Raw genomic sequence first — 57,671 nt, forward strand, 5'->3', positions numbered from 1 at the left:
GTGATTCGGGCGATCTCTTCCAACTCGACCAATCCGTTCTCCTTCAGCGTCCTCCCTGTGGAAACAATATCGACAATCCGGTCGGCAAGGCCGATCAACGGCGCCAACTCCACCGATCCGTTCAAATGGACGACTTCCACCTGCTGTCCCTGTTCCCGGAAGTATCGGTCGGCAATCCGGGGATATTTGGTGGCCACCTTGGGATTAAGAACCGTCTCCCGGTCCGGGGTCCCGGCAACCGACATGCGGCAGGGACTGATTGTCAGATCCAGAAGCTCATAAATATCCCGGTCTTCTTCCAGCAGCACATCTTTCCCCACGACGCCGAGGTCCGCCACTCCATGCTCCACATAGGTGGGCACGTCCACCGGTTTCACCATCAGGAAGGACAGATTTTCCTCGGGAACTTCCACCGTCAGTTTCCGGGAGTCTTCCGCCCACTCTGCCGGAACCCGATATCCCGCCTCCCGAATCAATTGCAGCGCTTCCTCGAAGATCCGCCCCTTTGGCATCGCAACGGTCAGCTTTTCAGCGGGGATCGTCATCCCCAATCACCTCCTCGATCCGATCGAAACCGGAAAAGGAAGGGGGAGTGTGACCTGCCTCGGAGGCGAACAGAGTCACGCATTTTCCTTTCCGCCTCAACCGTCCGGCCATTCGGCAGGCTTCCTGACGGTATCTCCGCGGGTAAATCAGGGCGATTCGCTCGGGTCGCTCCGGCTGTCCGGGACCGGCCATGATCAGCCGATCCGTTTTCAGGGCAAAACCGCGGGCGGGCCCGGGTCGTCCGAACTGTCCCAGCAAGTGGTCGTACCGCCCTCCGGAAAGAAGATAGAAACCGTCGGATCCATACCCTTCGAAATACATACCGGTATAGTACTCCAGGCTGCCCACCAGACTCAGATCCAACTCGACGCGGGAGGCGACGTCCCAATCCTCCAGCGCTTCCCACATTTCCTTCAGGTGGGACACCGCATCCCCCACGGCCTTGCCGTGGTCCCCTGTTTCCAAGCGGTCCAGAAGACGCCTCTCTCCCCGGCTTGAGAGCAGGGAGAAAAGGTCCTCCCTTCGTTCCGGGGCAACATCCAAGTCCCGGACCCGTTCCCGGAACTCCACCAGGTTGCGGCGGCCCAGGCTTTCCTTCAGGCGGGATACAGCTTCCGGGTCTTCAATATACTCCATTAAAAGCGCATCCAACAAACCGATGTGACCGACAGCAATCTGGATATTCCGCACCCCGCAGGCTTCCAACGCTTCCACCGCAAGCGCAATCACCTCGGCATCCGCCTCCGGTGTGTCGTCTCCGACGAGTTCCACACCGGATTGGAAAAACTCGGCGTTGCGGCCGGCCTCCCTTTCCTGCGCCCGAAAAACATTGGCATGATAGCAAAGTCGCAGAGGAAAGGGGTGGTTTCTCATGAGAGAGGAGACCACACGGGCGATCGGAGCGGTCTGATCCGGCCGAAGCACCAAGGTGCGCCCCTCTCCGTCCAGCAGTTTGAACAGTTTATGTTCTTCGATGGCCCCTGCCCGGCCCACGGTGTCGAAAAATTCCAAGGTGGGAGTCCACACTTCCCGGTATCCCCAAGCCCGAAAGCGCTCTTCCACACGTTCTTCCACCCATTTCATTTTTGACACGAGCTCAGGCGGGAAATCGCGAACGCCCATCGGCTTCTCAAATTCACGCGGCTTCGCCATCTCAATCCACTCCCGGTTCGATTGCACTTCTTTAGTTTGCTAATGAGGTAAAGAAAAAACAATTTCTTGTAAGTGTAACACCGACCCCTTGAAGCAGTCAATGAAAGGAAAAAGGAGATTACTTCCGGGCCGCCCCGTCCCCTTCCGTCCGTTCCGACAGCCAGCGGGCCACCTGTTTCAGGACTTTTCCCCTGTAGGAATAATGTGCCCTTTCCTCCGCAGACATTTCAGACAGGGTCCGGTGGTCGCCGTGGGGAATAAAAATCGAATTAAAAGGAAAGCCCGGTTCCGGCTGGATCCGGTCCGGGGATGTCTTTAACAGCCGTCCCGGCGTTTGGGCCGAAAAAGCAACCGTTTCTCCGTCCCACAGCACCGCCACGGCCCCCTCGAACCAAGCTTTCCGGGTCTCCCCATCCAACAGTTTCATGATCCCTTTATACCCGATCCCCTGAAATACCCGCTTGGTCAGAATTCCGGGAAAGTGAGGATAGGCGGCGAAAAAAATTCCGGCATCATCCACCATCACACGGGAAAATCCCATCTCCCGAACCTGCCTCAATTTTTCCATCGTTACGGCTTCAATGGTGCCACGATCGGGCTCTGCCAGATCCAGGTTCATGCTTTCCACTTCGATTCCCAAAGGACCGAGAATTTCTCTCGCTTCGTTCAACTTTCCTTCGTTTTGGGTTGCAAAAGGCAGGATCACATGGATTCCCTCCATTCTCACGCTTCTTATTATACTTCCCTGCGGCTGGGTCGTCCGGTGATCCTTTTTTCTTTTTAATCAAAAAGACCGGGAACTCCGGTCATTTCAACAAACTTTTTTCCGTCGCTCCGTGTGATGCTTATGGAGAATCCGGTTCATCTTTTCGATCCTTTGTTTTCTTCCTTTGTGGAGGCGGCAACACCGGTTGGTTGGATTCCCGTTCAATCAGCGAATGGTGAAAGGAACGGCATCTCAAACGTTTTTCTTCCCTCCTGAGAAAAAGAGGGGATGAAGGAGCCGGTGTTAATAAGTAAAATGGAAGAAACATCAACGAAGGAGGAGACCCTGTTGGAGGCGTTTTCCGGAGTGTTCACCCTTGCCGGGGCGATCATGGCATTGTCGGGGGTCTTTTTTGCCCTTCGCGGGAAAAGCGCCGGGATGGAATGGATGATACTGGGGGCCTTAAGTCTTCTGGTCGGATGGCTGGCCTGATACGGACACCCGGTCCTCTCAACGAGTCCCGTCGTTACGTACCCTCCCGAAAGTATGTGAAAAAAGTGAGCGCGGCATTGCCCCGAAGCCGCTCCGGTTGCTGCGATTCCGGGCTTCCTTTCCTCAAACTGTCAACAAAACCGCCGGAAAATATGATATGCTACGGGGAAGAATGTTGAGAAAGGAACCAAAACATCGTGTATCCAGTCATCAGGAATCTTCTTTTTCGCATAGACCCCGAAGATGCCCACGAATGGACGGTCAAAAGTCTCCGATTGGCTCAGAGAATCCCCGGGATGCTGTGGACCATGGAAAAAAAGATGTCCGTCCGGGACCCGCGGCTGACAGTTCAATGCGGGCAATTGCGCTTTCCCAACCCGGTGGGCATGGCCGCGGGCTTCGATAAACACGCGAGGATTTATCCCGCTTTGGCCGCCCTGGGGTTCGGGTGTGTGGAAGTGGGAACATTGACTCCCAAGCCCCAGCCCGGAAATCCCCGCCCCCGGTTGTACCGACTGGTGGAAGACGAGGCGGTGATCAACCGAATGGGCTTCAATAACGGCGGCATTATCCAGGCAGCCACCTCCTTTTCCCAACTTCCCCGCCCCTCCATCCCGATCGGGATCAACCTGGGGAAGAACAAGAAAACCCCGCAGGAAGAAGCAGCCGGTGACTATCGAACCGGACTCCGGGCCCTCTACCGTCACGGAGACTATTTCGCCATCAATATCAGCTCTCCCAACACGGAGGGACTCCGGGATCTCCAAAAAGCGGAGCAACTTCGTTTTTTGATCGGCGATTTGCTGGAAGAACGGCAGGAACTCCGGCGGGAAACGGGGGAAATCCGCCCCCTGTTCATCAAGCTGGCCCCCGATCTGAACCGGGAGGAATTGACGGAGGCCGTCCAAATCGGATTGGAACTGGGGATCGACGGATTCATCGCTGTGAACACCACCCTCTCGAGGAAAGGACTGAAGGGCCCCCACCGGAAGGAAGCCGGGGGCTTGAGCGGACGCCCCCTCAGCCGTCCGGCCACCGATTGGATCCGGTTTATTTACCGGCTGAGCGAAGGAAAAGTCCCCATTATCGGAGTGGGCGGCGTCTTCAACGGGGAAGACGCCTATACCAAAATCCGGGCCGGCGCTTCCCTGATCCAGGTTTACACCGGCATGATTTACCGGGGGCCTTCCATCGCCCGGACCATCAACCGGGAACTCCTCCGTCTGCTGGATCGGGACGGTCTTTCCTCCATCCGCGATGCTGTCGGTCTGGACGCGTAAGCCCCCTCCCTTGTGAAACCCACCCCTGCCCAGTCATAGGGGTGGGTTTTGGTGTGTCACCCGTCAGCGGTTCTTCGGAATCACCGGGAGGACGATGGCGGAGGGCCGGTTGGGATCGTGATAAACGGTCTGCTCCGCCACCACGCCCTCTTTTTCTTTCCCCAGTTCCCCCCCGGTATGGAGGTTGCGATCGTATTTGGGAAAGGCGGAGGAGCTGACTTCCACCCGGATCCGGTGACCTTTCCGAAACACGTGGGAAGTGTTCCAGCAGTCGATGTCGTATTCGTAAACGGTCCCCGGTTCCAAAAGTTCCTCCCGGTCCATCCCCTTGCGAAACCTCCCCCTCACCATTCCGTCTGTCAGCCGCTGGGCAAAGCCGCCGGGCCAAACATCCAACAGTTTGACCATGAAATCCGTGTCCCGGGCCGTGGTGGAAGCGAACAGCCGCATCCGGACCGGTCCTGTCACTTCCAGCTCCTCTTCCAAAGATTCCGTGGTGTAAACCAGCACGTCATCCCGCCGTTCGACGGCGGAATAATCATCCGGCCCGCCGATTTGGGCCGACGTCATTTCCGTGATGAAAGGAACGGGATCCGCAGGGTCAGAGCGATAGCGATCCGGCACTCGGGCGCCTTCTTCGCCGGGGAGCTCCATCGAGAGACGACCGTCCCCGAACCGGCTGTTGGCCCGCCCGCCACTGTGAAGATAGAAAGGGGTGAAACGGGTCCCCGGCAAGGGCCAGCCCGCTTCATCCCGCCACTCGTTTCTTTGCATAATGAAAATACGGACCGGCGCCTCCGCCATGATTCCGTTCTCTTCTCCCTTGAGCCAATGATCAAACCACCGGCGCTGAAGCCGGTTCAGGTCAATCAGCGATTGGGGCCCGAAATCCAGGTCCCCCAGCCGGGTCGATCGGTTGATCGCGTGGGGCCAGGGACCCATCACCAATTTTTGGTTTTTGCGGCCGCGCTCTCCTCGGGCACGGGTTGACATGCCGGAGAAGTTGAGGAGGGTGCCCACCTGCTCATCGTCATACCAGCCGGAAATATGAAGAACCGGCAAGTCCAGTTCATGAAAGCGCTCCTGGTAGGAAATCCGCCGCCACCAATCATCCAGGCGCGGGTGTTCCAATTCTTCCCTCCAGCGGGGAAGGATTTTCCCCGTCTTTTCATCCATGCTGACCAGGGGCAAATGCTGATAGACCGATTCCCAGTCAATCACTCCGACTTCCTGCATCACCCGGCCGCTGGTCATATAAAGCCAGCAGATGTGGTGGGGAGTCGGCACTCCCGTGGGCCATTCCACGAAGGGATCCGATGGGCTCACCGTGGAGATCATCGCCTTTAAGTGGGGCGGTTGCTCCAAGGCCGCCAACCACTGGATTCGGGCCAAATAAGAACCTCCCATGGTTCCCACGGATCCGTCGCACCAGGGTTGGCCGGCGATCCATTCAATGGCGTCAAACCCATCGGCTCCTTCGTTGAAATAAGGAACGAATTCCCCGTCGGAATCCCCCCTCCCCCGAACATCCATACAGGCCACCCCGTAACCTCCGGCGGCAAAATAACGGCCGGTCGCATCCATCGTTTGGGTCGCTTTTCCGTAAGGAGTCCGTACGACGATCGCAGGAACTTTCCGTTCCGTCTCCGGCAGGTAAAGATCGGCGGACAGGGTGATTCCGTCCCGCATCGGCACCCGGACATCCCGCCGGACCGTCACGTCATACCGGATGGATGATACAGCCTGCTTCATTTTTTCTCCTCCGTTTTCCATTCTCTCTTCCTTATTTTCGCCTCTTCCTTGGATTCCCCTCCAAAAAAACACCCGGCGGAAACCGGGTGTTGAAAGATTTTACGCCTTTTTCGCTTTCTTCTTCCGACGGGTTTCGGGGTCGAACCAGCTGTAGACCACCGGGATGACCACCAGGGTCAGGAGAGTGCTGGAAAAGAGGCCGCCGATCACGGCGATACCTAAAGGCTGTTGGATTTCCGTCCCTTCCCCCAACCCCAGCGAGAGCGGGATCAGGCCCAACACGGTGGTCGTGGCAGTCATCAGAATCGGTCGGAACCGGATGATCCCCGCCTCCACAATGGCGTCATAGCTGGGAAGTCCCTTGGATTTGAGCCGGTTGATGGTATCCACCAAAACAATGGCGTTGTTGACCACGATGCCCGCGAGGACAATCAGTCCGATCATCGCCGTCACCCCGACCGGCGTTCGGGTCAGGTAGAGGGCAAGGGCCACCCCGATCACCATCAGGGGCAGGGTCAGCATAATCACGAAGGGGTATTTAAAGGATTCGAACTGGGCGGCCAGCACGAGAAAAACGAACAGCACCGCCAGAAATCCGGCCAACCGGAGGTCGTTCAGGGAATCACGGAACAATTCCGCGCTGCCGGTAAAGGAGACTTCCAGCTCCGGTGGCAACATCCGGTCCAGTTTTTCCTTCACATCCCGTTCCACCGTCCCCAGATCCGTTCCGTCATACTGCACTTGGTATTCGATGCTGTCCCGAAGATCGCTCCGGTTGATCGTGATGGGCCCTTCCTCCACCTTCAACTCCGCGACTTCGGAGAGGGGAACGGATGTCCCCCCTTCACGACCGGTCCGGATCGGAAGGTCTTCCAATTGGTCGGGGGATTGGCGGAACTTCTCCTCAAATCGAAGGAACACATCATAGGACCCGCCCTTGCCAAGATCCGCCCGGCTGACCACCTGCCCGCGGGTGGCATCGGAGACAGCAGAGACAACCTGGGCGGGAAGGAGACCGGCTTTCTCCGCTTTTTCCCGGTCCACTTCCACCTTCAGTTCCGGTTTGGTCTCCTTTTCCGAGTCGGAGACTTGCTGGACATAGTCCAGTTCCCGGATGGCGGAAGTAATGTCTTCGGACCAGTCTTTCAGCGTTTCTTTCTTGCCGCTGACGGCAAACTCCAGGGTGTTGGGCTCTCCCGCCGCTTCAAAGGAGGATTGTTCCCGAAGTTCCACTTCGGCTTTCGGGTCGACCGCGGCCAACCGGGGCCTCAATTCATTCATAATCCTTCGGGTCGAGCGGTTCCGCTCCTTTTGACCGACGGTATTGACGTAAATCTGTGCAATGTTCCGCCCGCTCTCGCCAAAGAGGGCGTTTTCATTGTTGGCGGTTCCCATGGAGGCTTGGAAATTTTCGATGTCCGGTTCCTCGTCCAATATTTTTTCGATTTTCGAGGACACTTGTTGGGTTTTCTCCAGTCCGGTACCCGGTGGCATTTTTAACTCCACGATGAAGATTCCCTCATCAGCGGCCGGCAAATATTCGGTACCGACGGTGCGGATCCCGGCCAGCCCCGCCGCCAGTAAAGCGAGAGCGGTCAGAATCACCGTGAAGCGATGGGCCAGAGACCATTTCAACATCCTCCGGAAGGCACGGTAGGTCCGGCGTTCTTCCCGCTGTTTCTTCCAACCGATCTTCGGGGTTTTCATAATCCTGGCCGCAATGACCGGCACGAGGGTGAGAGATACCAGCAGGGACGCAAGCAGGCTGAAAGTGACGGTGAATGCGAATTCCTTGAACAGCTGACCCACGATTCCACTGACGAAAACCACCGGAACAAAAACAAACACCGTGGTCAAGGTGGAAGCGGTGATGGCAGCCGCCACTTCACCGGCCCCTTCCGCCGCCGCCTCTTTCCGGTTTTTACCCGTCTGAAGGTGCCGGTGGATATTTTCGATCACCACGATGGCGTTGTCCACCAACATTCCCACTCCCAGAGCCAAGCCCCCCAGAGTCATGATGTTAAGGCTGAAATCCGCCAAATACATCAGCACAAAGGCCGTGATCACCGAAACCGGGATCGCCACCCCGATGATGAGGGGACTGCGGAAGGACCGGAGGAACAGAAACAGGACCAGCATGGCCAAAACGGCCCCGCCGATCATGGTGGTCCCGACGTTCTTCACCGAACGGTCCACGTATTTCCCCTGATCGAAGATGGTCACCGTTTTGACGTTCAACGTCCGGTTGAGCCGTTCCAGTTCCGCCTGCACGTCTTTGGAAACCTGAGCGGTGTTGGCTCCCGATTGTTTGAAGACATTGATGTTGACACCGGGCTTTCCGTTGGTGCGCGTAATGACGGAACGCTCTTCCTCTTCCAGCCTCACCTCGGCCACGTCCTCCAGCGACACCTTTTCCCGGGTCAGCGGATCGACCGCCACCTGCAGTTCCCGAAAGGCTTTCACACTGGTCAATTCGGAGATCACCCGTGCGGTCAGATCTTTGTCCCCTTTTTCCACGATTCCTCCGGGTTGACTGATATTGGCGGCCTCAATCCGGTCGCGGATGTCCGACTGGGTCAGCCGATATTTTTTCATTTGATCGGCATCCAGCAAAATCCGGATCTGTCGGTCGACCAACCCCGAATCGTCAGCGCTGGCCACCCCCTGCAGCCGGGACAGGGATTGGGTGATTCGGTCCACGTCCTCTTTCAACCCGGCACTATAGGTTCCGTCCTTCACCACGGAGAGTTGCATAATCGGAAAAGTGGAAGGGTCGAATTTAAGAAAATGGGGTGTTTCCACGTCGTCCGGCAACGGGGTTCGATTGATTCGGGAGACGACATCGTTTTGGACCCGGTTGATATCCTGGGACCACTCAAACTCCAGCAAAACCAGAGCCAGCCCCTCCCGGGTCTGGCTCTGAACCCTTTTCAACCCCGCCAGCGTTCCCAGTTCTTTTTCCAGCGGTTGGGTGACTTTCTCCAATACCTCATCCGGATCCGCCCCGGGGTAAGAGGCGATCACGGCTCCCACGGGCGGCTGGATCTCCGGCAACAGATCCATCTGCAGGTTGGCCAGGGAGACAAACCCCATAACCAGAATGATAATCACGGCCACGGTGGTGAACACCGGGCGCCGAATGGCCGCTTGTGCCAGCCACATGCCGATTCCCCCGTTTCATCGGTTTCGTACCGCGTCTTTTTTTTCGAAGATGTTCCATCCGTTTCGGCGTTCAGACCGGATGCACGGTTTCCTTATGTATCCGTGTTTCTGTTCTTCACCAAGCCGTAAAGGGCCAGAGTCACCCACTGGTCCAGCTTCTCTTTGTCAATCATGTTTTCATGGTTGACCGCACCGAACAACACGCTGAAAATGAAGCGCTCACCCAGCTCCGGATCCACAGCGAGTTCCCCTTTCTCCACTCCCTCCCGAAGCAGGGAGCGGATGGGTTTCCACATGCTCTCCTCATACAAAGCGTTCACTTCTGCTTCCCGGTCCGGAAACAGCACCTTGATGTCCCGGGAGATGGTCTGGTGAAAATAACTGTAATCCGGATGCTCCAAGGAAAGGGCGCAGGTTTGTTTCAGGATCCTCCCCAGCCGTTCGGTGACGGAACCCTCGGACCGGGTGATTTCCCCCACCACGTCTTTCCAACGTTGCAGGGTCAAACGAATCAGACTGATGAACACGTCCCGTTTGTCCTTGAAATAATAGTAGATCAGTCCACGGCCCAATCCTGCCCGGCGGGCGATCGCCCCCATCTCTGCACCGTGGTAACCCCGCTCCCGGTAAACACTTACAGCCGCTTCCAGTATCTGTTGAATCCTTTTTTCCCGAATGGCTCTGTTTTGTTCGGGTGATCGCGGCATAAGTCCACCCCCCACCCCTTTTTGTTTTTATTGACAATAATGTCAGGTAAAATTGTATATGGTGATGAAGCAATCTGCAACCGATCCATTTAACAGGGTTGTGAATTTTTTCAAACCCACCCGTCCAACCGTACTTCCTTCCTAGCTTGATCCCTGCTTCCGTTTTCATGCCGCCGGATACAAAAAAACAGCCCGCAGGCTGTTTGGGTTATTTTCTCTCCCGAATGATCCGGACGGGGTTCCCGGCGGCGAGAACACCGGCGGGAATGTCCCGATTCACCAGGGATCCGGCCCCGATCACCGCTCCGTCGCCGATCCGCACCCCCGGCAGAATGGTCGTGTTGGCTCCCACCATCACTGAGTTTCCGATTTCCACATCCCCGAGACGATACTCCTCCACCAGGTATTCGTGGGTGAGGATGGTCGTGTTGTAACCGAGGATCGAATTGGCCCCGATCCGGATGCGTTCGGGATACAGAAGATCCACCATCACCTTGTAAGCAAAGGCGGTCTCGTGTCCGATTTCCATTCCCAGAAACCGCCGGTACAGGACATTTTTCAAGGGAAAAAAAGGCATGAACCGTCCGATCTCGGCTACGAGGACATTCCGGAACACCTTCGGGAAAGGAACGGTCCGGTAGAGTTGCCAGAGGGAGTTGACCCGTTGAACGGGATACCGCTCCGTCCTTCTCATGATCGGCCTCCCCCCGGCACCTCATGGAGCTCCATCACTTCATAGAGGTCCTCCATGCTTTCCAGCATATGATCCGGTTCATGAGCGAGGAGTGCTTGTTTCCCGTGAGCCGACCAGGCCACCCCGGCGGATGCCACGCCCGCGTTTCTCGCGGCGAGGAGGTCGTATTTGGAATCCCCCACCATGAGGGTGGTTTCCGCCCGGGCCCCCAGCCGGTCGAGGGCCAGCCGGATCGGGGAGGCATCCGGTTTGGGTTTATCCGTGTCGCCGAAACAGATCACCGTCTGAAACCACGGCTTCAACCCGCACAGCTTCAGCCCCATTTCCACCGTCAACCGTTGCTTGTTGGATACGACTCCCATCTGGATCCCGACATGGTGAAGGGTGTCCACGACTTCCCGCACTCCCGGAAACGCTTTGACATACCGGTCATGGTGGGCCACGTTATGCTCCCGGTAGGTGCGGACCATCTCATCGGCCTCTTCTTCCCCGCCAAAGCGGACCATCTGATCCCGAAGCGGTTCACCCAGACAGGCCAGCACCTCCTCCTTCCCGTAACGACCGGGACAGTGCTGCTCCAACGTGTGGAGAAAAGAGGCAACGATCAACGGAGTCGTGTGAAGAAGCGTTCCGTCCAGGTCGAACAGCACGGTGCGATAGCTCATGCAACCCCTCCTCCAGCCGCCCGGGAGCGGGAGACGGTGTTACTCGGGCGGGGCCACAACCAAGCGAGAAACAGGGTCAACAAAACCGCCACCCCCAACCGGATCAAGAGAAGCGGCAGCACAGGGATCCCCAGGGGAATGAAAATCAGTGTATCCTCCACCACAGCATGGCAGGCGGCCAAGAACAAAACCATCACCGTCATGTCCCGGCGGGTGAATCCTTTCTCCCGAGCCTGCTCAATGATCACACCGGCTCCCATCGCCAAACCGAAGAGAAGTCCCCCCGCCAAAATAACAGAACCCCGGGTGTCAATTCCGAGCGGACGCATCAGGGGTTTGACCCAACCGGCAAACCGCTCGAGCCAGAGAAGGTCTTTCAATATCTGAATCGCGACCATCAGCGGAAAGACAACGACCGTCATTTGCAATACACCGAAAGCGGCCGTTTCCACCCCTTGCAGGAGCATCCCCGGCCAACCGTCCGGCGGAGTCCCGGAGGGAGGGATCATGCCGTACACCGCCGTTTCGCCCCCTCCCTGCCAGACCCAGTGAATGATACAGGCGGATATCGCCGCCAGGACCATCCGTACGCCCATCACCAGCAGGGAAGGAATACCCACCTTGCGGCAGACCGCCGATTCCACCAACAGATTGTGGGAAAAACTGAGCATCACCGCCAGGATGAACACTTGTTTGACGGTCAAATCCAAGCTCAGTATGGCACCGATGCCCGCGTACAGGTTCAACAGATTCCCCAGCACCAGCGGGATGGCCGCCTCCCCGGGAAGGCCCATCCACGACATGGCCGGGGACAGACCGAGCACAAGCCAGTCGATCAACGATGTAAACTGCAGAATACTGACCAGCAGGGTGACGGGAAAAATCACCTTCCCCAATTCCCAGGAGGTGAGAATCCCGGACCGGACCCCCTGGCGCCACCGGATCCGTCTCAACCCGTAACGCTCTCCTTCGTTTTAAGATAAGGTTCCTTGGCCAGCCCCTTCACCCGGCGGAACACGATCAATGCCAGGCCGGCCAGGACCAGGGACAGACTGACCAACTGGGCGATACGGACATTGCCGCCCGCCATCATTCCCGGTTCAAACAAAACCCTCATCGGGGACCAGAGAGCGTTCAGAATGGAAGCGAGCCACTCCGGACCGTAAAAGGTGAGACTGTCGGTCCGAAGCCCCTCAATGAAGAACCTTCCGAGAGAATACCAGATCAGGTAGGTGAAAAAAATTTCCCCCCGGCGCGGGTTCCACCGTCGAAGCAGAAGGAGCAGAACGAGGCCCGCCACGTTCCAGAGAGATTCATATAAGAAAGTGGGGTGGTAGTAGATTCCTCCGATGTTCATCTGCTCGATCAGCCAGGTCGGGAGGTGCATATCCTCCAAAAACCGTCGGCTGACTTCCCCGCCGTGGGCCTCCTGGTTGATAAAGTTTCCCCAGCGGCCGATCGCCTGCCCCAGGATGATACTGGGAGCGACGATATCCGCCATCTGAAGAAAAGGAACCTCCCTTTTCTTCAAAAAGAAAGAAGCGGCCATCAAGGCGCCGATCAAGCCCCCGTGAATCGCCAGCCCCCCTTTCCAAACCGCGATGATGTCGGAGGGGTTTTGCGAGTAGTACTCCCATTCGAAAGCGACGTAGTAAAGCCGGGCACCCACGATTGCCGCGGGAATCACCCAAATCATCATGTCGAGAAAGAGTTCGCTGTCGAGCCCGTGACGCCGGCCTTCCAAGATGGCGATCCACAGACCGATCAAAACAGCCGTTCCCATGATAACCCCGTACCAGTGGATCTGGATCGGACCGAGGGAGACGGCGACCGGGTCGATTGCCTGTGCAAACAACATCCGTTATTGGCTCCTCCTTTAGAAGCGTTGTGAAAAAGTGAGCGGCAGCATTTACCCAAAGCCGCTCCGGCTGCACTATTTTGGGTAAACGCTTCCCCTTTTCCCGAAACAAACATGAAATCACAACGCATTCAGGTCGACTACCCGAAAAATTCAATACCCATTTTAACCTACTTGGAATGGAAAAGAAACGTGGGGGAAACAACGAATACTACAACGGAAGGGGCGTAACGTAAAAACCCCGCTCGCGCGGAGCAGGGGGTCAATCAAAGTCCTCCGGGTCGTCCAGGCTTTGGTTCAGCTTATCGGCAAAGGATTGGGCGGCATGGTACCCCATTCGCTTCAGTCGGAAGTTCATGGCGGCCACTTCGATGATCACAGCCAGGTTCCGCCCCGGACGGACCGGAACGGTGAGCAGGGGCACTTCACTGTCGATGATCTCCATGCGGTCTTCATCCAGGCCAAGCCGGTCGTATTCCCGGTCCTGCTGCCAGGTTTCCAGGCGGATGACCATGGAAATCCGTTTGTACTCCCGAACCGCCCCGGCGCCGAAGAGGGTCATCACATTGATGATCCCGAGACCCCGGATTTCCAGGAGGTAGCGGATCAGTTCCGGGGCATTCCCCACCAGGTGGTTCTCCTCCGTCTGGCGGATCTCGACGGCATCGTCCGCAACCAGCCGGTGTCCCCGCTTCACCAGCTCCAGAGCGGTTTCGCTTTTTCCGATCCCGCTGCTGCCGATGATCAGCACCCCAACGCCGTATATATCGACCAGAACCCCATGCATGGTGGTGGTGGGCGCCAATCTTTTTTCCAGGTAATTGGTCACTTTGCTTCCGAAGCGGGTAGTGGAAGCGGACGTTCGGAGGATCGGAATCCCTTTTCGTTCCGACGCAGCCAAAAGCTCCTCCGGGACGTCCTGTCCCCGGGTAATGCAAAAGCAGGGCGTCTCCTCATGGCAGAGAAATTCCAACCGCTCCCGCCGGACGGGCTCCGGTAATCGGGAAATAAACGTCAGCTCCGTCCGTCCCATCATTTGAAGGCGTTCCGCCGGATAATAGGTAAAGAAGCCGGCCAGTTCCATCCCGGGCCGGTAAAGATCGCTGGTGACCAATTCCCGGGACAGACCCTCTTCCCCGCCGAGGATCTCCAGTTCAAACTGCTCCGCCAGTTCTTTGACCGTCACCTTTTTTCCCATGGACTTTCCCCCCTTCCTTGTAAAAAAAAGCGGCCAGCGAAACCGGCCGCCCGTAACCGTATCAGAATACCGCTTCTTCCGTCTCCTTGTCAAAAATGTGCCCTTTATTCATGTCCAAGGCCAGAGTCACTTCGTTCCCCGCTTCGAACCGGTTTCGGGCATTCACCCGGGCGGTGACCCATTTATCCGTGATGTTCGACAGGTAGAGGTACATCTCCGAGCCCATGTTTTCCGCCACTTCCACTTTGGCTTTTACTTGACTCTCCGGAGAAGACTCCAGGAAAACCGGCTCATCGTGGATGTCTTCAGGACGGATCCCAAAAATCACTTCTTTGCCCACATACCCTTTTTCACGCAGCGTTTTCGCTTTTCCTTCCGGTATTTTGACATCGAGGTCGCTCCCTTTGAAGTGGACCTTCCCCGCTTCCTCTTCCAGCCGGCCATGGATGAAGTTCATCGAGGGGGAACCGATGAAGCCGGCGACAAAAACGTTGGCCGGGTGGTGATAGATCACGTCCGGGGTGTCCGCCTGTTGAATGACACCGTCTTTCATCACGACGATGCGGTCTCCCATGGTCATCGCTTCCGTCTGGTCCGTGGGTCACGTAGACGACGGTTGTCTGGAGACGCTGGTGCAACTTGCTGATCTCCGTCCGCATCTGCACCCGCAGTTTGGCGTCCAGGTTGGACAGAGGTTCGTCCATCAGGAACACCTGGGGTTCACGCACGATGGCCCGGCCGAGGGCCACCCGCTGGCGCTGACCCCCGGAGAGTGCTTTGGGTTTTCGGTCCAGCAGGTGTTCGATGTCGAGAATTTTGGCCGCTTCCTTTACCCGCTTGTCGATTTCGTCCTTCTTGAATTTCCGAAGCTTCAGGCCGAAGGCCATGTTCTGGTAAACGTTCATATGGGGATACAGGGCGTAGCTCTGGAACACCATGGCGATGTCCCGATCCTTGGGGGGAACGTCGTTGACCAGCCGGTCACCGATGTACAACTCCCCTTCCGAAATTTCTTCCAGTCCGGCGATCATCCGAAGGGTGGTGGATTTCCCGCAACCGGAGGGTCCGACCAGAACCAGAAACTCCTGATCTTTGATATGCAGGTCAAAGTCGGAAACAGCCGTGACGTCCCCATACCGTTTGTAGATGTGGCTCAGTTTGACTTCAGCCATGATGAAACCCCTTTCCTCCATCGTTTGGGTTCATTGTAACCCAGTCGACGGGGGGGCTCCATGGCCAAACCGACCAAAAAAGGAGGGCCCGTTTTGGGCGGTTTGCCCACATCAGCCCAGTCGGCGGGTCAAAAGAAGGGCAAGCCGGATCCTGAGCGCATCTTCAAACCGGCGCGCATCCAGTCCGGTGTCCTGTTTCAGCCTGTCCAGCCGGTAAATCAGGGTGTTCCGGTGGATAAACAACCGACGCGCGGTTTCGCTTACGTTCAGGTTCTGACGGAGAAACACGTCCAACATCTCCCGTACTTCGGAATCCTCCCAGAAAGGAACCGGGGAGATTTCTTCCAAAAAGCGCCCCGCCCGGTCCGAGCCGACGGGTTCCAGGAGTTTCTCCAGGGTGAACTGCCAGGTGGTGTAAACCGGACCCCCAGGGTGGTAGGCCTTTCCCATCCGGTAAGCTTCCCGCATCGTATGGAGCACCCGGGGCAGTCTCTCCACTTCCCGGACCGGGGGATGGACCACCACCGTCACATCTTCCCCGGCCTCGGTGGTCACGACTTCAGCCATGCCCAGGGCGGCCTCTTCCAACCCTTTTTCCCATTCTCCCCCGGCATCCGGGCCGATCAGAAAGGTACAGGGGACCAGAACGAGGAGCTCCGCCCGGTTGATCGGAACGAGCCAGGCCTGATGGTCGAAGTAGGTTCTCAGCACCCGGTCCAGTCCGCTTTCCGTTTCATCGTAGGCGCCAAGGTGAACGACGAAAAACGGAACCCTGTCTTCCCAGGCCAACTGATGGACCGCCGGGGGAGGAACCCGCGGTCCTTCCAGAAACTCCGCCTGTTGCAGCCATCGGGCCAGGGCGGCGAGGGGGTTGTTTTTTCCGCTTTCTCCGACCCGTCCCTCCCGTTCCACCCCCTGTTTCAGAATCAGGCATATCAAGGCTTCCTCTCTGGACGTGAGGGAATCCCCTCCTTCCACTGCCAACCGGTATCGCCCGTCCACGTGAAAGACCCGTTCTCCGGCATCGGCCGCCGATTCTCCGACCTCGATCCGCACTTTTTTCCCCAGGGCGTTCTCCAGGTTGCGCGCCAACCCGATCAGTTCCGGATATTCCAACCGTCTCGACTCCCTCTGATCTGCATGGGTTTCCGTATTCCCATTCTACACGGAAAACCGGAAGAGACCAAACGGGTCAGGGCTGTTGTTTCTCCGGAAGCCTTGTGAAAAAAGGGAGCGGCGGTGACGGCGGATGCAACACAGAGAAGCTTTTGCCCCTGAACGCCCTTGCTGGCGGATTTTCCGCCGGTCTGAACAGTGTTTCGGGTCAACGCTTTCCCTTCTTCGGAACCGGACCATCCATCACAACACTTCCAGTAAAAAAACCGCCCCCGAGGGGCGGCTGGTTCCGGTCAGGTCCGGAGTCCCTTCCAGATCCCGTTCAACAGCCAGGAGATGACGCTGACCAAGATCGAGCCGAGAAGAGCCCCCAGGAACCCTTCCACCTCAAATCCGCTCACCAGTGCTCCGGTCAGCCAGAACAGCAATGCGTTCAACACAAAGATAAAAAGCCCCAGGGTCAGAAGCGAAATCGGCAAAGTGAGAAAAACCAGCACGGGTCTGACAAACGTATTGATCAATCCCAGAATCAATGCCACCATCAGCGCCGTCCCGAACCCTTCCACATCGATTTGGGGAATCACCTGGGAGGCGATCAATACGGCGAGCGCGTTGAGCAACAGTCGGACAATGATACCCATCCGGGCCCCTCCTTCCAAATTGAGTCGCTTACCATTGTATATTACCCCGCCGGCAGATGGACACACGCATTTGTTTTGAAATGCCGGTTCCTCTATAATGACCCTGTATCACCGCCGACTCGGCTCAAGGAAACGGGGGAAATGGATGAGAGAAAGAGACATCGTCATCGGCCTGGACATCGGCACCACAAGCACCAAAGCCGTGGTGTTCGACTCCGGAGGGAACATCCGGGGGGCAAAAAGTGTCGGATACCCCTTGCATCGGCCACAGCCCCTGTGGGCTGAACAGGATCCCGACGACATCCTGGAAGCCGCCTGCCGTGCGATTCGGGAGGCGATGGAGCGCTCGGGGACCGCACCGGAAAGCGTGGCGGCCGTGGGCATCAGCTCTGCCATGCACTCCCTGCTGGCGGTGGACGGATCCGGCCGGCCGCTGACCCCCATCATCACTTGGGCGGACCTCCGAAGCGGGGAGATTTCCCGTCGACTCCGCCAAACGGACACGGGTCGGGGGATCTACCGGCGCACCGGTACCCCGGTCCATCCGATGGCCCCGCTGTCCAAGCTGATCTGGATGCGAAAGGAAGCCGCCGATCCGTTCGCACAGGCAGAGCGCTGGATTTCCATCAAGGAATACCTTATTTCCCGTTGGTTTTCGCAATACGTGGTGGATACCTCCATTGCATCGGCGACGGGCCTTCTCAACCTGGAAACACTGGACTGGGACAAAGAGGCGCTTGAACTGGCAGGGATCCGGCGGGAACAGTTGTCCCGGATCGTCCCGTCCACATTTGTGCTTGAAGGGATGGTTCCCCGATGGGCCGAGCGAATGGGACTGTCCCCGGACACCCCTTGGGTGGTGGGGGCCGGTGACGGCGTGCTGGCCAATCTCGGTGTGGGTGCGGTCCGGCCGGGGGAAGCCGCGATTACGATCGGGACCAGCGGAGCTTTTCGGACGGTCACGAACCGCCCGGTTACCGACCCCCATTCCCGGACCTTTTGTTACGCGCTGGCGGAGGGATTCTGGGTGGCCGGGGGTGCCACCAACAACGGAGGCATCCTTCTCCGCTGGCTGAACGAGGGTTTTTTCCACGACGAAGAGGAGGTCGCCGACCCCGTTTTGAAGGAGGCGTCCTTGGAACAGACGGCCCGGCTGGCGGAAAGCGTCCCTCCCGGAGCGGAAGGACTGCTTTTCCACCCCTTTCTGTCGGGGGAACGGGCTCCCTGGTGGAACCCGGACGCCCGGGGAATGTTTTTTGGCATCGGCATGCATCACCGGAAAGAACACTTCGTCCGTGCGGTGTTGGAGGGAGTCTGTTTCAGCATCTTTTCCATCGGCAAAGCACTGGAAGAACTGACGGGGCCGGCTTCCGATATTCGAATATCAGGCGGATTTGTCCGCTTCCCCCTTTGGCCCCGAATCCTGTGTGACATACTGGGGCGGGAACTGCAAGTCCCCGAAACGGAAGAAGCCTCCGCCGCCGGCGCCGCTTACCTGGCCCTTTTCGCTGTCGGGAAGGTTCGCTCCCTCGACGGGATCCGGAACTGGACCCGGATCCGACAACATTTGAAGCCGGATCTCTCCCAACAAAAAATCTACCGGGAACGGTATGAGGTCTATGAGCGGTTGTACAGAAAACTGGAAGACGAATACAGGGAGATCGCCCAATTTCATTCAAAATGACGGGTGGTTCACCGCCTCAACAGCCATTCCTCCGAAAGGAATGGCTGTTGTTCATGATGGAACCGCCGCTTGCTCAACCGGTGGTTCCCGGTCGCCGTATCGGATCGGTTGAACGATTCAGTGGCTGTCTCCCCGATCCAATGACCCAACCGGTCCCCAATCATGCCCCCGGCCATCATTCCCAACGTCGTTCCGATCCCTGGAAGCAGTAACGTTCCGAGCAGAGCCCCATACTCCACCCCGAACACCAAACCGGTCGCACCGGTGACATTCCCCACCGTTTTGGAAGTGTAACGGGTTGAGTCCATTTCACCCTTCATATACAAACGGGTATCCTGCCATTGTGAAACCCCTCCGGCCAACACACCGGCCCAAATGGAACTTTTTTTCATTTTGTGTCCCCCTTTCCCGATCCCGGGTTCAATCTTTTTGGTCCGGATTCTCCGGCTGATGGGCCATTTCCCGTCGCAACCGATCGATCTCCTGTTGTTGTTGCTCGATCCGTTCTTTCAGAGACTGAATCATGTGGGTGGTCTCATTGGAATCATCCGGGGGATTCACCTCTTTCTCCTCCTGCCGGGAGTCATCCCCTGTTGTTTCCTCGGCCCTTTCATTGTCAGCAGGGAAACCAAAAGCGGAGAGGTCGAGCTCCACCCCCTCCCCCTCTCCCCTCCGATCCTTCCACTCCCTCATCCGATCGGCCAAATCCAATGAAGCAGCCGTCCCTTTCACCAGAAGCCGTCGTCCCGTCCGCCGAACCTGTGGAGACAATGCCAGCACGGCGGCTCCGACCACCACGAGCCCCAGAGGGGAGCGAATATCCATGACTTTTTTAAGATCCATAAACCGAGTCCTCCTGTCATCCAAATCTAAAAAAAAGAGTCCCCCAAACGGGCGGATTCATGTACGAATTTCACCGGTATAATTTTGGGACACAGAGACAGTCTATTCCTTGTACTTTTACGATGAGGTGTTGCAGGTGTCAGTTGACGAACGGAAAGTCCGGTGGCTGCCCGGAAGGGTTCGTATACAATTGGCGGGTTTGAAAGGCAGTCACTTGGCCGCTGAAACATTGAAAAAAAGACTGGAGAGCCACCCGGGCATTCGTTCAGTCCATCTGTGCCCCCGGACGGGAAGAGCCCTCATCCATTACTGCACCCGTCAGATGACGGGAGAGGCCATCTTTCAACTGTTGATGTCCGTTGAGGATGAGTGGCTGCGGGAAGAAATGGACGCTTCTCACAAGACCGGGAAGCCGGCTTCCCAAACCGATACCGACCCGGGCACGGAACCGGCAGCATCTCCGGCCCCGGCAGCCACTCCGGCTCTGGTGGAAGCAGCCGCCACTCGGGAGATGCGACACCCTCTTCCTGTTATTCCCGAGAGGTTTCGGCGGTTGCCGAAAATCTCCCCTTACGATCCGGACCGGGGAAAGACAACCGACCGCCCTCCCCTTCCCCTGATTCTGACCCTTGGAGGGCTGACGGGTTTGGCGGTGAAGCAGGCTTGGATGGGAAAGTCAGCTCTGGCCCGAAGTCCGCTTCCGTTTTATCTGTCCGGAGCCCTGTCGGTCATGACGGGATATCCCTTTCTAAGAAGAGGGATACGGAAACTCACCCAAAAACGGGGGATCAGCTCGGATTTGGTGTTGGGAGCCGGAGCGCTGGCACTGGCGTTGGTTCGCGAAAATCTGGTGGTCCTCGCCGGACTGGGCATCCTTCAATTTATCGACTGGAAGCATCGGAGAATGGCCGGTGAAACCGACGATAACGAAGAAGAGTACATCGATCCGGAAATCCGCCGGTACGCGGAAAAGAGCAGCCGTTTCGGCAGTCTCCTGGCCGGTGCCACCCTGGCCCTGACCCGGGACCCGATGAGAGGATTGGCGGTTCTGTTGGCCTCCAATCCCCGCACGGCAACCGTCTCCTGCATTCCTGCCTGGAAGCGTGCGGAATGGACGGTGAAAAAAGCAGGGTGGGAGATTCCCGATCAAGGATCTCTTCCACGTCTCGCTCATACACGGACCGTTCTTTTCGAAGATGACACGCTGCTGTTCCGCTCCCGTGACCCAAAGGTGTATTGCATCACGGATGGATCGGAAACGGAAGAAAAAGTCTGGCGCCAGGCCGCTTCTCTTTTGAAGAAGTCGGATCACGACTGGAAGTTGAAGATTTTGGAAAAAGCAGGGGAATCCGGACGGACCATTCGAACCGCCTTCCAAATGCAAGAGTCGAATTCAGGCGTTTCCGGGCAGATCAACCAACAGGAATTCCGACTGGGCAGTCTGGAGCAATTGGAGAAGAGCGGAGTTCAGTGTGAAAACTTGAGGCTGAATGCTCGCCGCCTGTTGCGAAAGGGGAACCGGGTGGAACTGTTGGCCCGGAAAACAGGGAAGGAATTCCGCGTCATTGCTCTCTTCTATCAGAAACAAGAGCAATTGAATCCCGACCTGGTCCCTCTGCTCCGGGAACTCCAGGAGAGGAAGGTGGAGTTGGGGGTTCTCCGTCTTCGGTCGGTCTCTGAACAAACCTTGGTCTCTCACGGCTTGGATCCTCGCTGGGCTTCACTCAAAAGGAAGACCATTCAGCATAAAATCCGGGAGGAAGATAAACAAAACCGGGAAACCTTGCTGGTCTGTTCGGACCGTCCCGAGAGCCTTGCCATTTCCCTCATTCATGAGGGAGTTCCCTGGATTCACATCAACCGCCTGTCAGGGCTTCTTCCGGCACTCAAACTGGCAGTGGAAACGCAAGAAAAAGTGAGTTCCCACTTCCGGTTCTCCCGCCTTTGGAACATGATCGGTACCGTCTTGGCTCTGCCCTTCCGGATGAGCGCCCTGACCATTAACCTGATCGCGGATGCCCTTTCACTTTTCTTCATCTCCAGAGTGAGCCGGGAGCCCCTGCCGTTTCTCCGGACCCATAAGGAAGAGGTTCAGGCGTTGAAAGAAGTATCGGCAACGGCGGAATCCGCACTGCCTTCCTCCGATCAAGCTCCCGAATGGCACAGCCTGACAGCCCGGGAAGTCCTGCACCGCCTCCAAGTCGACCAAAAGCAGGGACTCGATCTGAACCGGGTGAAGGAACGACGGGAAAGGTTCGGGTCCAACCGATTGCAGACCCGGAAACCCACACCGTGGATGGTCACTTACCTGGAGCAGTTCAAAGAGTTTTCCACCTTGCTGTTACTGGGGACAACCACTCTCTCGTTCCTGACCGGCGACCTTTTTCACGGTATCGCCATGAGTGTGATCCTGTTGGCCAATGCCGCCGTTGGGGCGATTCAGGAACGGAAAGCGGAAAAAGTCGTGGAGCGGTTGAATGAGTATCAACCTCCCGTCTGTCGCGTTGTCCGCGGGGGCAAAACCGCGGACGTCTCCGGGGACGAACTGGTTCCCGGAGATGTGGTCCATCTGGAGGCCGGTGACCGTGTCCCCGCGGATCTGCGGTTACTTCTCTCCTGGGATCTCGAGGTGAATGAGTCCATTTTGACGGGAGAGTCGGCCTCCGTACTGAAAAATCCGGAACCTGTCGATCCGGACTGCCCTTTGTCCGACCGCACCAACATGTTGTTCATGGGCACCAATGTCAACCGGGGGAAAGGAATCGGAGTGGTGGTCAACACCGGCCCCCGGACAGAAATGGGACGCTTGGTTTCCTTTACGAAAAAGGAAAAGCAGGTGACCCCACTCCAGGAACGGGTCACTTCCATCAGCAAAACCTTTGTCAAAGGCGCCCTGATGGTGGCGGGAGTCGTTTTTGCCGCCGGTTTTATCCGGGGAGTCCCGATTGCACAAATGGTGGGAACCTCCGTCGCTTTAGCGGCATCCGCGATTCCGGAAGGTTTGCCGGTGACGGTGACCATCGCCCTCAGCGCGGGTATTTTCCGGATGGCGAAAAAGAGCGTCCTGATCCGTCGTCTCTCCGCCTTGGAGACGCTTGGACGAACGACGGTGGTCTGCAGCGACAAAACAGGCACGCTCACCCAAAATGAAATGACCGTAAAAAAAGTGTTGACCGTCGAAGGGGAGTGGCACGTTGAAGGAAACGGTTATCAACCGGATGGAGAGATTCGTACTCCGGACGGGAAAAAAGCGGATGCCCTCTCCCAGCCGGAACTGACGCGTCTTCTGGATGCAGCGCTTTTGTGCAACAACTCGGAGTTGACCGAACAAGAAGGACACCGGATCGTCAAAGGGGATCCCACGGAAGGCGCGCTGATCACCCTGGCGGAAAAAGCCGGAATCAAACACCATCCGGATACCTGGGAACGGGTCCATGAAATCCCCTTTGATTCTTCCCACGGCCGGATGAGCGTTGTCTGTCAGGAACACAAAAAAAATTGCTACCTGTTCACCAAGGGAAGTACAGAGGCCGTCCTTGAACGGTGCGCCGCCTATCAAGTCAACGGAGATGTTCTTCCTTTGACCGACGAAGTGAAAAAACGGATCCAACAACGGAACGAATCCCTTGCATCCCAAGCCATGCGTGTGCTCTCTTTTGCGTATGCCAAACGGGATGAAACCATAAGCAAAGAGGACCGGGATCTCATTTTCCTGGGCATGGTGGGAATGATCGACCCCCCGAAACCCGGGGTCGCGGAGAGTATCCAACATGCCAAAAACATGGGGGTTCGTCCGGTCATGATCACCGGGGACCATCCCCTGACTGCCAACGCCATTGCCCATCAAATCGGACTGGGCAACGGGGAGACTCATGCAGTAACCGGGAAAGATCTGGATCAAATGTCCGACGAAGAATTGGAACGGGAGATTTCCCGGGTTCACATTTTTGCCCGTGTCACTCCCCAACACAAACTTCGGATCGTGGAGGCCTACCGGAAACAAGGACACGTGGTTGCCATGACCGGCGACGGGGTGAACGACGTCCCGGCCATTCAACAGGCGGATGTGGGAATCGCCATGGGGAAGACCGGGACGGAAGTAACCAAAGAATCCGCGGATATGGTTCTGGTGAATGACGGGTTTGCTTCCATTGTTGAAGGGGTGAAAGAAGGAAGAACCATCATCGGCAATATAAGGAAAGCCCTGGGTTGTCTCTTGACCGGCAACCTGGCGGAGATCCTGGTCACCGGAATCGCTGTGATCGCGGGATTGCCGATTCCCCTGATCCCCATTCAAATTCTGCTGATGAACCTGATGACGGATGCCCTTCCGGCAATGGTGTTGGCGGTCAACCCCGGGCAACGCAACCAAGCGACTGAGGAGAAAGACATCGTCGACCGGGATCTGTACCGGAAGGTGATCACCCGCGGCACCTTGCTGGGAGTTGGATCCTTGGGGCTGTTCATCGCCCACCTGGTCAAAGGAGCCCCCCTTTTGACCGCCCAAACCGTGGCTTTTGCCACCCTGGTGTTGGGCCAAATGTTCCAGACCCTTTCGTGGAGGCAGGAAGGTTCGTCAGCGCAGGAAAACCGGGAGGCGATCGGAGACGGGTTCAAAGACCGCTTCCTTGCCGGAGCCATGGGTATCTCGGTTTTGACACTGCTTGCCGTGATGTATGTGCCGCCGCTTTCCCGAATCCTGCAAACCACTCCGATCGCATTGAGAAGCTGGGGGCCGATTTTGTTGGTATCCGGGCTGGTGTCCAAGGTGTCGGATCCGCTTCTGGCCTTCATGAAAGGATTGGAGAGGGCCCAAGTGGCGAAAGAAAGGGCTTTGCCCGTCACAGCCTGATGATGACCCCGACGTGGAAAGGAGGGTTGGAGACATGAAATCTCTGGACCGGTGGTTGGCAGGGGCGGCCCTCCTGGCCGCTGCACCCACCCTGTTTCCTGTTGCCGTAAAAACCGTCAAACCTTTGGCCCAATGGGCCAATCACAGAATGAAGGCCGCAGGTCGACAAACCCAAAGCACTTGGTATTGGCTGAAAGAAGAAGTGGAAGATATCGTGGCGGAAGCCCAGTTCGAACGAATGAAAAACCGTATGGAGAAAGAATTGTTCTGATAGGAGGGATCTGTTTGAATGAAACCATGACGTCCATCGATGACCATCTGAAAAAAGCTTTTGTTCACATTGAAAAGGCGCTTGCCGAAAGCATCCAACAGGTTCTCGACAATGAACGGAAAAAGGATGAAATCGGCAGGAAATGGGAGGCTTTCATCGGCCAACTTTTCCATTTGATCCGGAAAAAAGGAAAAGAAAACCGGATCAACCTGATGAGTTGGGTTTCTTTCACCCGCTTGCGAAAATGGATGATATAGCTGGAAGCGTTGTGAAAAAGTGAGCGGCAGCATTTACCCGAAGCCGCTCCGGCTGTACTGACCGAGCACAAGTCTCGCCTGGGGTCGCTTGTTCCCGGTCTCGCTATGCACTCACAGAGCACAAGTCTCGCCTCGGTCGCTTCTCTCCCCGGTCTCGCTATGCTGTCCTGCAGAGATGGTTGCACTGTCCGCTTCATTGTGCGTTGATTGGGAGAGACCGTGATCCCTTCCTTGCCTGTTGCAACCGAGTGCGGTGAAACACGTTCCATCATGCCAATCCAACAGTCTGGAAATATTTTTAAGTCGATTTGCATCTCCGAATCTGCTATTCTTTTCATTGGTGTGAATTTGTTGGGTGGAGGTGTACGGAGATGCAAAACATCGCAACAATCAGCGCACTGATTTCCGCGATTGCTTCCCTGCTGGCAGCGATTGTCTCCGCGGTTCGCCTTTATCTGGAATACCGCAACGGCCAACCAACAGCACTGAAAGTTGCGGCATAACAATCCTATACGCTGACAAAAACCACTCTCTTTTAAAATACAACGCGAATCCCGGCTTTGGGATTCTTTTTATTTTCGGTTTTATTTAAGTTTACACTTACGTAAGTATGTGGTTAAATAGAGATATGTTGGACGAAATCTTACATGCGATTGCCGAACCCCGGCGACGGGAAATCCTCGAATTGATCCGCTTCCGGGAGCGGTCCGCCGGGGAGATCGCCGCCTGTTTCGACATCAGCCGTCCCGCCGTTTCCCAGCACCTCCGAGTTCTTGTCGAAGCCGGTCTGGTTCATGTAAGGAGTGAAGGAACCCGCCGTCTGTACCGGGCCCGCCCGGAAGGGCTCACGGATCTTGAAGCGTATCTGCATCAGTTCTGGCGACACCGCCTCGATCAATGGAAAGAGGCGGCTGAAACCGAAGAAAGGGGTCGGTTGGATCGTGGAAAAAGAAACGAATGAGATTGTGCAGGAGGTCTGGATCCAAGCCCGCCCGGAAACCGTGTTCTCCTTTTACACGGATCCGGAGAAAATGAAGAGGTGGATGGGAATCGAGGTGGAACTGGACCCCCGTCCCGGCGGCATCTATCGGGTGAATGTGGACGGAAAGCACATCGAATCGGGAGAGTTCACGGAAGTCCTTCCCCCTTCCCGCATTGTGCATGCCTTCGGATGGGAAGAGGGGAATCTCCTTCCGGCGGGATCCAGCCGGGTGGAGATCACCTTTACTCCGGAAGGGGACGGAACGCGGGTCCGCGTTCGTCAAACCGGATTGCCGAAAAGCCTCCGCAAGGATCACGAGGAGGGATGGAAGCACTATCTTCCCCGTTTGACCGCCGTGGCTGAAGGCAGGGACCCCGGAAGGGATCCCTGGGCGGAAGGGGCATGATGTTGTTCTTCAAGAGAGGGAACCCCGCTTCCCTCTCTTCTTTTTTTACAAAAAAACACCCGGTTCTTCACCGGGTGGAGGAGCAAGTGCGGTTTGGTGAGTCCAATGGCGGTTCAGACCCATAGTCAAGAAAAAGTCCGCCCACGGGCGGGTAAAAGCCTGTGGCTGTTTCCATTATAATCTCTTTCGGAAGCGCTTACATCCGGTAGTTTTTGTCATTTCCGTCCTGGTTCCATGGATTCGATCAGTGCTTTCACTTTTTTCCGGTCCTCGGCTTCCAACAATGCCTGACGGAAGGTGTCATCGATCAGCCGCCGGGAAAGAGCCTGCAGGATGCGGAGATGTTCCTCCCCCGCCTGTTCTTCGGGAACGGCGATCATAAACACCAAGCGGGCAGGTTCACCATCCATGCTGTCCCACTCCACTCCGGATGGCTTCCGTCCGAAGACCACCCGGGGCTCTCGTACACCGGCCGATTTACCGTGGGGAATCGCGATACCGAAGCCGATCCCGGTGCTCCCATGTTCCTCCCGGGCGTAAAGATCCCGCTTGAACTGATCCCGGTCGGACAAAACCCCTGTTTTGTCCAGACGGTCCAGCAGTTCCTCCATCACTTCGTCGCGACTGCTCCCATTCAGTTCCAGCACCATCAAATCTTCGGTCAGAAGATCGGAGAGTTTCATGCGGATTCACTCCTTATTTCGTTTGTACGGGTTTTTTAAGCACATTGACCAAAAGTGCGGTGACAACGGTGCCCGCGGCGATGGCGACAAAGAACATGGGGACGTTGCCCACGGCCTGGACTGCGGCGACGATGGGCCCTCCGTGAGGGACATTGTCGGTTACCCCCGACAGCATGGCTACCGTCGCGGCGGTCATGGAACCCGCCATAATCCCCGGAATGACGCGGAGCGGGTCTCCCGCGGCAAAAGGAATCGCCCCTTCCGTGATGCCGACGAATCCCATCGCCAGGGCGGCTTTCCCCGCCTCCTGTTCTTCCGGCTGGTATTTGCTCCGGGCCAGAAGCGAGGCCAATCCCATTCCAAGGGGAGGTGTGCAGATGGCTGCGGCGATGGCTCCCATGATGAAGGTCTGACCTTCAGCGATCATGGCGGCGCCGAAAAGAAAAGCCACTTTGTTAACCGGCCCCCCCATGTCAAAGGCAATCATGGCACCGAGGATCAAAGCCAAAAGTACTTTGCTGGAACCCTGCATCCCTTGCAGGAATTGGGTCAACCCTTCCATCAGGGAAGCGATGGGGGCACCCAGCACGAAGATGAACAACAGACCCACCAAGATGGATGCCGCCAGCGGAATCACCAGAATCGGCATAATCGGCTGCAGGACCCGGGGCACAGGAAGAGACTTGATCCATCGGGCGATATACCCGGCGATAAAACCGGCCAGGATTCCTCCGATGAAACCAGCCCCCGCTTCGGAACCGTAAAAGCTTCCGTCGGCAGCGATATAACCTCCGATCATCCCGGGAGCCAGACCCGGCCGGTCCGCGATGCTGACGGCAATAAACCCGGCCAAAATCGGAACCATGAAGGTGAAAGCGGCTTCACCCACTTTCAGAATCGGGGCCCAGAAAGAGTGGTCAGGCACCACCAGTCCCTTGGCCCCGGGTTCCCCTCCCAACCCGAGGGAAAGCGCGATCAACAATCCCCCGACGACCACAAAGGGAATCATGTACGAAACCCCGTTCATCAGGGAGCGATAAACCGGGTTCTGCGCCCGTCCCTTCTTGTGGATACGGATCGTCTGGGATATGCCGGGCTTTTCACTGTCTTCCTTCCGGGAGCGGTGGACGGAAACATCTCCGCTCTCGAATCGCCGGATCAATTCCCCGGGTTTGTGAATGGCATCGGAGACGGCGCATGTCAGCACCCGTTTCCCCTCAAAGCGGTCCATTTCGATGCTTTTGTCCACCGCGAGAATGATCCCGTCGGCGGTTTCGATTTCTTCTTCGGTCAATACGTTTTCCGCCCCGATCGAGCCCTGGGTTTCCACCTTGATGTCGATCCCCGCTTCTTCTGCAGCTTTGGCCAGCTTTTCAGCGGCCATGTAGGTGTGGGCAATCCCGTTGGGGCAGGAAGTGACGGCCAGGAGTTTCATGTTCATCCCCTCTCCCTGTTATTTCTTTATATTACAGATATCCTCGCCAATCGCGGGGGTCCTTTTCGTTGATGATCGCTTCCAGCGTTTCCGGGTCCCCGGCAAGCCGGACCATCTCCCGAAACAGAGAACGGTTTCGGTCCCGCTCCTCCGGGTCGAGGGCCAGGAGAAAGATCAGGCGGACAGACTCACCGTCCCAGTTCACGGGCTCCTGGATCGCAGCGGCGGCCACTCCGGATTTCAGGACGTGATCCGGTGCGCCGTGGGGGATGGCCACCCCGTTCCCGATGGTGGTCGGGGCAAATCGTTCTCTTTCGAGAACACTTTCGAGATAACCTGCCCGCACGGCTCCGATCCTCTCCAATCGTTCCGTCAGTCGGTACAGGAGATTCTCCCGGTTTTTCTCCCGTACGAGACGAAGACACCCCTTCGGGTCCAACAAACTTCTCAAAACCGGAAAGCGCTCTTTCGTCTCCGCCCCCTCTCCGACCAGGTTCCCCTGGAGGAGTCGGTGCAGCTGTTCCCGCTCCCCCCTGTGAAAGAGAGGGGTGACCTGAAGCAAAGGAACCGGGGACTGTTCCAGGGGAACCGTGGAGAGAAGCAAATCGGGCCGGTGTTTTCGAACGGCCTGCCCCACTTCCCGGGCTGCCACCGTCGCCGCCACCCGCAGCTCCGGAAAGAACCGCTCCAGCTTGGCTTCCAGCAGGCGGGCCGTTCCTTCCCCGCTGGAACAGACAATCAGGACGCTCTTTCTCTCCGGCAACCGGCGGAGGCGTTCCACGGCTGCCTGAAAGTGGAGAACCAGATATCCCACTTCCTCCGGTCCGAAGCGAACCCCCTTCTCAGCCAACTCCGGAAGCAATCCTGACAGGGTTTCATACATGTAAGGGTAGCTTCTTCGGATCTCCTCAAGAAGGGGGTTGTCCACCCGGAGACCGTGGCGCATCCGGTTCAAGGCTGAATGAAGGTGAAGGGAAAGACCCGAAAGAAGGGGTTCGTCCCCTTCCAAGGGCAGATGAAGGGCCCGCCCCATCCGGGAAATGAGGAACAGAGCGGTCTGCCGGGCTTCCGGATCCATTTCCCCGAGGACTCTTTGGATTTCCCCGCCGGTGTCGGATCCCAGGTGACGAACCCGGGAACCCAGGATATGCATGGTGATATATCCGATTTCCGCTTCGGGAAACCGCAGGGAGAAGCGCCGTTCCAGTGCCCCGGCCAAACGGGCCGCTGTCCGGTATTCGGGGCGCGCGGCCAGCTCCTGATGTTCCTCTTCCGGCATCCGGATGGTTTGCCCCTGACGGATCCGGCGAAGGGCGATGGCCAGGTGATAAACCAGATTGGTGAACCCCTCATCCGTAAAGGAGTAGGGTAACGTGTTTTCCAACCGGCGAACTTCCTCCCGGATCACCGGAAGCTCCCCTGCCAGATCTGACAAAAGATCTTCCCCCCTCCGGCCTTCCTCCTCTCTGAGTCTGGAAAAGGCGATTCGTCGTTCCTTTTCCTCCCCTTCCACTTTCACCCCCCAGTTGGGACGGCGCACCAGGGTCAATCCCCCGGAACGGAGCCAGGACTCCACCCAGTCGAGATCGGAGTGCACGGAAGACCGGCTGACAAACAGTTTCCGGGAAAGTTCCCTTGTGGTGAGCGGCCGGTCCGCTTCCAAAAGGATCCGGAGCAGCTTCCGCCTCCTCCCGTCGGGATCCTCCCGATCGGACCCGAGTTCCCACCCCTCCCTCTCCAGACGACCGGCAAGGGTCTCCCGCTCTCCCTGGGCCCCTTCCACGATGACCCCCACTCCCGGTCTGCCGGATAAGTTCAAACCGGTTTCGACCTGGATCCACTCTTTCAGTCGAGCGAGATCGTTCCGTACCGTTCTTTCGGAACAACCGAGCCTTTCCGCCAACTCCGCCGATGTAAGCGGACGGTCAGCCCGGAGCAGGAAACGGAGCAATCGGTTTTTTCGTTCATTCAGTGACATTTTCCATCACCACCGGTGGCGGGAAAACCCGAAAGCGCTTTCCCGATATCAGATTAACACGGAAATTTCCGGTCATCGTCCAAATCCTTTACCGCAACCTCCGGCAAAGGATTGAACAGTTTCATTGGTTCCCGAACCAAAAGGCGCAGACGGTGACCATCCGGCCAGTCCCCGGCCAGATGCCTTTCCGCCCTGTCCACCCTTGAATAATCTGGGAGTGAAAACCTCAGAAAGGAGGACAGCCGATGTTGACGTTTTCTGTTCCACGCTCCGGCTTTGCCGGAGGACTTCGGGGTTTGGCCGGAATGATCGGCGGACTCCGCCGCTACCTTCCGAAGCTGATGGGGATGTGGGGAAAGTTACGTTCCTTCTGGTCGCTGCTGGGGCCTTTTCGTTCCATCATGAAAGGCCTCCTCGCCAGGTGAACCAACAAAAGCCGGCCCCGAAGGCCGGCTTTTGTTGGTTCAGGTCCCTGTCGGGAACCCCGACTGCTTTTACTTGGCTTCATCGATCGCCTGGACCATGGTTCGCTCCACGTCCTCTGCAAGAGCTTGCAGTCGCTCATCTTCGGTCATGGCCATCAGGGTGGTCGGACGGAGCAGGCCGATGTGGGTTTTCAGCGTCTCGTCACTGCGATAGACGACGATTTTGCAGGGGAGAAAATAGCCGCCCTTCTGGTTGCGGGTCAGTACTTTTTTTGCGACATCCGGATTGCAAACCTCCAGCACGCGGAAGTCCTGTTCCAGGGCGATGCCTTTTTCCATCAGCTTTGTGGGAATATCCAGTTTCCAAAGGACCCCGAACTTGTGATTGGAGAGCGTCTGTTCCAGTGCCCGGATCGCTTCGTCCACGGTTTTGTTCGTCACCACGGTATAATCGAACATACGAGAATGCCCCCTTTCTGAGTCTTCGGACACAAAGTTATTTTACACCAATCCGCCCCTTTTTTGGGGGGGCAGCGGCCGGATCCGCCTTGTCCCCGGGACCCGGCCACCCTTGACAAGGGCCGCGGACGCCGGGATCGGGTTTTCGCTTATAAAAATCGCCGTGAAGCCACGGCTTTAGAAGCGTTGTGAAAAAGTGAACGGCAGCATTTACCCAAAGCCGCTCCGGCTGCACTCAACACAAGTCTCGCCTGGGTCGATTGCGCTCCCCGGTCTCGCTATGCACTCACAGAGCACATACGCCGGAAATCAGTCCCCAGCTACTTTTGACGATTTCCAGACCCATCTTGGTCGTGGGATAAGTCGACCTGGGTGTGGAGTACTTTGCGATCACGTCCGATCAAGAATTTTCCCCGGCCATGTGCTTGTTGGAGAAAGGGCGCGGGGGTGCTTCAGCCTTGTGAAAGCAAGTCACGAGCCGGAGACCTTGGAAGACAGTTCGCGGTAGAACTTATCCATCCGTTGACGGTCCCGTTCCAGGATCGGCCCCAGGAACCGGCCGGTATGCGACTCCTTCACCCGGGCCACTTCCTCCGGCGTTCCCGTGGCCACAATGCGGCCTCCCCCGGTCCCTCCTTCGGGTCCCAGGTCGATCAGGTAATCCGCTGTCTTGATCACGTCCAGATTGTGTTCGATCACCAAAACTGAATCGCCGTTTTCCACCAGCCGGCCGAGCACCTTCAAGAGGCGCGAGATATCGTCGGTGTGAAGGCCCGTGGTCGGTTCGTCCAGGATGTAAAGGGTCCGGCCCTTGGACCGTTTGTACAGTTCGGAGGCCAGTTTCACCCGCTGGGCCTCCCCTCCGGAAAGGGTCGTGGCCGGCTGCCCCAGCTTGATGTAACCCAGACCCACATCAAACAGGGTCTGGAGTTTGCGCCGGATGCGGGGAATGTTTTTAAAGAACTCCAGGGCTTCCTCCACCCGCATGTCCAGGATATCGGAAATATTTTTTCCTTTGTATTTCACTTCCAGGGTTTCCCGGTTGTACCGCTTGCCTTTGCATTGTTCGCAAGGAACGTAAACGTCGGGAAGGAAGTGCATCTCGATTTTGATAATCCCATCCCCCCGGCAGGCTTCACAACGCCCGCCTTTCACATTGAAGCTGAATCGGCCTTTTTTATACCCCCGGACCTTGGCTTCCTGGGTGGATGCGAACACTTCCCGGACATCGTCAAAGACGCTGGTGTAGGTGGCCGGATTGGAACGCGGAGTCCGGCCGATCGGGGACTGGTCGATGTTGATCACCTTGTCCAGATGCTCCAAACCCCGAATTTCTTTATGTTCCCCCGGGATCCGCTTGGAACGGTTCAGTTCCCTGGAGAGGGCTTTCAACAGAATCTCATTGATCAGGGTGCTTTTCCCCGAGCCGGAGACGCCCGTCACACAGGTGAAAACTCCCAGGGGCACACGGACATCGATGTCCTTCAGGTTGTTCTCCCGTGCTCCCACGATTTCCACCCATTTCCCGTTGGGTTCCCGGCGTTCCTCCGGAAGCGGAATGAAGCGGCGCCCCGACAGATACTGGCCGGTGAGGGATTCACTCATCTCCATCACCTCTTCCGGCGTTCCGCAGGCGACGATTTCTCCTCCGTGGGCTCCCGCTCCCGGACCCACGTCAATAATGTAGTCGGAAGCCAGCATGGTATCCTCATCGTGCTCCACCACGATCAAGGTGTTCCCCAGGTCGCGCATCTGTTCCAGCGTCCGGATCAACCGCAGGTTGTCCCGCTGGTGAAGGCCGATGCTGGGCTCGTCCAGGATGTAGAGAACGCCCATCAACTTGGAACCGATCTGGGTGGCCAGCCGGATCCGCTGGGCTTCCCCCCCGGAAAGGGTGCCGGCGGACCGGTTCAGGGTCAGGTAGTTGAGCCCGACGTTGACCAGAAAACCGAGGCGGCTGTCGATTTCCTTGATGATTTGCCGGGCGATGGTCATCTCCTTCTCCGTCAGTTCCAATCCGTTGATAAAATCCCTGGCCTCCTGGATGGAGAGGGAGGTGACGTAGGCGATGTTTTTCCCGCCCACCAGCACGCTTAACGATTCCCGCTTCAACCGGGTCCCGCCACAGGTGGGACAGGCTTTGTTGCTCATGTAGTTTTCGATCTGTTCCCGGATGGTATCGGAACCCGTCTCCCGAAAACGGCGCTCCAGATTTTTCAACACCCCTTCAAATCGGATGGTGAGTTCCTTCACCTGGCCAAAGTCTGTCTCATAGCGGAACGGGATGCGTTCGCCGGTTCCATACAACAGCTTCTCCAGATCGCTTTCCGGAAGGTCCTTCACCGGAACGTCCATATCGATCCCATAGTATTGACAGGCCGACTCCAGCAGGGAGGGGTAGTAATTGCTCGATTTCCCCACCCAAGGTTCGATGGCCCCTTCCCTCAGCGTTTTTCCCTTGTCGGGGATCACCAGTTGGGGCGCCACTTCCATCCGGCTGCCCAGCCCGTCACAGGTGGGACAAGCCCCGTAGGGACTGTTGAAGGAGAACATGCGCGGAGAAAGCTCATCCATGCTGAATCCGCACTCGGGACAGGCCAGGTTCTGGCTGAACAGCATATCCTCTCCGTCGATCACATCCACCCGCACTTTCCCTCCGGCAAGGTGGAGGGCGGTTTCCAGGGAATCCGTCAGCCGGGTCTGGATCCCGGGTTTGACCACAATCCGGTCCACCACCACTTCCACGGTGTGTTTCTTGTTCTTCTCCAGTTTAATCTCTTCGGACAGGTCCCGGATTTCCCCGTCAACACGGACCCGAACATACCCTTCTTTGCGGATCTCGTCCAGCAGCTTGGCGTGCTCCCCTTTACGTCCCTCCACTAAGGGGGCGAGGATCTGGATCCGCGACCGTTCCGGCAGTTCAAGGATCCGGTCCGTCATCTGCTGCACGGTCTGGGAGGAGATCTCGATGCCGTGCTCGGGACAATGGGGCCGTCCCACCCGGGCAAACAGGAGGCGCAAATAATCATAAATCTCCGTCACTGTCCCCACCGTCGAACGGGGGTTCCGGCTGGTGGTTTTTTGATCGATGGAGATGGCCGGGGAAAGTCCGTCGATGGATTCCACGTCCGGTTTGTCCATCTGACCGAGGAACTGCCGGGCATAGGCCGACAGGGATTCCACGTACCGACGCTGACCTTCGGCGTAAATGGTGTCGAAAGCGAGGGATGATTTTCCCGATCCGGACAAGCCCGTCAAAACGACAAACCGGTCGCGGGGGATGGTGACGTCGATATTCTTCAGATTGTGAACGCGAGCTCCGCGTATGACGATGTTTTCCTGTGACACGGTCAGGCTCCCTCCGCTTTCAACTCGATGATCAGGTCTCTCAGTTCCGCTGCACGTTCAAACTGCAGCTCCCGGGCTGCCTGTTTCATCTCTTTTGTCATCCGTTCGATCAGTTGTTGACGCTCTTTCCTTCCCATTTTCTCCACATCGGGGACTGCCTGATACGTTTCGCCTTCTTCCGCCGCTTTGGTCGCCTCGATGACGTCACGGACCGCTTTGCGGACGGTTTGGGGGGTGATGCCGTGCTTCTTGTTGTAGGCCATCTGGATCGAACGGCGTCGATTCGTCTCCTCAATGGCCCGCCGCATGGACTCGGTAACCCGGTCGGCGTACATGATCACCTCGCCGTTGGCGTTCCTTGCCGCCCGGCCGATGGTTTGAATCAGGGACCGCTCCGCCCGGAGGAATCCTTCCTTATCCGCATCGAGAATGGCCACCAACGAAACCTCGGGTAAATCGAGACCCTCCCGGAGAAGGTTGATCCCGACCAACACATCGAACTCACCCAGTCGCAGGCTCCTCAGGATCTGCATCCGCTCGATCGTCTTGATGTCGGAGTGAAGATACCGGACCCGGATCCCCGCCTCTTTGAGATAATCGGTCAGGTCTTCGGCCATTTTTTTGGTGAGGGTCGTCACCAGGACCCGTTCGTCCCGTTTCAGTCGCTTGTGGATTTCGCCGATCAGGTTGTCGATCTGCCCTTCGATCGGTCGGACGTGAATTTTCGGGTCGACCAGCCCCGTCGGGCGGATGATCTGTTCCACCGCCTCGGGGCATTTTTCCTGTTCGTAAGGACCGGGGGTGGCGGACACGAAGATCACCTGATGCACCCGTTCTTCGAATTCCTCAAATTTCAGCGGCCGGTTGTCCAAAGCGGAAGGAAGACGGAAACCGTGTTCAACCAACATCTCCTTCCGGGAGCGGTCGCCATTGTACATCCCGCCGATTTGAGGAATGGTGACGTGGGATTCATCAATGATCATCAGGTAGTCGTCGGGAAAATAGTCGAGAAGAGTGTAGGGCGGATCCCCCGGCTTTTTCCCCACCAGATGCCGGGAGTAGTTTTCAATCCCGGAGCAGAACCCCACTTCCCTCATCATCTCCATGTCGTACCGGGTCCGTTGTTCCAACCGTTGGGCTTCCAGGAGCTTGTCCTTCGACTTCAGTTCCTCCAGACGCTCTTCCAGTTCCCGCTCGATGTCTTCAAGTGCCCGCTTGAGGACGCCTTCCTGCGTCACGTAGTGGGAAGCCGGAAAAATGGCGATGTGCTCCCGGTCCCCGATAATTTCCCCGGTCAGAACGTCGATTTCCCGGATGCGATCGATTTCATCCCCAAAAAACTCCACCCGGACCGCCTGCTCACCCCGGGAAGCGGGGAAGATCTCCAGGACATCCCCGCGAACGCGAAAGGTTCCCCGAACGAAGTTCATATCGTTCCGTTCATACTGGATATCCACCAGATCTCTTAACACCGCGTTCCGGTCTTTCTCCATCCCGACGCGCAAAGAGACCACCTGCTCCCGGTACGCCTCGGGGGAACCGAGGCCGTAGATGCAGGAAACGCTGGCCACGATGATCACGTCGTCGCGCTCAAAGAGCGCACTGGTGGCCGAGTGCCGAAGCTTGTCGATCTCATCGTTAATCGACGCGTCTTTTTCGATGTAGGTGTCGGTCTGGGGAACATAGGCTTCAGGCTGGTAATAATCGTAGTAACTGACGAAATACTCCACGGCGTTGTGGGGAAAGAATTCTTTCAGCTCCCCGCACAGCTGAGCGGCCAGGGTCTTATTGGGGGCGATCACCAGAGTCGGCTTGCCCACCCGCGCGATGGTGTGGGCGATGGTGAACGTTTTCCCCGTCCCGGTCGCCCCCAACAAGGTCTGCTGTTTTTTCCCGTTGAGAACGCCTTCCGTCAGCTTCTCAATCGCTTTCGGTTGATCCCCCTGGGGCTTATAATCGGATACCAGGCGAAAGGGGCTGTCAGCCATGGTTTATCACCTCGGATCTGTCATCCTTTCCATTATAACACAAGCGGAAGGAGAAACCGGAACATCCGTTCTTCCGCCTTCTGTTATTTCTTGTCTGCCAAAGAGACTTCGAACTCCCCTTCTCCCCCTTGCAATGAAAAAATCCCCCGCGAAGGGAGGGAAAATCACAACCGAAAAAACGGCGTTCTTGCTCCTGCACCCCGACCTCATTCCGGGCACAGACGGCGGCGAAACAAGGAACGGCGACCCCGGTTCATCAGGATATACGAAAGAGTCACGCTTCCCGCCAGGATCAGACTGAAAATCTCACTGATGCAATACGGAGCGGGTACCCCCACACTTGTGCTCTGTGAGTACATAGCGAGACCGGGAGCACAAGCGACCCCGGCGAGACTTGTGCTCTGTGAGTACATAGCGAGACCGGGAGCACAAGCGACCCCGGCGAGACTTGTGCTCTGTGAGTACATAGCGAGACCGGGAGCACAAGCGACCCCGGCGAGACTTGTGCTCTGTGAGTACATAGCGAGACCGGGAGCACAAGCGACCCCGGCGAGACTTGTGCTCTGTGAGTACATAGCGAGACCGGGAGCACAAGCGACCCCGGCGAGACTTGTGCTCTGTGAGTACATAGCGAGACCGGGAGCACAAGCGACCCCGGCGAGACTTGTGCTCTGTGAGTACAGCCGGAGCGGCTTCGGGTAAATGCCGCCGCTCACGTTTTTTCAATACTTCCAGGGTTTTCCTTCCCCCGGGGCTTCTATTCGCTCACACCGTTCTCCCGACGGCCGGTTCCGGGCCGGGCGCTCCCTCTGCGTCTTTGCCGGCAACAGGATCCGGGGCTTTCACCAATCCCAGGTCGGACGGATCACCTTCGTATACCGGCCGTTGCGCGAGCTTGGGATCGCCGTGTTCATCCAACAATTCCAGTTTGCTGAAGGCCGGGGATTTCTGAAGAGCCCGTTTCACCTCGTCCATGCTGTCTGTTTCTTCTCCGTTCACCCGAAGGAGGGTGTCGCCCGGCCGGATCCCCATCTCCTCCGCCGGGCTTGCGGAAAGAACCGCCAATACTTTGATCCCCCGTTCCGCAGGGGTAAACAGGGGAGGACGTCTGATTTCCCGGTACCTGCCCACCCAGTAAAGGGCTTCATGACCCAAAATCGCATAAACGGCCGCAGCCCACAACAGAACCGGCATCCCATAAACCCCCGACAGGGTCAGAATCGTCAATCCAACCCCGTAAACCAAAACCAGGGAGGAAGAACGGCGCCGTTGCTGCTCGGGGGAAATGGAAAGGTTCACCCGTGCGAAACCCGACACGAGCGGCACCGGCAACCAACCCGCCGGCGTTGCCGCCAGTAGGGGAACCGGCCAGATTTTACGCATCAGGTGGCCTCCCACCCACCGTCCGTGAGCAACTTTCACCGTGATCGGCATCATCCCCGCTCCTCCGTCCAGGCGAACCATGAACCATTCCGCCAGATGGAGGAGGCCCGCCAGAAAAAGCCAATCCCCTGCCGAAAATACCGACAGATCCGGGAGAATTCCGGGTTTCGCCCCGATTCCCCGGGCCGTCAGGCTCAAAAGGGACAGAATTCCCACTGCAATGCCCGTGCATGCCAACCGGAGATTGAAGGTGCCCAAAACCAGCGTCACGATCCAGACACGGATCAGATCTCCCGGCTTTAAATCCAGAGTAAAAAAGGAGACCGACAGGGAGATCAAACCGCCCGCCACACATCCCACCAGCAGAGTGCGAAGAAACAGCGGGGTCGGGGGAGACAGACGGCTCCCCCATGTCTGTTGTTCCCGAATGTTTTTCCAGGCATATTGCCAGGCCGCCAACAGCAGGGCAACCAACCAGAACGGATGGACGAGGAGTGATTTCACCGCCGTCAAAGGGTGTTCCGATGCCATCAGAGAAAATTCCACACCAATCCCCCCATAAGAAAAATCCCACAAGCAAAGTCTCGTGGGATGATCGGGAAGTTGACCGTCACCGGCGGACCGCCGGACGTTCCGGACTGCCCCGTCTCCACCACGAAGCGATCTTCCACCGGATTTTCCCGGGGTTGACCCTTCATGATGGATTTCGATGTGCAAAAACACTTCCCTTTTTATTTTATTTCTTTTTTCAACGTTTCCATAGCCACCCGCAATTGGAGATCGCTCTTGGGATCGCGCAACATGGAGATAAACTCCTCCTGCATTTTCAGGGCCGTCTTTTCGTCCACTTTCCCCGTCACCGCGAGGTCCTTTGTTTTCTGAAACGCCTTCACCGCGGTTTCCGTCTTGTCGTCAAAGTATCCGTCGGTCCGTCCGGGACGGTAGCCCAACCCGTCCAGAACCAGCTGCAGATTTTTCACCTGCTGGGAGGTCATATCCCGTTTCAATTCTTGATCGGGTTGAGGAGGTGTCGCGTGGTAGTAATCGGGCAGTTTCACTTTGACGTCGGGTTCAATCCCTTTTTTGTGAATCCAGTTTCCTTTCGGAGTCAACCATTTGGCCATGGTCAACTTCAGATTGCTGCCGTCTTCGAAATCTTTCGCTTGCTGAACCGTTCCTTTACCGAAGGTTCCCTGACCCACGGTTTTGTAGCCGCCTGCTTCCTTCAGTGCCGCCGCCAGAATTTCGGAGGCACTGGCCGAACCTTTATCGGTCAGGACCACGATGGGATAGTCTTTCTTTCCGTCCAGCTTGGATTTGTATTCAATGCGGTGACCCGTTTTATCTTCGGTCATCATGATTCTTTTCCCGTTGGGAACCAACTGCTCGCTAATCTCGATCACCGAGGGCAGCAATCCTCCCGGGTTCCCCCGCACATCGATCACAAGACCTTTCATCCCTTGTTTCTCCAACTTCTTCAACTCTGTGAAGAAATCATCCGCGGTATCGTTGGCGAACTGGGTGATCTCAATTTTCCCGATTTTGTCTTTCATCATTTCGGCCTGCACCGTTTCAATCGGGATCTTGTCACGGACCACGGTGATTTTCAATATATCGCTCTGGCCGGGGCGTATCACTTCCAACCGGGCTTTCGTTCCCTTGGGGCCTTTGATTTTGGATACCGCCTCGTTCAGGTTCATTCCTTCCAGGCTCTTTCCGTTCACCTTGATGATCTGGTCCTCGGGACGCAGTCCGGCCTTTTCAGCGGGGGATCCCTTAAAGGGGGAAACGATGGTCACCTTCCCCTTTTTCATGGTGACCTCCGCTCCGATTCCCTGAAAGGAGGATTCCATGGAGGAGTGGAATTGTTGGGCCGTCTTTTTGTCCATATAGGCGGAATACGGATCATCCAGGGATTCCACCATCCCCCGGATGGCACCGTCAATCAGCTTCTGATCATCCACCTTGCCGATATACTGGGACTTGATCAGTGCATACGACTCTTTCAGTTTACCCAACCGGCCTTCCAGCCCTTGGGTGTCACCGCCGGACAAAGAGGTACCGTTCAAAAATGAAGACCCCATTACCTGAGACAGCAAGCCGCCGTCGCCTACCATCGCCGCAGTTGTGAGGCTGCTGAAGAGCACGGCGAAAACGACGAGCAAGGCTACTGTACGTCCGCGCATATACATCCGCACACCACCTTTATATACGTCTCACGGGCGGCCGGCTGTGCCGCCCCTTCCGAGGTCCGTCCTGCTCCACCCACCCGGTTGTCAAATTCGCCCCCGGATTCCGTGGGGTCTGTTCATGTATATGACAAGCAGGGTACAGTTATTATCAGCTTCACTCTAGCAGACTTTGCCTTCCCTTACAAGAAGGGCGGTACGCGGAAAAAAAGAAGAGCCAATGCACAACCTCACGCATTGGCCGCTTTGTCCCACCGTCGCTTCAGATATAGGACGGGATTCTGCAGGAATCCCTTTCAGTTCTTCACCGGCTTTCCCCGTCAAAGGAACGGAAGGCCGTTTTTTATTTGAGGTATTCCATCGGATCGATGGGCTCCCCGTTTTTCAGTACTTCAAAATGCAGATGGGGACCCGTCGACCAACCGTTGTTCCCCACTGCCGCAATTGCCTGTCCCTTGGCTACCGATTCCCCGGTTTTCACTTTGACATCCTGGGAATACATGTGGGCGTAGAGGGTGGAGAGCCCGCCCCCGTGATCGATCACCACGATGTATCCGTACCCCGCAGCAGGGCGTGCTTCAATCACTTTGCCTGCGGCAGCGGCATAAATCGGGGTTCCGAGGGAGGCTCCGAAATCCACCCCTGTGTGCATCTTGTAGACGCCTTGGGTGGGATGGTAACGCATCCCGAATCCGGATGTAATGGGCCCTTCGACCGGGCGCCGGAACTTGCCCCCTTCATAGGAGGCGTCCCCGGATTTCTTTTCGTTTTCCTGCTGTTTCCGGCGGATCAGCTCCCGGACCTTCTCCTTTTCCTCTTCGTTCACCTCTTCGAGATGCTCCTGCTTTTTCGCCAGTTTGTTCAGTTGTGTCTCGTGATCTTTGTACTCTTTCATCAAGCGGGAATGAATGGACCGCGCTTCCTCCTGCTTCTCCCGATGGTCCTCCAGGAGGTTTTGGTAACGGGCCTTTTCCTCCTTCAGGGAAGCCCGGTCTTCCCGATACCGGTTGATCAACTCCTGATCCCGGTCGGCCACCAGCTTCACGAACTTCAACCGGTTCAGAAACTGTTCAAGGGACTGGGAATTCAGAAGGGATTCCACGTAAAACATCTTCCCCTGCTGGTAGATCGTGCGGAGCCGGTTCTCATAAAGCCGCTCCTGCTCCTGAAGCTGGGATTCTTTCTCTTTCAGCCTCCGGCTGCTTTTCTTCAGCTTTTTCTCCAGGGAGTAGACCTCTTCATCCAATCGGGCCAATTTCCGTTTCTCGGTTTCCAGGTCGGCATAAAGCGATTTGAGCTCTTTTTCCGTCAGGGCTTTCTCCTTCTCCAGCCGTTGGATCTCTTTGTCCCTGTTTTTGATGCTCTCCCTTTTCTTTTCAATCTCGTCAGCATGGATGATCCCGGGAGAAAGGAGGGTGATGGCCAAGATGAAAGAGGCCCATCCACTCACCAGCTTTGCGGAACGCTTCCCTTTCACAACCTGCCTCCTCCTTGTGCCCGAACCGGCGCTCCGATCAGGTGCGCAGGAATCGGCGAATGGATATCAGACTTCCCCAAACCCCGATCAGGATGCCGAGCATGGTGGTGAGTCCCGCCACATAGAGAGAAAGGGGCCACATACCGAGCAATTTGAAGAAGCTGTAAGCTTTATCCGCATCCAAAATGCTGACAACCGCGTTGTAACCGAGCAGGACGACGGTAACCGGGACGATGGCTCCCAACATGCCGATCACAGCGCCCTCGATGAAAAACGGCCACCGGATAAACCAGTTGCTGGCCCCCACCAGACGCATGATCTCGATTTCCCGCCGACGGGCAAAAATGGTCAGCTTAATCGTATTGGAGATCAGGAAAGCCGCCAGGACCGCCAGACCCAGACCGAACACCAACACCATGTTGCGGACCCAAGCCGACAGGTTCAACAGGCGATCGGACACCCCTTCCCCGTGATCCACCTGATCCACCTGGTTGGGATAACTCTTGCGGATCTCCTTGGCCAGCGCTTCGGTCTGCTGGGGATCCTTCGCCTGAATCTCCAGGATGTCGGGCAGGGGGTTGTCCTTCTCCAGTCCCTCAAGGAACTCCTTGTCATCTCCCCATTGCTCTTTCATCATCTGCAGCCCCTGCTGCTTGGAGACGAAGTTCACTTCTTTCACCTGGGGATTCTTCTTAAGCTGAGCCTGGATCTGATCGATCTGGTCAGCATCGATCTGGGCGTTCAGGGACGCCCGGATCGACACCTGCTTGTCCAGCTCGGATGCCATGTAATTAATGTTGAATGCAAAAACCAGGAAAATCCCGAAAATCAGGAGGGTGACGCTGACGGCACTGACCGCGGCAAAGGTCATCCAGTTATTCCGGACCAGGCTCTTGAACGCTTCCTTGAAATGTCGAAACATGGTCTCAATCTTCATAGCCGTACTCTCCCCCCTGCTCGTCGCGGACGATCACACCCTGTTCCACCGCGATCACCCGCTTGCGCATGGTGTTCACGATTTCCCGGTTGTGCGTCGCCATCACCACGGTCGTTCCGCGTGAGTTGATCTCCTCCAGCAGGTACATAATGTCCCAGGAGTTCTCGGGATCAAGGTTCCCCGTCGGTTCGTCCGCGATCACAAAGTTGGGGTTGTTCACCATGGCGCGGGCGATGGAGACCCGTTGCTGCTCTCCCCCGGAAAGCTGGGAAGGCAAAGCGTTCATCCGATCGTAGAGACCCACCAGCTCCAGCACTTCCTGAACCCGACGGCGGATTTTCCGCCTCGGCGCTTCCACCGCCTCCATGGCGAAGGCCACGTTTTCATACGCCGTCATGTTGGGCAACAGTTTGTAGTCCTGGAACACGACGCCGATGTTGCGACGGAGATACGGAATCTTCCAATCTCTCACCCGTTTGACGTTCACCCCGTTGATCAGGATCACGCCGTGAGTCGGTTTCTCCTCGCGGTACATCAGCTTGATGAATGTGCTTTTCCCCGCCCCGCTGGGCCCCACAACATAGACGAACTCACCCTGATCGATTTTCGTGTTGATACCGTTCAGAGCTTTCACACCGTTGGGATACACCTTGTACACGTCATGCATTTCGATCATGCTATCACCTTCGTATGTTTTGGGTCGCGGTCTCCGACCGCACGCAGGCAGGATAAAAAGAAAAAAACATTAAGTATGAGTCCGCAAAAATCTTTTTCTATTATATCATTTCTTCGTTTCTTTCCCAGAAGAACATGGGAAAATGTCGCAAACCCGACATGAAAAAACCTGCCAGTCAATCGGCCGGCAGGTTTTGAACTTCCCGGCAACCGGGGATCCGCTAATATCTAACGGTATTCAACCAGTTCCGGGTTTCATCCAACTCGATCTTTTTCTTCTTCAAAACTTCCAGTACCCGGGATCGGGCCGTTCCGCTCCCGGCGTTTCTTGCATCCGCCACGTTTTCCACTTTCAACTTTTCATAGACGTCTTCTTCCACCAACGGGCAGGCTTCCCGGTATTCTTCCAAGGTAAGGTCCGTCAGGCTTTTTCCCTCATGCAGGCAGGTCAGCACGAGCCGGCCCACCACTTCATGGGCTTCACGGAAGGGCAACCCCTTGGTCACCAGGTAATCGGCGAGATCCGTCGCATTGGAAAATCCCTCTTCCGCATTCCGGCGCATTTTTTCCCCGTTCACCTTCATCCCCGCCACCATGGGGGCTGTCAGGGCCAGAGCACCCTTGAGGGTTTCCACGGAGTCGAAGACGCCTTCCTTGTCTTCCTGCATGTCCTTGTTGTAAGTGAGAGGGAGGGCTTTCAGGGTCGTCATCAGAGACACCCAGTGGCCCATCACCCTTCCGGTCTTGCCCCGGATGAGCTCCGGCACGTCCGGATTTTTCTTCTGGGGCATCATGCTGCTCCCGGTGCAGAAGGCGTCATCCAGTTCCACGTAGCCGAATTCTTCGCTGGACCAGAGAATCAACTCCTCCGACAGACGGGAAAGGTGCACCATGATCAGGGATGCTGCGGACAGGAATTCCACCAGGTAGTCCCGGTCGCTCACGGCATCCATGCTGTTGTCGTAGAGCCGGTCAAATCCCAGCTCTTCCGCCACCCGTTCCCGACGGATGGGAAACGTCGTGCCGGCAATCGCTCCCGCTCCCAGAGGCATCGTGTTGACCCGCTTATAACTGTCTTTCAACCGTTCCGCATCCCGTCCAAACATGTCGACGTAAGCCAGAAGGTGATGAGCCAGCCTCACCGGCTGGGCTCGTTGCAGATGGGTGTACCCGGGGAGAATGGTGTCCACATGCTCCTCCGCTTTTTCCACCAAGACTTCCTGAAGAGCGGTCAACGCCTTCACCAGATCCAGGGTCCGGGCCCGGACATACAGGTGCATATCCAAGGCCACCTGGTCGTTCCGGCTACGGCCGGTGTGGAGCTTTCCACCGGTGGGACCGATTTCCTCGATCAGAAGCTTTTCAATGTTCATGTGGATGTCTTCATGGGAGACGGAAAACTCCACTTTCCCGGCCCGGATTTTTTCCCGGATGGTTTTCAGTCCTTCCGAGATCTTCTTCGCTTCCCCGGGCCGGATGATTCCGCACTCCCCCAGCATCCGGACATGGGCCAGACTCCCCCGGATGTCTTCTTCAAAGAGCTTTTGGTCAAAGGGGATGGATGCAGTGTATTCTTCAACGAGTCGGTTGGTTTGCTTGGTAAAGCGCCCTCCCCAGAGCTTCATCAAATGTCGGGTCCTCCTTTTTCGGGTTCACCTTGGCATTCACCTCTGTCGGCAAGCCCCACAACTGAATGAAACCGACGGCGGCTTGGTGATTGAAGGTATCGTCGGGAGTATAGGTGGCCAATTCTTCATTGTACAGGGAGTGTTCCGATTTCCGTCCGGTCACCGTGGCCTGCCCTTTGAAAAGACGCACCCGGACAGTGCCGGTCACTTTGACTTGCGTTTGCTCCACGAAGGCATCCAAGGCTTCTTTGAGAGGGGAGAACCAGAGCCCTTCATAGACCAGTTCCGCCCACTTCGCCTCCACCGTGGGCTTGAACCGGGTCTCTTCCCGGGTATGGGTGAGAAACTCCAGTTCCCGGTGAGCGGTGATCAGGGTGATCGCCGCCGGGCACTCATAGACTTCCCTGGATTTGATGCCCACCAGCCGGTTCTCCACGTGGTCGATCCGTCCCACCCCGTGTTTGCCGGCCAGATGATTGAGTTCGCTGATGATTTGCCGGAACGACATCGCCTGCCCGTTCAGGGCGACGGGTTTTCCTTTCTGAAACGAAATCTCCACGTCCTCCGGTTCCGCCGGGGTCTCCTCCGGAGAACGGGTCCACTCGTAAGCTCCCCCGGGCGGAGTGGCCCACGGATCCTCCAGCACGCCGCACTCACAGCTCCTCCCCCACAGGTTCTGGTCGATGCTGTAAGGGTTATCCCGATCCACGGGAACCGGGATCCCGTGGTTGTGGGCATAAGCAATCTCTTCATCCCGGGACATGGCCCATTCCCGGACCGGAGCGATCACATCCAGGTCGGGGTTGAGGGCTTTTACCGCCAACTCGAACCGGACCTGATCGTTCCCTTTACCGGTGCAACCGTGAGCCACCGCCACCGCTCCTTCCGCCTCGGCCACTTTGACCAGCACCTCGGAAATCAGCGGCCGGGACAGGGCGGACACGAGGGGATACTTTCCTTCGTACATGGCATTGGCCTTCAGGGCCGGAAGCAGGTAATGTTCCGCAAACCATTCCCGGGTATCCACCACCATCGACTTGACGGCCCCCACCTTCATCGCTTTCTCCTTTACAAAGTTCAGATCTTTTCCTTCCCCCACATCCAATGCCACGGCAACCACGTCATACCCGTAGTTCTCCTTCAGCCACTGGATGGCCACCGATGTATCCAAACCGCCGGAATATGCGAGAATCACTTTCCCTTTGCCCATATCCGATCCACCTCTTAATAAAAATTCATTCTTTCGTATTATTATACATTCCGTTGCATCATAAGTCCACCCCGGATTTCGGGAAGGAATCGAATTTTTTCGGGTGACCGTCCCGAACACCGGAAGGTGATTGAACGAGGGTCCGCCTCCCGGTCTTCCGGTTGAATAAAAACCACCCGGCTCCCTGGAAGGGAACCGGGTGGTTTATCCTCTCGGTTCAAGCCGACATGGGCCGGCTTTCCGCGATATGCTTCAGGCTCTTGAGGTAGACGGGGAGAGAGCGGCGGATTTGCCAAGCCATCAGACGCGCTTTCAGTCTGTTGCCTCCTTCGGCAACGCTGACCTCACAGTCACAACTCATGGTCACTTCCCCGTCCGCTTCCTCCAAACTGATGAAAAGATCAAGAATGCCGTGGGAGAGATGGAGCCGGACACCGAAAAGCTCCGGTTTGCGATGGGCGACGATCTCTCCCTTCACTTTTTGTTCTTTTTTTCCGGAGCCGAAATGGAGGGTGAAAAGGGCTCCCTTCCAACTGCCTTCTTTCGGCATTTCTTCATAGGTGAGCCGTTGCATCCGGGGCACCCATTGCTTCAGTTGCCCTTCCGTTTCCAAACAGTCGAAAAGGTGTTCTCTCGAAGTTTGGACTCCGGTTTCCAAGGTGAGATGCATTGCCTCTTACACTCCTCTCCGGCCTGCCGACCGATTTCTTTTTTCTGTTCGCAGACCGACCGTGTCATTACCGAACACTAATCTTAACCCGTTTTTAACAGAAGGTAAACTTTCCGATTTTTTCAAAACAGCGGCCGGCTCCGGGCGCCGGTGCGGACCGCTGTTTGTACAGCACATCATTTCCAATTCTGCAATTCTGTTACAAAATCCTCCGCCCGATAAAAAACCTCCCTGGAAGCGTTGTGAAAAAGTGAGCGGCAGCATTTACCCAAAGCCGTTCCGGCGGCACTCACAGAGCACAAGTCGCGCCGGGGGTCGCTTCACTCCCAGTCGCCTATGCACTCACAGAGCACAAGTCTCGCCTGGGTCGCTTGCGCTCCCCGGTCTCACTATGCACTCACAGAGCACAAGTCGCTATTTTGGGTAAACGCTTCCCCTTTTCTCGAAACGAACATTCAATCACAATACTTCTAGAAGCGTTGTGATTTCCGGCGCCCTTTTCCGGGAGCTTTTTCTTTTTTCTCATCCGTTTCCGCAACTTTCCAGGCCCATCTTTCGTCTGTAAAGTGAAAAAGAAGTGGAAGGGGTGGATGATGATCCACAGCATGTGGAAACGGATCGGGGCCGGGGTGCTGGCCACCCTGTTTCTGGCCGGGTGCAGTTCCGGGGAAGAAGCCCGGGTCGCCCAACTGGATTCCAAATCACCCGCAAGATCCGAGGCGGTCGAACAGACCGAATCCTTCTCTGTCCGCGGGTTGGCGAAAACAAAGGACTCCCGAAAAACCGGCGGGTCAACGGAGACGGATCCGGCGTTGAGCAAGAAAGAAACCGCAGTCTCGCCGGAGAAGCGGAAAGTGGTCTACCAAGCCAATTTGGACTTACGGGTGGACAATCTGAAAAAAGCGCGGGAGAAGATGGAGGAGGATGCCCGCAAAAAGGACGGGTACCTGGTGGAAGCTTCCCAATCCCGAAACGGCCATGACGTGACGGGACGGTTTGTGTTCCGGATCCCCCAGGAGTCATTCCACGCTTTTCTGGACGAACTGGAGAGAGTGGCGCAGGAAGTTTCCTCCCGGAATCTCTCCGGCAAGGACGTCACCGAAGAGTTTGTCGACCTGAAATCCCGGCTCAAGGCCAAAAAAGCTGTGGAAAAACGCCTGATGGAAATGATGAAAGAGGCGAAAACGACGGAGGACCTGCTGAAGGTATCGGAACGGCTTTCCCAGGTGCAGGAAGAGATCGAACAATTAAAGGGGCGGATGCAATATCTCCAAAACCGAACCGATTATGCCACGGTCACCGTCCAGGCCCGTCAGGTGGCCCCCCTTGAGAAACCGGAGGGAGAGCCCGGATGGGGTGAACGGGTGTCCCATTCCTTTGTGCAATCGCTGGGGTGGCTCCGTGACCTGTTTCAAGGGATCGTCGTGTTGGGTGCCGCTCTTCTTCCCCCCGCCGCAGTGCTTGCCATCCTTTTCCTCCCCCTCCTGTGGTGGTACCGCCGGTGGAAAAAGACCCCCTCCGGAGAAACCCCTCCCGGGGAGGAAGAAGATTCTTCCCTCTGAAACGAGTGATTTTTATATCCATGTCGAACGGCCTCTTTCCCTTTCCTGTCCCCAGGTGTTCAGGCCGGGAAGCGGCCCAGAATGAGAAAAGGAGGATGGACCCTTGATGGATTGGAATCCTGAACTGATCGAAGAGGTGCGGAAAAACCGTCCGCTGGTGCATCACATCACCAACGTGGTCACGGTCAACGATTGCGCCAACATCACCTTGAGCTGCGGCGGGGCCCCGGTGATGGCCGACGCCCCGGAGGAAGCAGCGGACATGACCCGGCTCGCCTCCGCTCTGGTGCTGAATATCGGCACCCTGAATGCAGACCAGGTGGAGACGATGATTCGGGCCGGAAAAGCCGCCAACGAGAAAGGGATTCCCGTCGTGCTCGACCCGGTGGGCGCCGGTGCCACAACCTTCCGGACCGAAACAGCGAAGCGGCTGTTGGATCGGATCCGGATCTGCCTGCTGAAAGGAAACGCAGGCGAAATCGCCACCCTCGCGGGGGGGTCCGCCCAGGTTCGCGGGGTGGATTCGGAGAGGGTGGAAGGAGAGATCCGGGCCCTTGCGGCGAAGGCGGCCCGGGAGTGGGATGTCACCGTGGTGGTGACCGGGAAACGGGATCTGATCACCGACGGGAGCCGTTGGGCGGAGATCTCCAACGGCCACCCGCTGATGGGTTCCATCACCGGAACCGGCTGCATGGGCGCCTCCGTCCTCGCCGCCTTCGCCGCCGTCAGCCCTGATCCGACGAGAGCCGCCGTTTCCGCCTTGGCCTCCTACGGTGTCGCGGCGGAACAAGCGGCCATGCAAGCCAACGGCCCCGCCAGTTTCCGGACGGCACTCTTCGATGCCCTGGCTGCCCTGAAGGGCGAAACGGTCCGGGAACGGGCACGGGTGGACGAGGGTCGCCTTTGACTGATCCAAGATGAAAAGCAGCCCCGGAGAATAACGGGGCTGCTTTTTCGTCGATGGAGGAGGATTTTTCTCATGCGGTCACGCCAGCAACTCCACTAACAGTGCTTTCTGGGCGTGCAGGCGGTTCTCTGCCTGTTGAAAAACAACCGAACGGGGGCCGTCGATGACTTCTGACGCCACTTCCAGGCCGCGGTATGCAGGCAGGCAATGAAGGAAAAGGGCGTCGGAGCGGGCCCGGGACATCAGTCGGGCGTTTACCTGAAACCCTTCGAAATCCCGGATTCGTTTTTTCTTCTCCTCTTCCTGCCCCATGCTGGCCCAGACGTCGGTGTAGACGGCGTCCGCCCCTTCCACCGCCTCCAGGGGATCGTGGGTGAAGGAAAGGACGGCCCCGGTCCGGAGAGCCGTATCCCGTGCCTGGCGGACGACGGCCGGATCCGGTTCATACCCTTCAGGGAAAGCGGCTGCCAGGTGAATGCCCGTGGCGGCGGCAGCCTCCAGAAGGGAATGGAGGACATTGTTTCCGTCCCCGACATAGGCCAATCGGAGTCCGGACAACTCCCCTTTTTCCTCTTTCAGTGTGAGGAGATCCGCCAGCGCCTGGCAGGGGTGGTGCAAATCGGTCAACCCGTTGATGACCGGTATGGAAGCGTGATCCGCCAACTCCGTCACCGTCTCGTGGCTGAAGGTGCGGATCTGGATCGCGTCCACATAACCGGACAGCACCCGGGCCGTATCCCCGATGCTCTCTCCCCGTCCCAGCTGGAGCTCCCCCCGGTTCAGATGAAGTGCGTGGCCCCCCAGTTGAGTCATTCCGGTCTCGAAGGAAACGCGGGTCCGGGTGGAAGGTTTGTCAAAAATCATGGCCAATGTCTTCCCCGCCAAGGGACGGAAAGCCTCCCCCGCGCGGTATCGCTGTTTCATCTCCAGTCCCCGATCCACGAGGAATTGAATTTCCCCGGGAGTGAAGGGAGAGAGAGCCAGACAATCCCTCCCTCTCAGAGAGAAGGCGGAACCGCCGACTCCCTGGATGACCGATTCGTTCACACTCATCCCAAAACCGCCTCCTTCTCCTTGATGGTGCCGAGGGGAACCACTGACCATTCCTCCGGATTCCGAACGTTGGTGGTGCGGATCCACCACCGGAACGTGTCCATGGAAGTAAAGCACGGAACCTGCCATTCCAGCGCCAACTGACGCAACCGAAAACCGTTCCGGTTCTCTTGACCGCCGCAGGTGGGAAGGTTGAGGATGAGGGACGGTCCGTCCTCGTGGAACCAACCTTCCCAGTTTTCGGGACCGACGATCTCCACCGGAACATCCCATGTCTTGCGGAGGTAAGCGGCCGTCCCTTCCGTCGCCGCCAGTCGGACCCCCCGTCCGGCCAAATCGGGGATCCATTCGCCCAGTTCCTGTTTGGACGCATCGGCGACGGAGAGAAGGAGGCGGGTCCCCCGGAGGGAAGCGGGAAGCTTCCCTCCGACGGCGGAGGGAAGCACTTTGGCCACCGCCTCTTCCAGGGTGTCGCCCATTCCGAGGATTTCCCCGGTGGACCGCATCTCCGGACCCAGGGCCGGGTCCACCCGGGGAAGCTTGGAGGCGGAGAAAACCGGCCCCTTCACCGCCCAGCGGGAGATCGGCTTCATTACACCGACGGGGGCAAAGGATGACAAGGGTTCCCCCAGCTGAACCCGGGTCGCCCACTCCACCATCGGAACCCCCGTCACCTTGCTGATCACCGGAACCGTCCGGGAAGCCCGGGGGTTCACTTCCAGCACATAGACCTCCTCTTCGTTCAACACGAACTGGATGTTCAAGAGGCCTGCATGGGAGAGATTTCCGGCGATTCGTCCGGTGTATTCCACCACTGTCTCCTTCTGTTTTTCGGTCAGATCGGGAGCCGACAGGATGGAAAGGCTGTCTCCCGAATGGACGCCCGCCCGTTCCACATGCTGGACCAGCGTGGGGATGACCAGATCTTTCCCGTCGGTGACGGCGTCCACTTCCACTTCGATGCCTTCCACAAAGCGATCCAGCAGAATCGGGTAAGCCTTCTCCGGCAAGATCTCCGCGAAGCGGGCCATGGTCTCCTCCAACTGCACCCGACTCCTTACCACCTGCATCCCCTGCCCGCCAATCACATAGGAAGGCCGGAGAAGCAGGGGGTACCCCAGCTCTTCGGCGGCGTGCCTGGCCTCGCTGAGGGTCCGGGCGGTTTTCCCCGGAATATGGGGAATGCCCAGCTCCTGCAACAAGGCGTAGAACCGATGCCGGTCTTCCACCTGGTCAATGGTGTCGGCGGAGGTGCCCAACACTTTCAAGCCCGCTTCCTCCAATCCCTGGATCAACCGGACCGCCGTCTGACCCCCGTATTGGACCAGTACTCCGTCGATGGCTTCCTTTTCCGCCACGTGGATCACATCTTCCACGGTCAAGGGTTCGAAGTAAAGACGGTCCGCTGTGGCGTAATCGGTGCTGACGGTCTCCGGGTTGTTATTGACGACCACCGAGACCGCCCCCTGTTTTCTCAGGGATTCAGCCGCATGGACGGAACAATAGTCGAACTCGATCCCCTGCCCGATCCGGATCGGACCCGCTCCCAGAACCAGGTAACGACGGCCCGGCTCCGGGGCGGCGACTTCATCCCTCCCTTGCCAGGAAGAATAGTAGTAGGGGGTTTCGGCCACAAACTCCCCGGCACAGGTGTCCACCCATTTATAGGAGGGAGACCAGCCCTTTTCTTTCCACCGTTGGCGGATTTCCGACTCCGAAACCCCGAACCAGCCGGCCAGGGCGGCATCGGCGATCCCTTTCTCTTTGGCTTCCTTCAGTTCGGCATCCTTCACCTTCTCCCAGCCGGAGGAAGAAAGCCGCACCTCCAAAGCCACCATGTCCCGGATTTTACGTAAAAACCAGGGGTGGATCAGGGTCAGACGATGAATCTTTTCCTCTTTCCACCCCCTGCGGTATGCTTCCGCCAGAAGGAACAGCCTCCGGTCATCGGGACGGGCGAGTCGATGTTCCAGCTCCCGGTCGGACACGTTCCGTCCCTCGGGTGAAAGGAGGGTGAACCGATCCGTATCGAGGGATCGGATCGCTTTGTACAGCGCCGTTTCCAGGTTTCTTCCCAAAGCCATCACTTCCCCGGTGGCCTTCATCCGGGTTCCGAGGGTGCGGTCGGCGCCGGGGAACTTGTCGAAGGGCCAACGGGGGATCTTCACCACCACATAATCCAGAGCCGGTTCAAAACTGGCGAAGGTATGGCCGGTGACCGGGTTGAGGCACTCGTCCAGCCGGTAACCGATGGACAGTTTGGCCGCCAGTCGGGCGATGGGATACCCCGTCGCCTTGGAAGCCAGCGCGCTGGACCGGCTCACCCGGGGATTGACTTCAATAATCCGGTACTCCCCGGTGTCCGGATGGAGGGCGAACTGGATGTTGCATCCCCCCACCACACCCAGTGCCCGCACCACCTTGCAGGCGACTGAGCGCAATTGTTGGTACTGCCGGTCGGTCAATGTCTGGGAAGGTGCCGTGACGATGCTGTCCCCGGTGTGGGTGCCCACCGGATCCAGATTTTCCATGTTGCAGACGGCGATGCAGGTATCGTTGGCATCCCGCATCATCTCGTATTCGATCTCCTTCCAGCCGAGGATGCTCTCCTCGACCAACACTTGCCCGATCGGACTGGCGGCCAGCCCCTGACGCGCCACCTGTTCCAGTTCCGCCCGGTTCCGGGCTGTGCCTCCGCCGAATCCGCCGAGGGTGTATGCGGGACGGACGATCACAGGGTATCCGATGGCGGCGGCGAAACCGACCGCTTCCTCCACGGTGGAGACCGTCTTTCCTTCCGGGACCGGTTCTCCGATGGAAGCCATCGCCTGTTTGAACGCTTCCCGGTCCTCCCCCCGTCGGATGGAGTCCACCGGAGTCCCCAACAACTTCACCCCGAAGGTATCCAACACTCCTTCTTCCTGGAGCTCCACCGCCAGGTTGAGTCCGGTTTGCCCCCCGACGCCGGCGAGAAGACCGTCGGGTCGTTCCCGCGCGATGATCCGGGTGAGCACCTCCAAGGTCAGGGGTTCCGTATAGACGGTATCCGCCGCTTCCGGGTCCGTCATGATGGTGGCCGGGTTGTTGTTGGCCAGGATGACGTGGATCCCTTCCTCCTTCAGCGCAAGACAGGCCTGGGTCCCCGAATAGTCAAACTCCGCCGCCTGACCGATGACAATCGGACCGGAGCCAATCACCAGGACCCGGCTCACCGAAGTCTTCCTTCCGTCTGTTTCACCCATGGACCGCCACCTCCTTTCCTTTCCGGATCTTCTCCAGGAATCGGTCAAAAAGCGTTTCCGCATCGGCAGGTCCGGGATGGGCTTCGGGGTGGAACTGCACGGAAAAGACCGGGAAATGACGGTGGGCCAGTCCCTCCACCGAACCATCATTGACGTGGAGGTGGGTGATCTCCCAGTCGGAAGTGTCCACCGAAGAAGTCCGGACAGTATAGCCGTGGTTCTGAGAAGTGATCCAGACCTTCCCCGTGGATGGTTCCCTCACCGGATGGTTGCTCCCCCGGTGACCGAAAGGAAGGCGCTCGGTGTCGGCACCCAGAGCCAGTGCCAGCAGTTGGTGCCCCAGGCAGATCCCCATCGAAGGAATCCGCCGGATGAGCGGAACCCACCCTTCCAGGAACGGCAGAAGCGCCTTGGGATCCCCGGGTCCGTTGGAAAAAAGGAGACCGTCGGGGGCCAGCCGTTCCACCTTTTTCGGATCGGTGAAATAAGGGACCTTCGTCACCCGGCACCCCCGTTTTGTCAGGCTGCGAACCATGGAAGCTTTCACTCCGAAATCGAGAAGGACGATATGGGGGGCATCGGAGTCCTCCGACGGTTCGGAAACCGGCTCTTTCACCGAAACCCCCTCCACCCACTGAAGCGAGAGCGGATCGGGCCACTCCTTCACCCGGGGATGCGGATCGGAGGCGATCACACCGCGAATCCCCCCGTTCTCCCGCACCTTCTTGACCACCGCCCGGGTATCCACACCCGAAATTCCGGGCACCCCGTGAGCATCCAGCCATTTCCCCAGACCGGAACCGGTCTCTTGCCAGCATTCGCTCACCACGATCCCGGCACAGTGGGGCCGGTCACTCTCACTCTCTCCCCGGACGGTCCCGTAATTCCCGATGAGGGGATAGGTGAAGGTGACGATCTGTCCCGCATAGGAAGGATCGGTCGTCACTTCCTGATATCCGGTCATGCCGGTGGTAAACACCACTTCTCCGGGAACCTCCCTGGGGGTACCGATCCAGACTCCCGGAAAAGCCTCCCCGTCTTCAAACACGAGGTACGCTTCCATTGGCGTCAACCTCCTCCCAGTGCTGCAAACTGTCTTCAATGATGGCCGCCGCCTGTTCGATCTCTTCTTCTCCCGTCACCAGCGGGGGAAGGAGACGGAGAACCCGGGGGCCCGCCGCCACGGCCAAAAGCCCTTTCTCTTTGAGAACAGGAAGCAGGGGACCGACCGGACGGTCCATTTCCACTCCCCACATGAAACCTTTCCCGCGGATATCCACCACGGCCGGATGGGAATGCAGTCGTTGGCGAAGCCGGGAGTCAAGACATTCCCCCATTTCCCGGGCACGGGTCAGGATGTCCGACTCCGTCAGCTCCTTCAACACCGCATGGGCGGCGGCCATGGCAAGGGGGTTGCCTCCGAAGGTGCTGGCGTGACTGCCCGGGCCGAAATGGCGATCCAACCCCTTCCGCCCCATCATCGCCCCGACGGGCACGCCGTTGCCCAGCCCTTTGGCCAACGTCACCACATCGGGCCGGACACCGAAGTCCCGGAAAGCGAACAAATCTCCCGTCCGCCCCATCCCCGTCTGGATCTCATCCACCATCAGAAGGATCTCCTTCTCCCGGCACCGCTCTTCCAACCGCTTCAGAAAGCCGGGATTGGCAGGGATGACTCCCCCCTCTCCCTGAACGGGTTCCAGCAACACCGCCGCGGTATTCCCGGTCAGACCCTCATCCAAGGCGCCGGTGTCGTTGTACGGGAGGTGGCGAAATCCGCCGGGAAGGGGATCGAACCCCGCTTTCACCTTCGTCTGACCGGTGGCGGTCAAGGTGGCCAGCGTCCGGCCGTGGAAGGAAGAGTGAAACGTTATCACCTCGGGCCGCTCCAACCCCTTATGTTCCCGGCCGTAGCGGCGCGCCAGCTTGATGGCCGCTTCCACCGCCTCCGCTCCGCTGTTGCAGAAAAAGGAAAACGCCAGGCCGCTTTCCTCGGCCAGTTTTCCGGCCACCGTTTCCTGAAGAGGGATCCGGAACAGATTGGACACATGCCACAGCCGATCCAGCTGCTCCCGCACCGCCTCCTTCACCCGGGGGTGGGCGTGACCCAGATTGCAGACCCCCAAACCGGAGGTGAAGTCCAGATAGCGGCGGCCCGTTTCGTCCCAGAGCCAGGGCCCTTCTCCCCTGACGGGTTTGAGATCACTTCTCGGATAAGTGGGAAACAGCGCCAAGGGGCTCCACCTCCTTCCGGATTCGCGTTCCCGCTCCGCTTAACGCCCCGGGGGCGCTCCCGTCAGCGATGATCACCTCTTCGACCCCGGAATCCAATCCGGCGAGGGCTGCGTCGACTTTGGGGATCATCCCCCCCCGGATCGTGCCGTTCTCCACCATTTCCCGCACTTCAGAGGGGGTCGCGGAAGGGAGGTTCCGGGACGTTGCTCCCTCCGTCCGGATCCCGGGTACATCCGTCACCATAACCAACTTTCTTGCGGAGAGGGCCCGGGCCACCGCCCCGGCGGCGGTGTCGGCATTGACGTTGTACCTTCTTCCCTCGGCATCGACCCCGAGGGAAGCCACCACCGGGATCCAACCCGATTTCAGGAGGTCAAAAAGAATCCCGGGATGGACTTCCGTCACCTCCCCGACCCAACCCAGGGAGGGATCTTTCGGTTTCACTTCCAGGAGGGCACCGTCCACGCCGGACAGTCCCACCGCAGGGAGTCCGGCGGCCCGAAGGCGGGCGGTCAACCCCTTGTTGACGGTGCCGGCCAACACCATTTCCGCCGCCTTCAGCCCCTCGTCATCCGTGACGCGCAATCCCTTCACAAATCGCGTCTTAAGCCCCAGCCGCTTCTGCAACCGGCTGATCTCCGGACCGCCTCCATGGACGATCACGGGAGGACCGGCCGATTTCATGCCATTTTTCAATTCTTGAAAAAAAGAAGGGTGCAGCCGTTCCAGCACGCTTCCCCCCGCTTTGATCACCACCGGCCACAATCTCATGGTTTTCCTCCTCTCTTCCTACGTACGGTAACTGGCGTTGATGCGGACATAATCATAGGTCAGATCGCATCCCCAAGCGGTGGCCTGCGCCGCTCCCCGGTTCAGATTCACCCGGAGACGGACGGGATCCTGTTCCAGCTCCCGTCGCCCCGCCGCTTCATCCATCGGGACCGGCCGGCCGTCCCGGACGGCACAGATCGAACCGATGTACACCTCCACCCGGTCCGGGTCAAAAATCGCTCCGCTGTAGCCGAGGGCGCAAACGATCCGGCCCCAGTTGGGATCCGCACCGAAGACGGCCGTCTTTACCAGACTGGAACCGACAATGGCCTTGGCGGCCCGCCTCGCACCTTCCTCCGTCTCCGCTCCGGTGACGGTCACTTCCACCAGGCGGGTCGCTCCTTCCCCGTCCCGGGCGATCTGCCGGGCCAAGTCCCGTGCCACATGGGCAAAGGCCCGGCAGAATGCCGGCCAATCCGGATGATCTTCTGTCAAGGGTTCGTTCCCGGCCAAGCCGCTGGCCATGGCGGTCACCATGTCGTTGGTGCTGCAATCCCCATCCACCGTGATCATGTTGAAGGTTTGATCGGTCACCTTTCGGAGGATCCTTTGCAGGACCGGCGGTTCCACAGCCGCATCGGTATTGATGAACGCCAGCATCGTCGCCATGTTGGGGTGAACCATACCGGAGCCCTTGGCCGCTCCGGCCACCCGAACTTCCTTCCCCTGCACGGTCAGGCGGACTTCCGAGGCTTTGGTGAAGGTGTCTGTCGTCAGGATGGACCGGCAGAAGGAATCTTGTCCCTCGGGGGCCAATTGCTCCACCAATCCGGGGATCGCCCGCAGCATTCGGTCCATGGGAAGAGGCTCGCCGATCACACCGGTGGACACCACGCCCACGAGATGTTCCGGTATCTTCAGTTGCCGGGCCGTCTCCTGCCGCATCCGGCGGGCGTCGTCCAGTCCGCGCCGGCCTGTGC

Annotated in this window: 46 protein-coding genes and 2 pseudogenes (2 of these 48 only partly in view); 13 read left to right on the forward strand and 35 right to left on the reverse strand. The window is 57.7% G+C overall.

What is annotated here, in order from left to right; genetic code table 11:
* The 3 genes from hisG to C8P63_RS09265 form a co-directional block, all read right to left on the reverse strand.
* Positions 1-545: the 5' portion of an ATP phosphoribosyltransferase gene (hisG, locus tag C8P63_RS09255; RefSeq protein ID WP_108023448.1), read on the reverse strand. Its footprint begins 109 nt before the window's first position; the window shows 545 of its 654 coding nt (coding positions 1-545); its start codon is at positions 543-545; its stop codon lies off the left edge, out of view.
* The gene (hisZ, locus tag C8P63_RS09260; RefSeq protein ID WP_108023451.1) at positions 529-1,698 is read right to left on the reverse strand and encodes an ATP phosphoribosyltransferase regulatory subunit; all 1,170 of its coding nucleotides are present in this window, start codon (positions 1,696-1,698) and stop codon (positions 529-531) included. Before hisZ ends, hisG begins: the two co-directional genes overlap by 17 nt.
* A gap of 118 nt (positions 1,699-1,816) precedes the next feature.
* Positions 1,817-2,419 carry a non-canonical purine NTP pyrophosphatase gene (locus C8P63_RS09265; RefSeq protein WP_108023453.1) on the reverse strand — a complete coding sequence of 201 codons (603 nt, stop codon included), beginning with the start codon at positions 2,417-2,419 and terminating at the stop codon, positions 1,817-1,819.
* A 285-nt stretch (positions 2,420-2,704) separates the two neighbouring features.
* On the opposite strand from C8P63_RS09265, the gene C8P63_RS18785 reads away from it, so the two are divergent.
* Positions 2,705-2,896 (forward strand): hypothetical protein, encoded by a 192-nt coding sequence (locus C8P63_RS18785; RefSeq protein WP_146172155.1) that lies wholly within the window; start codon positions 2,705-2,707, stop codon positions 2,894-2,896.
* A gap of 197 nt (positions 2,897-3,093) precedes the next feature.
* Entirely contained in the window at positions 3,094-4,176 is a 1,083-nt protein-coding gene (locus C8P63_RS09270) for a quinone-dependent dihydroorotate dehydrogenase (protein ID WP_108023455.1), read from the forward strand.
* A gap of 63 nt (positions 4,177-4,239) precedes the next feature.
* Here C8P63_RS09270 and C8P63_RS09275 read toward each other — a convergent pair whose 3' ends face one another.
* The 11 genes and pseudogenes from C8P63_RS09275 to C8P63_RS09330 all read right to left on the reverse strand — a co-directional run bounded on the left by C8P63_RS09275 (position 4,240) and on the right by C8P63_RS09330 (position 17,141).
* On the reverse strand, positions 4,240-5,928 hold the full coding sequence (locus C8P63_RS09275) for a CocE/NonD family hydrolase (protein WP_170109589.1): 1,689 nt from the start codon (positions 5,926-5,928) through the stop codon (positions 4,240-4,242).
* Between the two features lie 99 nt (positions 5,929-6,027).
* Positions 6,028-9,090, reverse strand: coding sequence for an efflux RND transporter permease subunit (locus C8P63_RS09280; RefSeq protein WP_108023459.1), 3,063 nt, complete (start codon positions 9,088-9,090; stop codon positions 6,028-6,030).
* A 92-nt stretch (positions 9,091-9,182) separates the two neighbouring features.
* Complete coding sequence (locus tag C8P63_RS09285) at positions 9,183-9,797, reverse strand: TetR/AcrR family transcriptional regulator (RefSeq protein WP_108023461.1); 615 nt, start codon at positions 9,795-9,797, stop codon at positions 9,183-9,185.
* A gap of 208 nt (positions 9,798-10,005) precedes the next feature.
* Positions 10,006-10,491, reverse strand: a complete 486-nt coding sequence (locus C8P63_RS09290; RefSeq protein WP_108023463.1) for an acyltransferase — start codon at positions 10,489-10,491, stop codon at positions 10,006-10,008.
* Entirely contained in the window at positions 10,488-11,156 is a 669-nt protein-coding gene (gene ppaX / locus C8P63_RS09295; protein WP_108023465.1) for a pyrophosphatase PpaX, read from the reverse strand. Before ppaX ends, C8P63_RS09290 begins: the two co-directional genes overlap by 4 nt.
* On the reverse strand, positions 11,153-12,109 hold the full coding sequence (locus tag C8P63_RS09300) for a nucleoside recognition domain-containing protein (protein ID WP_108023467.1): 957 nt from the start codon (positions 12,107-12,109) through the stop codon (positions 11,153-11,155). Before C8P63_RS09300 ends, ppaX begins: the two co-directional genes overlap by 4 nt.
* Complete coding sequence (gene lgt, locus C8P63_RS09305) at positions 12,106-13,014, reverse strand: prolipoprotein diacylglyceryl transferase (RefSeq protein WP_108023469.1); 909 nt, start codon at positions 13,012-13,014, stop codon at positions 12,106-12,108. Before lgt ends, C8P63_RS09300 begins: the two co-directional genes overlap by 4 nt.
* A gap of 262 nt (positions 13,015-13,276) precedes the next feature.
* Positions 13,277-14,212: an HPr(Ser) kinase/phosphatase gene (gene hprK, locus C8P63_RS09310; protein WP_108023471.1), complete on the reverse strand. Its 936-nt coding sequence runs from the start codon at positions 14,210-14,212 to the stop codon at positions 13,277-13,279.
* A gap of 61 nt (positions 14,213-14,273) precedes the next feature.
* A pseudogene (locus C8P63_RS09315) lies at positions 14,274-15,384 on the reverse strand (ABC transporter ATP-binding protein).
* Between the two features lie 111 nt (positions 15,385-15,495).
* Positions 15,496-16,500 (reverse strand): PucR family transcriptional regulator, encoded by a 1,005-nt coding sequence (locus C8P63_RS09320; protein ID WP_108023473.1) that lies wholly within the window; start codon positions 16,498-16,500, stop codon positions 15,496-15,498.
* Positions 16,501-16,793: 293 nt separating this feature from the next.
* On the reverse strand, positions 16,794-17,141 hold the full coding sequence (locus C8P63_RS09330) for a phage holin family protein (protein ID WP_108023477.1): 348 nt from the start codon (positions 17,139-17,141) through the stop codon (positions 16,794-16,796).
* 145 nt (positions 17,142-17,286) lie between these two features.
* Here C8P63_RS09330 and C8P63_RS09335 point away from each other — a divergent pair, with 145 nt between their 5' ends.
* Positions 17,287-18,825, forward strand: a complete 1,539-nt coding sequence (locus tag C8P63_RS09335; RefSeq protein ID WP_108023479.1) for a gluconokinase — start codon at positions 17,287-17,289, stop codon at positions 18,823-18,825.
* An 8-nt stretch (positions 18,826-18,833) separates the two neighbouring features.
* Here C8P63_RS09335 and C8P63_RS09340 read toward each other — a convergent pair whose 3' ends face one another.
* Both C8P63_RS09340 and C8P63_RS09345 read right to left on the reverse strand, forming a co-directional pair.
* Complete coding sequence (locus C8P63_RS09340) at positions 18,834-19,217, reverse strand: hypothetical protein (RefSeq protein ID WP_108023481.1); 384 nt, start codon at positions 19,215-19,217, stop codon at positions 18,834-18,836.
* Positions 19,218-19,245: 28 nt separating this feature from the next.
* A complete protein-coding gene (locus tag C8P63_RS09345; protein WP_108023483.1) occupies positions 19,246-19,668 on the reverse strand; it encodes a hypothetical protein in 423 nt (140 codons plus the stop codon).
* A 136-nt stretch (positions 19,669-19,804) separates the two neighbouring features.
* Here C8P63_RS09345 and C8P63_RS09350 point away from each other — a divergent pair, with 136 nt between their 5' ends.
* The 6 genes from C8P63_RS09350 to C8P63_RS09370 all read left to right on the forward strand — a co-directional run bounded on the left by C8P63_RS09350 (position 19,805) and on the right by C8P63_RS09370 (position 26,436).
* Positions 19,805-24,520 (forward strand): cation-translocating P-type ATPase, encoded by a 4,716-nt coding sequence (locus tag C8P63_RS09350; protein ID WP_245920809.1) that lies wholly within the window; start codon positions 19,805-19,807, stop codon positions 24,518-24,520.
* 34 nt (positions 24,521-24,554) lie between these two features.
* Positions 24,555-24,791: a DUF5132 domain-containing protein gene (locus tag C8P63_RS09355; RefSeq protein ID WP_108023485.1), complete on the forward strand. Its 237-nt coding sequence runs from the start codon at positions 24,555-24,557 to the stop codon at positions 24,789-24,791.
* Positions 24,792-24,805: 14 nt separating this feature from the next.
* A complete protein-coding gene (locus tag C8P63_RS09360; RefSeq protein ID WP_108023487.1) occupies positions 24,806-25,048 on the forward strand; it encodes a hypothetical protein in 243 nt (80 codons plus the stop codon).
* A 371-nt stretch (positions 25,049-25,419) separates the two neighbouring features.
* Entirely contained in the window at positions 25,420-25,551 is a 132-nt protein-coding gene (locus tag C8P63_RS19775; RefSeq protein ID WP_281258701.1) for a hypothetical protein, read from the forward strand.
* A gap of 125 nt (positions 25,552-25,676) precedes the next feature.
* Positions 25,677-26,009 (forward strand): ArsR/SmtB family transcription factor, encoded by a 333-nt coding sequence (locus C8P63_RS09365; protein ID WP_108023489.1) that lies wholly within the window; start codon positions 25,677-25,679, stop codon positions 26,007-26,009.
* Positions 25,990-26,436, forward strand: coding sequence for an SRPBCC family protein (locus tag C8P63_RS09370; RefSeq protein WP_211308269.1), 447 nt, complete (start codon positions 25,990-25,992; stop codon positions 26,434-26,436). Before C8P63_RS09365 ends, C8P63_RS09370 begins: the two co-directional genes overlap by 20 nt.
* A 215-nt stretch (positions 26,437-26,651) precedes the next feature.
* Here C8P63_RS09370 and C8P63_RS09380 read toward each other — a convergent pair.
* Together C8P63_RS09380 and C8P63_RS09385 are read right to left on the reverse strand one after the other, a co-directional pair.
* Positions 26,652-28,554: pseudogene (locus tag C8P63_RS09380) on the reverse strand (fructose-specific PTS transporter subunit EIIC).
* Positions 28,555-28,585: 31 nt separating this feature from the next.
* A complete protein-coding gene (locus C8P63_RS09385) occupies positions 28,586-30,532 on the reverse strand; it encodes a BglG family transcription antiterminator (RefSeq protein WP_108023495.1) in 1,947 nt (648 codons plus the stop codon).
* Positions 30,533-30,777: 245 nt separating this feature from the next.
* Between C8P63_RS09385 and C8P63_RS09390 the strand changes: the two genes are divergently transcribed.
* Positions 30,778-30,957: a hypothetical protein gene (locus C8P63_RS09390; protein ID WP_108023497.1), complete on the forward strand. Its 180-nt coding sequence runs from the start codon at positions 30,778-30,780 to the stop codon at positions 30,955-30,957.
* A 69-nt stretch (positions 30,958-31,026) separates the two neighbouring features.
* On the opposite strand, the gene C8P63_RS09395 is transcribed toward C8P63_RS09390, so the two are convergent.
* The 3 genes from C8P63_RS09395 to uvrB all read right to left on the reverse strand — a co-directional run bounded on the left by C8P63_RS09395 (position 31,027) and on the right by uvrB (position 36,752).
* Entirely contained in the window at positions 31,027-31,416 is a 390-nt protein-coding gene (locus tag C8P63_RS09395) for a DUF302 domain-containing protein (RefSeq protein WP_108023499.1), read from the reverse strand.
* 471 nt (positions 31,417-31,887) lie between these two features.
* The gene (gene uvrA / locus C8P63_RS09400; RefSeq protein ID WP_108023501.1) at positions 31,888-34,764 is read right to left on the reverse strand and encodes an excinuclease ABC subunit UvrA; all 2,877 of its coding nucleotides are present in this window, start codon (positions 34,762-34,764) and stop codon (positions 31,888-31,890) included.
* A gap of 2 nt (positions 34,765-34,766) precedes the next feature.
* The gene (gene uvrB / locus C8P63_RS09405) at positions 34,767-36,752 is read right to left on the reverse strand and encodes an excinuclease ABC subunit UvrB (protein WP_108023503.1); all 1,986 of its coding nucleotides are present in this window, start codon (positions 36,750-36,752) and stop codon (positions 34,767-34,769) included.
* Here uvrB and C8P63_RS18790 point away from each other — a divergent pair.
* Complete coding sequence (locus tag C8P63_RS18790) at positions 36,751-37,053, forward strand: hypothetical protein (RefSeq protein WP_146172156.1); 303 nt, start codon at positions 36,751-36,753, stop codon at positions 37,051-37,053. The genes uvrB and C8P63_RS18790 overlap by 2 nt on opposite strands.
* Positions 37,054-37,517: 464 nt before the next feature.
* On the opposite strand, the gene C8P63_RS09410 is transcribed toward C8P63_RS18790, so the two are convergent.
* From C8P63_RS09410 to C8P63_RS09445, 8 genes are all read right to left on the reverse strand, one after another.
* Complete coding sequence (locus tag C8P63_RS09410) at positions 37,518-38,681, reverse strand: PDZ domain-containing protein (RefSeq protein WP_108023505.1); 1,164 nt, start codon at positions 38,679-38,681, stop codon at positions 37,518-37,520.
* A gap of 185 nt (positions 38,682-38,866) precedes the next feature.
* A complete protein-coding gene (locus C8P63_RS09415) occupies positions 38,867-40,321 on the reverse strand; it encodes a S41 family peptidase (protein ID WP_108023553.1) in 1,455 nt (484 codons plus the stop codon).
* A gap of 346 nt (positions 40,322-40,667) precedes the next feature.
* On the reverse strand, positions 40,668-41,801 hold the full coding sequence (locus C8P63_RS09420; RefSeq protein WP_108023507.1) for a murein hydrolase activator EnvC family protein: 1,134 nt from the start codon (positions 41,799-41,801) through the stop codon (positions 40,668-40,670).
* A 37-nt stretch (positions 41,802-41,838) separates the two neighbouring features.
* On the reverse strand, positions 41,839-42,738 hold the full coding sequence (gene ftsX / locus C8P63_RS09425; protein WP_108023509.1) for a permease-like cell division protein FtsX: 900 nt from the start codon (positions 42,736-42,738) through the stop codon (positions 41,839-41,841).
* On the reverse strand, positions 42,728-43,414 hold the full coding sequence (ftsE, locus tag C8P63_RS09430) for a cell division ATP-binding protein FtsE (RefSeq protein ID WP_108023511.1): 687 nt from the start codon (positions 43,412-43,414) through the stop codon (positions 42,728-42,730). The genes ftsX and ftsE overlap by 11 nt, the downstream gene beginning before the upstream one ends.
* A gap of 220 nt (positions 43,415-43,634) precedes the next feature.
* Positions 43,635-45,041: an argininosuccinate lyase gene (gene argH / locus C8P63_RS09435; protein WP_108023513.1), complete on the reverse strand. Its 1,407-nt coding sequence runs from the start codon at positions 45,039-45,041 to the stop codon at positions 43,635-43,637.
* The gene (locus tag C8P63_RS09440; RefSeq protein ID WP_108023515.1) at positions 44,989-46,251 is read right to left on the reverse strand and encodes an argininosuccinate synthase; all 1,263 of its coding nucleotides are present in this window, start codon (positions 46,249-46,251) and stop codon (positions 44,989-44,991) included. Before C8P63_RS09440 ends, argH begins: the two co-directional genes overlap by 53 nt.
* Before the next feature lie 217 nt (positions 46,252-46,468).
* A complete protein-coding gene (locus C8P63_RS09445; RefSeq protein ID WP_108023517.1) occupies positions 46,469-46,921 on the reverse strand; it encodes a hypothetical protein in 453 nt (150 codons plus the stop codon).
* A gap of 593 nt (positions 46,922-47,514) precedes the next feature.
* On the opposite strand from C8P63_RS09445, the gene C8P63_RS09450 reads away from it, so the two are divergent.
* Both C8P63_RS09450 and thiM read left to right on the forward strand, forming a co-directional pair.
* Positions 47,515-48,483, forward strand: a complete 969-nt coding sequence (locus C8P63_RS09450; RefSeq protein ID WP_170109590.1) for a DUF4349 domain-containing protein — start codon at positions 47,515-47,517, stop codon at positions 48,481-48,483.
* A 106-nt stretch (positions 48,484-48,589) separates the two neighbouring features.
* The gene (gene thiM / locus C8P63_RS09455; protein WP_108023555.1) at positions 48,590-49,390 is read left to right on the forward strand and encodes a hydroxyethylthiazole kinase; all 801 of its coding nucleotides are present in this window, start codon (positions 48,590-48,592) and stop codon (positions 49,388-49,390) included.
* A 78-nt stretch (positions 49,391-49,468) separates the two neighbouring features.
* Here thiM and argF read toward each other — a convergent pair whose 3' ends face one another.
* The 6 genes in view from argF to argJ are tightly spaced (at most 18 nt apart) and all read right to left on the reverse strand, a layout consistent with a single transcriptional unit that may run on beyond the window.
* Positions 49,469-50,443 (reverse strand): ornithine carbamoyltransferase, encoded by a 975-nt coding sequence (gene argF / locus C8P63_RS09460; protein ID WP_108023522.1) that lies wholly within the window; start codon positions 50,441-50,443, stop codon positions 49,469-49,471.
* Positions 50,440-53,685 carry a carbamoyl-phosphate synthase (glutamine-hydrolyzing) large subunit gene (gene carB, locus C8P63_RS09465; RefSeq protein ID WP_108023524.1) on the reverse strand — a complete coding sequence of 1,082 codons (3,246 nt, stop codon included), beginning with the start codon at positions 53,683-53,685 and terminating at the stop codon, positions 50,440-50,442. Before carB ends, argF begins: the two co-directional genes overlap by 4 nt.
* Positions 53,678-54,748 (reverse strand): carbamoyl phosphate synthase small subunit, encoded by a 1,071-nt coding sequence (locus C8P63_RS09470; RefSeq protein ID WP_108023526.1) that lies wholly within the window; start codon positions 54,746-54,748, stop codon positions 53,678-53,680. The genes carB and C8P63_RS09470 overlap by 8 nt, the downstream gene beginning before the upstream one ends.
* Positions 54,726-55,919, reverse strand: coding sequence for an acetylornithine transaminase (locus tag C8P63_RS09475; RefSeq protein ID WP_108023528.1), 1,194 nt, complete (start codon positions 55,917-55,919; stop codon positions 54,726-54,728). Before C8P63_RS09475 ends, C8P63_RS09470 begins: the two co-directional genes overlap by 23 nt.
* Positions 55,888-56,691 carry an acetylglutamate kinase gene (gene argB, locus C8P63_RS09480; protein ID WP_108023530.1) on the reverse strand — a complete coding sequence of 268 codons (804 nt, stop codon included), beginning with the start codon at positions 56,689-56,691 and terminating at the stop codon, positions 55,888-55,890. The genes C8P63_RS09475 and argB overlap by 32 nt, the downstream gene beginning before the upstream one ends.
* 18 nt (positions 56,692-56,709) lie before the next feature.
* Positions 56,710-57,671, reverse strand: the 3' portion of a protein-coding gene (argJ, locus tag C8P63_RS09485) for a bifunctional glutamate N-acetyltransferase/amino-acid acetyltransferase ArgJ (protein WP_108023533.1). Its footprint extends 283 nt past the window's final position; only the last 962 of its 1,245 coding nucleotides appear in the window; the start codon falls outside the window, past its right edge; it ends in the stop codon at positions 56,710-56,712.

It is taken from the genome of Melghirimyces profundicolus (assembly GCF_003054245.1).
Lineage (GTDB): Bacteria > Bacillota > Bacilli > Thermoactinomycetales > DSM-45169 > Melghirimyces > Melghirimyces profundicolus.

Bases quoted from the DNA above. Each gene is read 5' to 3' on its own strand.
- hisZ (WP_108023451.1), bottom strand. From the start codon at position 1,698: ATGGCGAAGCCGCGTGAATTTGAGAAGCCGATGGGCGTTCGCGATTTC.
- C8P63_RS09265 (WP_108023453.1), bottom strand. From the start codon at position 2,419: ATGGAGGGAATCCATGTGATCCTGCCTTTTGCAACCCAAAACGAAGGA.
- C8P63_RS09275 (WP_170109589.1), bottom strand. From the start codon at position 5,928: ATGAAGCAGGCTGTATCATCCATCCGGTATGACGTGACGGTCCGGCGG.
- C8P63_RS09280 (WP_108023459.1), bottom strand. From the start codon at position 9,090: ATGTGGCTGGCACAAGCGGCCATTCGGCGCCCGGTGTTCACCACCGTG.
- C8P63_RS09285 (WP_108023461.1), bottom strand. From the start codon at position 9,797: ATGCCGCGATCACCCGAACAAAACAGAGCCATTCGGGAAAAAAGGATT.
- C8P63_RS09290 (WP_108023463.1), bottom strand. From the start codon at position 10,491: ATGAGAAGGACGGAGCGGTATCCCGTTCAACGGGTCAACTCCCTCTGG.
- ppaX (WP_108023465.1), bottom strand. From the start codon at position 11,156: ATGAGCTATCGCACCGTGCTGTTCGACCTGGACGGAACGCTTCTTCAC.
- lgt (WP_108023469.1), bottom strand. From the start codon at position 13,014: ATGTTGTTTGCACAGGCAATCGACCCGGTCGCCGTCTCCCTCGGTCCG.
- hprK (WP_108023471.1), bottom strand. From the start codon at position 14,212: ATGGGAAAAAAGGTGACGGTCAAAGAACTGGCGGAGCAGTTTGAACTG.
- C8P63_RS09330 (WP_108023477.1), bottom strand. From the start codon at position 17,141: ATGGGTATCATTGTCCGACTGTTGCTCAACGCGCTCGCCGTATTGATC.
- C8P63_RS09335 (WP_108023479.1), top strand. From the start codon at position 17,287: ATGAGAGAAAGAGACATCGTCATCGGCCTGGACATCGGCACCACAAGC.
- C8P63_RS09340 (WP_108023481.1), bottom strand. From the start codon at position 19,217: ATGAAAAAAAGTTCCATTTGGGCCGGTGTGTTGGCCGGAGGGGTTTCA.
- C8P63_RS09345 (WP_108023483.1), bottom strand. From the start codon at position 19,668: ATGGATCTTAAAAAAGTCATGGATATTCGCTCCCCTCTGGGGCTCGTG.
- C8P63_RS09355 (WP_108023485.1), top strand. From the start codon at position 24,555: ATGAAATCTCTGGACCGGTGGTTGGCAGGGGCGGCCCTCCTGGCCGCT.
- C8P63_RS19775 (WP_281258701.1), top strand. From the start codon at position 25,420: ATGCAAAACATCGCAACAATCAGCGCACTGATTTCCGCGATTGCTTCC.
- C8P63_RS09365 (WP_108023489.1), top strand. From the start codon at position 25,677: ATGTTGGACGAAATCTTACATGCGATTGCCGAACCCCGGCGACGGGAA.
- C8P63_RS09385 (WP_108023495.1), bottom strand. From the start codon at position 30,532: ATGTCACTGAATGAACGAAAAAACCGATTGCTCCGTTTCCTGCTCCGG.
- C8P63_RS09390 (WP_108023497.1), top strand. From the start codon at position 30,778: ATGTTGACGTTTTCTGTTCCACGCTCCGGCTTTGCCGGAGGACTTCGG.
- C8P63_RS09395 (WP_108023499.1), bottom strand. From the start codon at position 31,416: ATGTTCGATTATACCGTGGTGACGAACAAAACCGTGGACGAAGCGATC.
- C8P63_RS18790 (WP_146172156.1), top strand. From the start codon at position 36,751: ATGGTTTATCACCTCGGATCTGTCATCCTTTCCATTATAACACAAGCG.
- uvrB (WP_108023503.1), bottom strand. From the start codon at position 36,752: ATGGCTGACAGCCCCTTTCGCCTGGTATCCGATTATAAGCCCCAGGGG.
- C8P63_RS09415 (WP_108023553.1), bottom strand. From the start codon at position 40,321: ATGCGCGGACGTACAGTAGCCTTGCTCGTCGTTTTCGCCGTGCTCTTC.
- ftsX (WP_108023509.1), bottom strand. From the start codon at position 42,738: ATGAAGATTGAGACCATGTTTCGACATTTCAAGGAAGCGTTCAAGAGC.
- ftsE (WP_108023511.1), bottom strand. From the start codon at position 43,414: ATGATCGAAATGCATGACGTGTACAAGGTGTATCCCAACGGTGTGAAA.
- C8P63_RS09440 (WP_108023515.1), bottom strand. From the start codon at position 46,251: ATGGGCAAAGGGAAAGTGATTCTCGCATATTCCGGCGGTTTGGATACA.
- C8P63_RS09445 (WP_108023517.1), bottom strand. From the start codon at position 46,921: ATGCATCTCACCTTGGAAACCGGAGTCCAAACTTCGAGAGAACACCTT.
- C8P63_RS09450 (WP_170109590.1), top strand. From the start codon at position 47,515: ATGATCCACAGCATGTGGAAACGGATCGGGGCCGGGGTGCTGGCCACC.
- thiM (WP_108023555.1), top strand. From the start codon at position 48,590: ATGGATTGGAATCCTGAACTGATCGAAGAGGTGCGGAAAAACCGTCCG.
- argF (WP_108023522.1), bottom strand. From the start codon at position 50,443: ATGAGTGTGAACGAATCGGTCATCCAGGGAGTCGGCGGTTCCGCCTTC.
- carB (WP_108023524.1), bottom strand. From the start codon at position 53,685: ATGGGTGAAACAGACGGAAGGAAGACTTCGGTGAGCCGGGTCCTGGTG.
- C8P63_RS09470 (WP_108023526.1), bottom strand. From the start codon at position 54,748: ATGGAAGCGTACCTCGTGTTTGAAGACGGGGAGGCTTTTCCGGGAGTC.
- argB (WP_108023530.1), bottom strand. From the start codon at position 56,691: ATGAGATTGTGGCCGGTGGTGATCAAAGCGGGGGGAAGCGTGCTGGAA.